The organism is Corynebacterium tuscaniense DNF00037, assembly GCF_000759055.1.
In the GTDB taxonomy this organism is placed as follows: Bacteria; Actinomycetota; Actinomycetes; order Mycobacteriales; family Mycobacteriaceae; genus Corynebacterium; species Corynebacterium tuscaniense.
This window is the reverse complement of the sequence record NZ_JRNG01000001.1, coordinates 1-56,660: the sequence shown is the minus strand read 5'-3', so window position 1 is coordinate 56,660 and position 56,660 is coordinate 1. Positions and strand designations below refer to the sequence as shown.

General features: G+C 58.3%; 55 protein-coding genes (1 of these 55 running past the window's edge). 23 read left to right on the top strand and 32 right to left on the bottom strand.

What is annotated here, in order from left to right; genetic code table 11:
* Positions 1-419, top strand: partial view of a PspA/IM30 family protein gene (locus HMPREF2129_RS00275; RefSeq protein ID WP_034661462.1) — the 3' portion only. 436 nt of this gene lie to the left of the window's left edge; 419 of the gene's 855 nt are visible here — the last part of the coding sequence; the start codon falls outside the window, past its left edge; it ends in the stop codon at positions 417-419.
* Positions 420-480: 61 nt separating this feature from the next.
* Here HMPREF2129_RS00275 and HMPREF2129_RS00270 read toward each other — a convergent pair whose 3' ends face one another.
* The 3 genes from HMPREF2129_RS00270 to HMPREF2129_RS00260 are packed head-to-tail and all read right to left on the bottom strand — an operon-like array spanning position 481 to position 2,381.
* On the bottom strand, positions 481-1,095 hold the full coding sequence (locus HMPREF2129_RS00270) for an energy-coupling factor transporter transmembrane component T family protein (protein ID WP_034661460.1): 615 nt from the start codon (positions 1,093-1,095) through the stop codon (positions 481-483).
* Complete coding sequence (locus tag HMPREF2129_RS00265) at positions 1,092-1,784, bottom strand: energy-coupling factor ABC transporter ATP-binding protein (protein WP_034661458.1); 693 nt, start codon at positions 1,782-1,784, stop codon at positions 1,092-1,094. The genes HMPREF2129_RS00270 and HMPREF2129_RS00265 overlap by 4 nt, the downstream gene beginning before the upstream one ends.
* 9 nt (positions 1,785-1,793) lie before the next feature.
* A complete protein-coding gene (locus tag HMPREF2129_RS00260; protein WP_034661456.1) occupies positions 1,794-2,381 on the bottom strand; it encodes a biotin transporter BioY in 588 nt (195 codons plus the stop codon).
* Between the two features lie 74 nt (positions 2,382-2,455).
* On the opposite strand from HMPREF2129_RS00260, the gene HMPREF2129_RS00255 reads away from it, so the two are divergent.
* The 5 genes from HMPREF2129_RS00255 (at position 2,456) to HMPREF2129_RS00235 (ending at position 6,802) form a co-directional block, all read left to right on the top strand.
* Positions 2,456-2,671, top strand: coding sequence for a DUF3046 domain-containing protein (locus HMPREF2129_RS00255; RefSeq protein ID WP_034661659.1), 216 nt, complete (start codon positions 2,456-2,458; stop codon positions 2,669-2,671).
* 191 nt (positions 2,672-2,862) lie between these two features.
* The gene (recA, locus tag HMPREF2129_RS00250; RefSeq protein ID WP_034661453.1) at positions 2,863-3,975 is read left to right on the top strand and encodes a recombinase RecA; all 1,113 of its coding nucleotides are present in this window, start codon (positions 2,863-2,865) and stop codon (positions 3,973-3,975) included.
* Positions 3,976-3,978: 3 nt separating this feature from the next.
* On the top strand, positions 3,979-4,578 hold the full coding sequence (locus HMPREF2129_RS00245; protein WP_034661451.1) for a regulatory protein RecX: 600 nt from the start codon (positions 3,979-3,981) through the stop codon (positions 4,576-4,578).
* A 57-nt stretch (positions 4,579-4,635) separates the two neighbouring features.
* Positions 4,636-6,162, top strand: a complete 1,527-nt coding sequence (gene miaB / locus HMPREF2129_RS00240) for a tRNA (N6-isopentenyl adenosine(37)-C2)-methylthiotransferase MiaB (RefSeq protein ID WP_269544796.1) — start codon at positions 4,636-4,638, stop codon at positions 6,160-6,162.
* 10 nt (positions 6,163-6,172) lie between these two features.
* Positions 6,173-6,802 carry an Rv2732c family membrane protein gene (locus tag HMPREF2129_RS00235; RefSeq protein WP_052092433.1) on the top strand — a complete coding sequence of 210 codons (630 nt, stop codon included), beginning with the start codon at positions 6,173-6,175 and terminating at the stop codon, positions 6,800-6,802.
* 145 nt (positions 6,803-6,947) lie between these two features.
* Here the strand turns inward: HMPREF2129_RS00235 and HMPREF2129_RS00230 are convergent, their stop codons facing one another.
* Positions 6,948-7,997 carry a GNAT family N-acetyltransferase gene (locus HMPREF2129_RS00230; protein ID WP_084576366.1) on the bottom strand — a complete coding sequence of 350 codons (1,050 nt, stop codon included), beginning with the start codon at positions 7,995-7,997 and terminating at the stop codon, positions 6,948-6,950.
* 2 nt (positions 7,998-7,999) lie between these two features.
* Positions 8,000-9,367 carry a DUF349 domain-containing protein gene (locus HMPREF2129_RS00225; RefSeq protein WP_052092461.1) on the bottom strand — a complete coding sequence of 456 codons (1,368 nt, stop codon included), beginning with the start codon at positions 9,365-9,367 and terminating at the stop codon, positions 8,000-8,002.
* 136 nt (positions 9,368-9,503) lie between these two features.
* On the opposite strand from HMPREF2129_RS00225, the gene HMPREF2129_RS00220 reads away from it, so the two are divergent.
* The 3 genes from HMPREF2129_RS00220 to dapF are packed head-to-tail and all read left to right on the top strand — an operon-like array spanning position 9,504 to position 11,891.
* Positions 9,504-10,100, top strand: a complete 597-nt coding sequence (locus HMPREF2129_RS00220) for a hypothetical protein (RefSeq protein ID WP_232218054.1) — start codon at positions 9,504-9,506, stop codon at positions 10,098-10,100.
* Positions 10,093-11,013: a tRNA (adenosine(37)-N6)-dimethylallyltransferase MiaA gene (gene miaA, locus HMPREF2129_RS00215; RefSeq protein WP_034661447.1), complete on the top strand. Its 921-nt coding sequence runs from the start codon at positions 10,093-10,095 to the stop codon at positions 11,011-11,013. The genes HMPREF2129_RS00220 and miaA overlap by 8 nt, the downstream gene beginning before the upstream one ends.
* A complete protein-coding gene (gene dapF, locus HMPREF2129_RS00210; protein WP_232218053.1) occupies positions 11,010-11,891 on the top strand; it encodes a diaminopimelate epimerase in 882 nt (293 codons plus the stop codon). Before miaA ends, dapF begins: the two co-directional genes overlap by 4 nt.
* Here the strand turns inward: dapF and HMPREF2129_RS00205 are convergent.
* A complete protein-coding gene (locus tag HMPREF2129_RS00205) occupies positions 11,841-12,350 on the bottom strand; it encodes a hypothetical protein (RefSeq protein WP_034661445.1) in 510 nt (169 codons plus the stop codon). The genes dapF and HMPREF2129_RS00205 overlap by 51 nt on opposite strands.
* 18 nt (positions 12,351-12,368) lie before the next feature.
* Positions 12,369-13,130 (bottom strand): hypothetical protein, encoded by a 762-nt coding sequence (locus HMPREF2129_RS00200; protein ID WP_034661643.1) that lies wholly within the window; start codon positions 13,128-13,130, stop codon positions 12,369-12,371.
* Positions 13,131-13,278: 148 nt separating this feature from the next.
* On the opposite strand from HMPREF2129_RS00200, the gene hflX reads away from it, so the two are divergent.
* Positions 13,279-14,916 carry a GTPase HflX gene (hflX, locus tag HMPREF2129_RS00195; RefSeq protein ID WP_084576364.1) on the top strand — a complete coding sequence of 546 codons (1,638 nt, stop codon included), beginning with the start codon at positions 13,279-13,281 and terminating at the stop codon, positions 14,914-14,916.
* 3 nt (positions 14,917-14,919) lie between these two features.
* Entirely contained in the window at positions 14,920-16,245 is a 1,326-nt protein-coding gene (locus tag HMPREF2129_RS00190; RefSeq protein ID WP_232218052.1) for a uracil-xanthine permease family protein, read from the top strand.
* On the opposite strand, the gene HMPREF2129_RS00185 is transcribed toward HMPREF2129_RS00190, so the two are convergent.
* The 5 genes from HMPREF2129_RS00185 to lexA all read right to left on the bottom strand — a co-directional run bounded on the left by HMPREF2129_RS00185 (position 16,242) and on the right by lexA (position 21,257).
* The gene (locus HMPREF2129_RS00185) at positions 16,242-16,511 is read right to left on the bottom strand and encodes an HPr family phosphocarrier protein (protein ID WP_034661443.1); all 270 of its coding nucleotides are present in this window, start codon (positions 16,509-16,511) and stop codon (positions 16,242-16,244) included. The two genes, HMPREF2129_RS00190 and HMPREF2129_RS00185, sit on opposite strands and share 4 nt — an antisense overlap.
* 32 nt (positions 16,512-16,543) lie before the next feature.
* Complete coding sequence (locus tag HMPREF2129_RS00180) at positions 16,544-18,556, bottom strand: PTS fructose transporter subunit IIABC (protein WP_034661442.1); 2,013 nt, start codon at positions 18,554-18,556, stop codon at positions 16,544-16,546.
* Positions 18,557-18,562: 6 nt separating this feature from the next.
* Positions 18,563-19,552, bottom strand: a complete 990-nt coding sequence (locus HMPREF2129_RS00175; protein WP_034661440.1) for a 1-phosphofructokinase family hexose kinase — start codon at positions 19,550-19,552, stop codon at positions 18,563-18,565.
* A gap of 138 nt (positions 19,553-19,690) precedes the next feature.
* Positions 19,691-20,470, bottom strand: coding sequence for a DeoR/GlpR family DNA-binding transcription regulator (locus HMPREF2129_RS00170; protein ID WP_034661438.1), 780 nt, complete (start codon positions 20,468-20,470; stop codon positions 19,691-19,693).
* A 112-nt stretch (positions 20,471-20,582) separates the two neighbouring features.
* Entirely contained in the window at positions 20,583-21,257 is a 675-nt protein-coding gene (gene lexA / locus HMPREF2129_RS00165; protein WP_034661436.1) for a transcriptional repressor LexA, read from the bottom strand.
* A 245-nt stretch (positions 21,258-21,502) separates the two neighbouring features.
* Between lexA and HMPREF2129_RS10935 the strand changes: the two genes are divergently transcribed.
* Both HMPREF2129_RS10935 and nrdR read left to right on the top strand, forming a co-directional pair.
* Positions 21,503-21,874 carry a hypothetical protein gene (locus tag HMPREF2129_RS10935; RefSeq protein ID WP_156959201.1) on the top strand — a complete coding sequence of 124 codons (372 nt, stop codon included), beginning with the start codon at positions 21,503-21,505 and terminating at the stop codon, positions 21,872-21,874.
* 60 nt (positions 21,875-21,934) lie between these two features.
* Positions 21,935-22,399, top strand: a complete 465-nt coding sequence (gene nrdR / locus HMPREF2129_RS00155) for a transcriptional regulator NrdR (protein ID WP_034661433.1) — start codon at positions 21,935-21,937, stop codon at positions 22,397-22,399.
* On the opposite strand, the gene hrpA is transcribed toward nrdR, so the two are convergent.
* From hrpA to HMPREF2129_RS00135, 4 genes are all read right to left on the bottom strand, one after another.
* Positions 22,396-26,322, bottom strand: a complete 3,927-nt coding sequence (gene hrpA / locus HMPREF2129_RS00150) for an ATP-dependent RNA helicase HrpA (RefSeq protein ID WP_034661431.1) — start codon at positions 26,320-26,322, stop codon at positions 22,396-22,398. The two genes, nrdR and hrpA, sit on opposite strands and share 4 nt — an antisense overlap.
* 33 nt (positions 26,323-26,355) lie before the next feature.
* Positions 26,356-27,318 (bottom strand): hydrogen peroxide-inducible genes activator, encoded by a 963-nt coding sequence (locus tag HMPREF2129_RS00145; RefSeq protein ID WP_034661429.1) that lies wholly within the window; start codon positions 27,316-27,318, stop codon positions 26,356-26,358.
* Positions 27,319-27,408: 90 nt separating this feature from the next.
* Positions 27,409-29,982: a DEAD/DEAH box helicase gene (locus tag HMPREF2129_RS00140; RefSeq protein WP_052092429.1), complete on the bottom strand. Its 2,574-nt coding sequence runs from the start codon at positions 29,980-29,982 to the stop codon at positions 27,409-27,411.
* An 8-nt stretch (positions 29,983-29,990) separates the two neighbouring features.
* On the bottom strand, positions 29,991-31,055 hold the full coding sequence (locus HMPREF2129_RS00135; RefSeq protein WP_034661427.1) for a PAC2 family protein: 1,065 nt from the start codon (positions 31,053-31,055) through the stop codon (positions 29,991-29,993).
* A 255-nt stretch (positions 31,056-31,310) separates the two neighbouring features.
* Here HMPREF2129_RS00135 and HMPREF2129_RS00130 point away from each other — a divergent pair, with 255 nt between their 5' ends.
* Positions 31,311-32,495, top strand: coding sequence for a DUF4192 domain-containing protein (locus tag HMPREF2129_RS00130; protein WP_170253082.1), 1,185 nt, complete (start codon positions 31,311-31,313; stop codon positions 32,493-32,495).
* On the opposite strand, the gene galE is transcribed toward HMPREF2129_RS00130, so the two are convergent.
* The 6 genes from galE to HMPREF2129_RS00100 all read right to left on the bottom strand — a co-directional run bounded on the left by galE (position 32,492) and on the right by HMPREF2129_RS00100 (position 37,963).
* Positions 32,492-33,454 carry a UDP-glucose 4-epimerase GalE gene (galE, locus tag HMPREF2129_RS00125; RefSeq protein WP_034661423.1) on the bottom strand — a complete coding sequence of 321 codons (963 nt, stop codon included), beginning with the start codon at positions 33,452-33,454 and terminating at the stop codon, positions 32,492-32,494. The two genes, HMPREF2129_RS00130 and galE, sit on opposite strands and share 4 nt — an antisense overlap.
* A 3-nt stretch (positions 33,455-33,457) precedes the next feature.
* The gene (locus HMPREF2129_RS00120; RefSeq protein ID WP_034661422.1) at positions 33,458-34,150 is read right to left on the bottom strand and encodes a metal-dependent transcriptional regulator; all 693 of its coding nucleotides are present in this window, start codon (positions 34,148-34,150) and stop codon (positions 33,458-33,460) included.
* Between the two features lie 142 nt (positions 34,151-34,292).
* Positions 34,293-35,288 carry a sigma-70 family RNA polymerase sigma factor gene (locus HMPREF2129_RS00115; protein ID WP_034661419.1) on the bottom strand — a complete coding sequence of 332 codons (996 nt, stop codon included), beginning with the start codon at positions 35,286-35,288 and terminating at the stop codon, positions 34,293-34,295.
* A 184-nt stretch (positions 35,289-35,472) separates the two neighbouring features.
* Positions 35,473-35,907, bottom strand: a complete 435-nt coding sequence (dtd, locus tag HMPREF2129_RS00110) for a D-aminoacyl-tRNA deacylase (RefSeq protein ID WP_034661418.1) — start codon at positions 35,905-35,907, stop codon at positions 35,473-35,475.
* A 15-nt stretch (positions 35,908-35,922) separates the two neighbouring features.
* Positions 35,923-37,458 (bottom strand): DUF7782 domain-containing protein, encoded by a 1,536-nt coding sequence (locus HMPREF2129_RS00105; protein ID WP_034661416.1) that lies wholly within the window; start codon positions 37,456-37,458, stop codon positions 35,923-35,925.
* 22 nt (positions 37,459-37,480) lie between these two features.
* On the bottom strand, positions 37,481-37,963 hold the full coding sequence (locus HMPREF2129_RS00100; protein ID WP_084576375.1) for a DUF3099 domain-containing protein: 483 nt from the start codon (positions 37,961-37,963) through the stop codon (positions 37,481-37,483).
* 60 nt (positions 37,964-38,023) lie between these two features.
* Between HMPREF2129_RS00100 and HMPREF2129_RS00095 the strand changes: the two genes are divergently transcribed.
* Positions 38,024-38,275 (top strand): DUF3039 domain-containing protein, encoded by a 252-nt coding sequence (locus HMPREF2129_RS00095; protein WP_034661631.1) that lies wholly within the window; start codon positions 38,024-38,026, stop codon positions 38,273-38,275.
* Positions 38,272-40,017 carry a DEAD/DEAH box helicase gene (locus HMPREF2129_RS00090; RefSeq protein WP_034661415.1) on the top strand — a complete coding sequence of 582 codons (1,746 nt, stop codon included), beginning with the start codon at positions 38,272-38,274 and terminating at the stop codon, positions 40,015-40,017. Before HMPREF2129_RS00095 ends, HMPREF2129_RS00090 begins: the two co-directional genes overlap by 4 nt.
* A 58-nt stretch (positions 40,018-40,075) precedes the next feature.
* Here the strand turns inward: HMPREF2129_RS00090 and HMPREF2129_RS00085 are convergent, their stop codons facing one another.
* Positions 40,076-41,803, bottom strand: coding sequence for an RNA polymerase sigma factor (locus HMPREF2129_RS00085; protein WP_084576362.1), 1,728 nt, complete (start codon positions 41,801-41,803; stop codon positions 40,076-40,078).
* Between the two features lie 243 nt (positions 41,804-42,046).
* Positions 42,047-42,823: a polyphosphate--glucose phosphotransferase gene (gene ppgK, locus HMPREF2129_RS00080; protein WP_052092425.1), complete on the bottom strand. Its 777-nt coding sequence runs from the start codon at positions 42,821-42,823 to the stop codon at positions 42,047-42,049.
* 43 nt (positions 42,824-42,866) lie between these two features.
* Here ppgK and HMPREF2129_RS00075 point away from each other — a divergent pair, with 43 nt between their 5' ends.
* Positions 42,867-43,754: an inositol monophosphatase family protein gene (locus tag HMPREF2129_RS00075; protein WP_052092423.1), complete on the top strand. Its 888-nt coding sequence runs from the start codon at positions 42,867-42,869 to the stop codon at positions 43,752-43,754.
* Between the two features lie 4 nt (positions 43,755-43,758).
* On the opposite strand, the gene HMPREF2129_RS00070 is transcribed toward HMPREF2129_RS00075, so the two are convergent.
* Positions 43,759-44,808 (bottom strand): LLM class flavin-dependent oxidoreductase, encoded by a 1,050-nt coding sequence (locus HMPREF2129_RS00070; RefSeq protein WP_034661413.1) that lies wholly within the window; start codon positions 44,806-44,808, stop codon positions 43,759-43,761.
* Complete coding sequence (locus HMPREF2129_RS00065) at positions 44,805-45,446, bottom strand: NADPH-dependent F420 reductase (protein WP_034661412.1); 642 nt, start codon at positions 45,444-45,446, stop codon at positions 44,805-44,807. The genes HMPREF2129_RS00070 and HMPREF2129_RS00065 overlap by 4 nt, the downstream gene beginning before the upstream one ends.
* 271 nt (positions 45,447-45,717) lie before the next feature.
* On the opposite strand from HMPREF2129_RS00065, the gene HMPREF2129_RS00060 reads away from it, so the two are divergent.
* Positions 45,718-46,011, top strand: a complete 294-nt coding sequence (locus HMPREF2129_RS00060; protein ID WP_034661410.1) for a DUF4193 domain-containing protein — start codon at positions 45,718-45,720, stop codon at positions 46,009-46,011.
* Positions 46,012-46,034: 23 nt separating this feature from the next.
* Here the strand turns inward: HMPREF2129_RS00060 and HMPREF2129_RS00055 are convergent, their stop codons facing one another.
* Positions 46,035-46,586 carry a DUF3093 domain-containing protein gene (locus HMPREF2129_RS00055; protein WP_232218051.1) on the bottom strand — a complete coding sequence of 184 codons (552 nt, stop codon included), beginning with the start codon at positions 46,584-46,586 and terminating at the stop codon, positions 46,035-46,037.
* Between the two features lie 169 nt (positions 46,587-46,755).
* Here HMPREF2129_RS00055 and dut point away from each other — a divergent pair, with 169 nt between their 5' ends.
* The 4 genes from dut (at position 46,756) to dxs (ending at position 51,433) form a co-directional block, all read left to right on the top strand.
* A complete protein-coding gene (gene dut, locus HMPREF2129_RS00050; RefSeq protein WP_034661617.1) occupies positions 46,756-47,238 on the top strand; it encodes a dUTP diphosphatase in 483 nt (160 codons plus the stop codon).
* 56 nt (positions 47,239-47,294) lie between these two features.
* Positions 47,295-48,083, top strand: a complete 789-nt coding sequence (locus HMPREF2129_RS00045) for a DUF3710 domain-containing protein (RefSeq protein ID WP_052092417.1) — start codon at positions 47,295-47,297, stop codon at positions 48,081-48,083.
* Entirely contained in the window at positions 48,083-49,357 is a 1,275-nt protein-coding gene (locus tag HMPREF2129_RS00040; RefSeq protein ID WP_034661408.1) for a class I SAM-dependent RNA methyltransferase, read from the top strand. The genes HMPREF2129_RS00045 and HMPREF2129_RS00040 overlap by 1 nt, the downstream gene beginning before the upstream one ends.
* Positions 49,358-49,492: 135 nt before the next feature.
* Positions 49,493-51,433: a 1-deoxy-D-xylulose-5-phosphate synthase gene (gene dxs / locus HMPREF2129_RS00035; RefSeq protein ID WP_034661407.1), complete on the top strand. Its 1,941-nt coding sequence runs from the start codon at positions 49,493-49,495 to the stop codon at positions 51,431-51,433.
* Here dxs and HMPREF2129_RS00030 read toward each other — a convergent pair.
* Together HMPREF2129_RS00030 and HMPREF2129_RS00025 are read right to left on the bottom strand one after the other, a co-directional pair.
* Positions 51,430-52,638, bottom strand: coding sequence for an HRDC domain-containing protein (locus tag HMPREF2129_RS00030; RefSeq protein WP_102724139.1), 1,209 nt, complete (start codon positions 52,636-52,638; stop codon positions 51,430-51,432). The two genes, dxs and HMPREF2129_RS00030, sit on opposite strands and share 4 nt — an antisense overlap.
* Positions 52,639-52,680: 42 nt before the next feature.
* Positions 52,681-53,244 (bottom strand): DUF3000 domain-containing protein, encoded by a 564-nt coding sequence (locus HMPREF2129_RS00025; RefSeq protein ID WP_232218058.1) that lies wholly within the window; start codon positions 53,242-53,244, stop codon positions 52,681-52,683.
* Between the two features lie 198 nt (positions 53,245-53,442).
* Here HMPREF2129_RS00025 and hemQ point away from each other — a divergent pair, with 198 nt between their 5' ends.
* Positions 53,443-54,144 carry a hydrogen peroxide-dependent heme synthase gene (hemQ, locus tag HMPREF2129_RS00020; RefSeq protein WP_034661401.1) on the top strand — a complete coding sequence of 234 codons (702 nt, stop codon included), beginning with the start codon at positions 53,443-53,445 and terminating at the stop codon, positions 54,142-54,144.
* A 23-nt stretch (positions 54,145-54,167) separates the two neighbouring features.
* Here hemQ and msrB read toward each other — a convergent pair whose 3' ends face one another.
* The 3 genes from msrB to HMPREF2129_RS00005 form a co-directional block, all read right to left on the bottom strand.
* On the bottom strand, positions 54,168-54,584 hold the full coding sequence (msrB, locus tag HMPREF2129_RS00015; protein WP_034661399.1) for a peptide-methionine (R)-S-oxide reductase MsrB: 417 nt from the start codon (positions 54,582-54,584) through the stop codon (positions 54,168-54,170).
* Complete coding sequence (locus tag HMPREF2129_RS00010) at positions 54,553-55,755, bottom strand: glycosyltransferase family 87 protein (protein ID WP_232218050.1); 1,203 nt, start codon at positions 55,753-55,755, stop codon at positions 54,553-54,555. Before HMPREF2129_RS00010 ends, msrB begins: the two co-directional genes overlap by 32 nt.
* Before the next feature lie 98 nt (positions 55,756-55,853).
* Positions 55,854-56,504: a dihydrofolate reductase family protein gene (locus HMPREF2129_RS00005; protein WP_034661394.1), complete on the bottom strand. Its 651-nt coding sequence runs from the start codon at positions 56,502-56,504 to the stop codon at positions 55,854-55,856.
* Positions 56,505-56,660: the final 156 nt, after the last annotated feature.

Below are 56,660 nucleotides of genomic sequence, written 5' to 3'. Positions count from 1 at the left end.
AGCAGGTGGCGGAGCGCTCCAAGCTGCTCTCCCAGCTGGAACAGGCCAAGATGCAGGAGAAAGTTGCTGAGTCCCTGCAGTCCATGGATGCAATCACCGGTGGCAACCAGCCGAACTTGGACCAGGTGCGCGAGAAGATTGAGCGCCGCTACTCCAAGGCTCTCGGCCAGGCTGAGCTGGCACAGGGCTCTGTCCAGGGTCGTATGGCTGAGGTTGAGCAGGCTGGCATTCAGATGGCTGGTCACTCCCGCCTAGAGCAGATCCGCGCTGAGATGGGTCAGCTTGAGTCCGGCAAGGGGCAGGAAGCCATTGAGAGTGGCTCCACTGGCTCCACTGGTTCCACTGACAGCACTGACACCACTGGCGTCTCCGATGATGCGGTGGCAGAGCGCATGCGAGAGCTGCGTGGCGAGAATTAAACCTCTCTGAACCTCTTAGCCCCGGTGTGTGGATCCTTTCCACCGCCGGGTTTTACAATGCTTAATCGACGGCGCCACGTGCCATGAGGGCCTCTCCTGTCATCTCGGCGCGGCGGATGCTGCGGATGACCAATGGAGTGCCGAAAGCTAGTAGGGAAAAGCGTGCGCCGCGTGCTTTGCGGGCGTCGAGGGATTCGTTGGCAGTGTTCAGGATGACGGGGATCTGTCGGATGGTCAGGGCGATCGCCAGCGAGATCGTGTCTACGGGGACCCCAATGCGGGATAGTGGCGCCATGTTTGATTCCAGGGCGGCGAGGAGTTCCTCAACGGTTGTGGTGAGGGTGAGCAGCGTCGCTGCGAGGAAGGAAGCGATGAGTCCGATAGTGACGGTGAGCATCGCTTCAAAGCCGTTTTGCCACCACATGAAAGCCCCGAGGAATGCCATGAAAGGCAGGACGGGGGCGATCTGGCGCCAGGTTGTGCGCACAGGGATGCGGGCCACTGCGTAGACGAGAAGGATACCGCCCAAAACCGCGGCCGTGTGCCAAGGACGCGTAGGCAGCCATGTGGTCAGGATGATTAGCGCCACGATGGCTAGGAACTTCAGCGTTGGGGAGGTCCGGTGCACCAGGGTGGTGTCGGGAACGTAGACTCCTAAGGGGAGCTCGCGGATCATGAGGGGGTGCGCTCCATCAGGTCGGTGTAGAATGCGATAGCGTCGCGCGGGGTGCCATCGTAAGCAATGGCTCCCTCGTTGATGCAGATCACGCGGTCAAAGTTATGGAGCACGTCAAGATCATGCGTGACGACGATCACCTGCTGCTCCAAGCATTCCAGCTCCCGAATGATCCGCTTTCGGTTCCGCAGGTCCAGCAGGGTGGTGGGTTCATCGGCGATGATTGTCTCCGGCTCAATGACCAACACGGAGGCAAGGGCCAGCATTTGTTTCTCACCGCCGGACAAGGTGTGCGGGGAATTACCTGCGAGCGTAGTGAGCCCGAATTTCTCCAGCATCGCGTCAACCCGACGGTTCACCTCTGCTTTGGGCATTTTGAAACGGCGCAGAGAAAAAGCGATGTCGTCGCGGACGCGTGGCATGACAATCTGGGCCTCCGCGTCGGAGAAGATGAAGCCCACCCGACGGCGGATGTGTTTGCCGTGGGTGGTGGTGGGGGAGGCGTCGAAAAGCACGCGTCCCTGAGTGGGCTCAATGAGGCCGTTGATCATGCGCACGAGCGTGGATTTGCCGGAACCATTGGAACCAATGATGCCGATGCGCTGTTCGGTGAGGGTCAGCGAGACCGGCTCAAGGATTGTTCTTCCTTCGTAAACGACTCCTGCGCCGTCGAACGTGATGGTGGGCACGGGGCTAGCTTAACGGCGGCGGAGCTGCGGGAACGCAGCGTGTACGGCGAGTGCAATGGCCACCATGACTGCGAGTTTGGCCAAGTCGGGCAGGATAAACGCGCCCTGGGCGGCGACCGCGGTGCCGAGGTTCATGTCCGCGCGCCACATGAGGCCAAAGGCGCCGAAAAGATACTGGAGCAAGACCGCGACGATACCGCCCAAAACGAACAGCGCAGCCATGATGGTTTTGTTGTCGCGCGGTGCGCGGTAGGCAATGTACCCAGCTGCAGTGGCGCCGAGCAGGTAGCCGAGCAAATAACCGACGCTGGGGCCCGCGAAAGCTTGGATGAGCGTGCGGCCGCCGGCGAGAACCGGGAAGGCGAGGCTGATGAGCAGGAACAGGCCAGTGGCCAGGAAGCCACGACGACCGCCAAGCACGAGGCCCGCGAGGATGGTGGCCACGTTTTGCAACACGATGGGAACGCCCGCCGCGCCGACGGGAATGGACACAAACCCGAGAACACAGATGAGTGCAGCGAACATGGTGATGAGCGCGAGATCCTTCGCCGCATTGGAGGTAGAGCGTGAAGAAGTCATCGAAACAGTAGAAGACATGCCGGATACTTTAGTGCACAAACTTGAACACTGTTCAATATGTCCTGTTTTGTCATGCTTGTATGGTGGTGCCCATGCGTTTGACGGAGTTTCAGCAGCGCGTTACCGACGAGTTTGGTGACGCAAAAGGCCAATGGGTCATCTCCTCCCATGTCTTTCCAGGGGAGGGAAAGACGGCTGCAGAGCTGATCGAAAGCGGAGTCGATCCCCGAATTGTGTGGGATGGTTTGTGTGAAGCCTTTGATGTGCCAGAAGATCGTAGGTTAGGGGTCGACCGCCCTGGGAGGTAGACCGGGAATAGTTTTCTTTCGAACATTCGTGCGTGTATGTTCGGGGGTGGTGTCCGCTATCGCATTAATGTAATTCGCAGCAACGGGGAACCGGATGCGGGGTTAGAGCGGTCTAAGTAAGTGCACCACTTATTTAACGGATCTACCCCACACGGGGCGACTGTTAACAACGAAAGGACAAAGAGACACCCATGGCAACGAAGAAGAAAGCTGGCTCAGCAGCGAATAACCGCCAGAATGCGCTTGATGCCGCAATGGCGATGATTGAGAAGGATTTTGGCAAGGGTGCCATTATGCGCCTGGGAGACGAGAAGCGTCCCCCGATTCAGTCCATCTCTTCCGGCAATACTGCGATCGATGTGGCGCTGGGTATCGGCGGGTGGCCACGTGGCCGCATCGTGGAGATTTATGGCCCAGAATCCTCAGGTAAGACAACGGTGGCACTGCATGCCATCGCTGAAGCGCAGCGTGCCGGAGGCATTGCCGCGTTCATTGACGCTGAGCACGCCCTTGATCCGGATTATGCGCGCAAGCTAGGGGTAGACACCGACAACTTGCTGGTTTCGCAGCCGGATACCGGTGAGCAGGCGCTGGAGATCGCGGACATGTTGGTGCGCTCCGGCGCGATTGACATCATCGTCATTGACTCAGTGGCGGCGTTGACACCGAAGGCCGAGATTGAAGGCGAGATGGGTGACAGTCACGTTGGCTTGCAGGCCCGCCTCATGTCCCAGGCGCTGCGCAAGATGACAGGTGCGCTGTACAACTCCGGTACAACCGCGATCTTCATTAACCAGCTGCGTGAGAAAATCGGCGTGATGTTCGGCTCCCCGGAGACCACTACGGGCGGTAAGGCGTTGAAGTTTTATGCTTCCGTACGTTGCGATGTGCGCCGTATTCAGACGCTGAAGGACGGGCAGGATTCGATTGGCAACCGCACCCGTCTAAAGGTTGTGAAAAACAAGGTGTCGCCACCGTTCAAGATCGCCGAGTTCGACATCATGTACGGCGAAGGCATTTCGCGTGAATCATCCATCATTGACATGGGTGTGGACAACGGGATTATCAAGAAGTCTGGTTCCTGGTTCACCTATCAGGGCGACCAGTTGGGCCAGGGCAAGGAGAAGGCCCGCACCTTCCTCAAGGAGAATCCGGACCTGGCGAATGACCTGGAGCGCCAGATTTTTGAAAAGCTCGGTGTTGGTGAGTTTGCTGGACAGGATGAATTGACGGATGACCCGGTGGACATGGTCCCTAATATCGACTTCGATGATGAGGAAGCTGCTGGCTCTGCCGGCGACTAATCCGTGAGGGAAAGACAACAGCCTGATCCGGAGAAAGTCCGCGCGCTGCAAAAAGCGCTCGAGGAATACTCCGGGCAGGAGCCACTTATTGACGAAACGCGGGAGAAAGCTCTCTCCCGTATCCGAGAACGCGCCCTCCTTCTCCTGGATTCGCGGGCGCGGTCCCGCCAAGAACTATGGGACCGGCTTGTCAAAGCTGAGTTTGAGCCGGAGCTTGTCGATGAAGTGTTGGATTCCTTCCAACGTAATGGCTTGGTCGATGACTTGGCTTTTGCGCGGGAGTGGGTACGCCAACGTTTTGAGCGGCGTGGTAAGTCCGCCGCCATGCTGGATGTGGAGCTGCAACGCAAAGGTGTGGGGGAGGCTGACCGTATGGAAGCACTGAGTGTCATCGAAGACGAAGATGAGCGTCAGGTTGCCCGTGGCCTAGCAGTGAAGAAAGCACGACAGGTCAAGACTGTCCCAGTGGATCGGCAGCAGCGAGATAAAGAGTTGCGCCGCATTGTTGGCGTGCTCGCACGGAGAGGGTTCAATTCCGGTATGTCGCTTGAGATCGCGCGGGAGGCCCTCGCGGAACGCTGTGCGGAGTTAGAAGAGGATTAGACACGGCCCGCGGTGACAGTTAGGAGAGTTCACCGCACGGGAATAGACTGTCCCACCGTGACAACCGCAACTCAATCTTCCCTGACACACCCCCGCACGTATGAGGTACGCACCTTCGGCTGCCAGATGAACGTTCACGATTCGGAACGTCTTTCGGGCTTGCTCGAAGAAGCGGGCTACACGGCGGCGCAGGAAAATGAGGAAGCTGACCTCATCGTGTTCAACACGTGTGCCGTGCGTGAGAACGCGGACAAGCGTCTATACGGCACGCTTGGTCAGCTGCGCGAAGTCAAGCGTCATCACCCCGGCATGCAGATCGCCGTTGGTGGCTGCCTCGCGCAGAAGGACCGCGATGTGGTGGTGAAGAAGGCGCCGTGGGTGGATGCCGTCTTTGGCACCCACAACATGGCGGCGCTGCCGGCGCTGCTGGATCGCGCGCGTGTGAGCGAGGAAGCTCAGGTTGAGATCGTTGAGGCTTTGGAACACTTCCCGTCGGTGCTGCCGGCGAAGCGTGAATCCTCATACGCAGGCTGGGTGTCTGTGTCCGTTGGCTGCAATAACACGTGCACGTTCTGCATTGTGCCGTCATTGCGCGGTAAAGAGCAGGACCGCAGGCCAGGTGACATTCTGGCTGAGGTGAAAGCACTCGTGGATCAGGGCGTAAGCGAAGTGACGCTGCTCGGTCAGAACGTCAACGCGTATGGCGTGAATTTTGTGGATCCGGAGTTGGACCGTGACCGTTCTGCTTTCTCGAAGCTGCTGCGCGCCTGCGGTGAGATTGAGGGGCTTGAGCGTGTTCGTTTCACCTCCCCGCACCCGGCGGAGTTCACCTCCGATGTCATTGATGCGATGGTGGATACCCCGAATGTGTGCCCGCAGTTGCACATGCCGTTGCAGTCTGGTTCGGACAAGGTGCTCAAGGACATGCGCCGTTCGTATCGTACAAAGAAGTTCCTGGCCATCCTGGATGAGGTGCGGGAGAAACTGCCGCATGCCTCGATCACTACGGACATCATCGTGGGATTCCCAGGGGAGACGGAGGAGGACTTCCAGGCCACACTTGACGTGGTGGAGAAGTCCCGGTTTACCTCCGCGTTCACATTCCAGTACTCACCGCGTCCGGGCACGCCGGCGGCAGAAATGCCTGACCAGATCCCTAAAGAGGTTGTGCAGGAGCGCTTCGAACGTCTGCTTGCCCTGCAGGAGCGCATCAGTGAAGAAGAAAACGTCAAGCTCATCGGGACTGATCAGGAACTCCTGGTCCAAGAGAGCAATGACAAGAAAGAAACCGGTCGCATGTCCGGCCGTGCGCGCGATGGCCGCCTCGTGCACTTCACAGTGTCCGGGAACATCGACCGCACGGTGCGGCCTGGCGATATTGTGCACGTGACGGTGACGGAAGCCCGACCGCACTACCTCATCGCGGATTCGGGCATTCACTCGCACCGCCGCACGCTCGCCGGTGATAATGCTGAGGCTGGCCAGGTGCCCACCACAGCACCGGTGGGCGTTGGCCTCGGCTTGCCTAAGATTGGGGCACCCAGCCCGTCACCCGCCGCGTCCGCGTGCGGTTCATGCGGATAAGGAGCTCATTTTGCTTAACGGCGCCACCCTAACCCCCGAAAAACCCCTTGCCACCCGCCTCGACCTGGGGTGGCGCAAATGGGTCCTCGTGGCCGTCATCGGCGTGTACGTAGTGACTTTGTTCCTGCCGTACGCCGCCGGCATCCCGGGCTGGCAGGTGCTCTCCTTCACGGAGCCTGCTGAGGCTCACATCGCGTTGGCGGAGCGCGTGTTCACGCTGGTTTCCTTCGTCTCTTTGGTGGTATTCAGCGTGCTTGCCCTGGTGCTTCGTCACACGTCCCCGGCGATGGTGGCTTGGATGACCGGCTGCGTAAGCCTTGCGGCGGCACTGTTGGGAACATGGATGCGTCAGACCGGCACGGCCGGCGGTTCCACCGGTGCCGGCATGTACCTAGCCATCGTGTGTCTGATCGTGGCTGTACCCATCCTCACGTCCGCATGGCTTCGCCGCGATCCGGAACAAACCCGCTATGAAGAACTCCGCCGCGCCAACCCTGAGGCCAATCCCGTCGCCGACGTTCAGACCGCAGCGACCCGCGCCCACACCCACGCCGATTCCACCCCGGAAGTCCCGGCACACCTCGTTGATGATCGCCGCGCCCAGGCCCGCGAGCGCCACCAGAACTCCAAGGGCGAATAAGACTAAAGATTCGTCAGGATCACTGGGGTGAAAGTGAGGATAGGATAAGCCCTTAACCTATCTTCGAGCTGTTTCTTAGCCTAGGTTCCGTAATGAAACTCTGACGAGGCAGTCTCACTGTAAGTGACTTAGGAATGGTGTCGCATCAGTTTGATCGCTGCCAGGCAGTGGAGTTGGAGATGATCTTCGCGTTGGCGGTGCGAAGCAGGCAGGCGATGGATTCACTGTCAGCGGGGGCGGAGACGTAGCAGGTTTCCACCTTCGGCCATTCGGTGTGTGCGGCGGCCAGAACGCTGGAGAGTAATTCCGTCGCTGCTCCTTGGTCGCGGTATTCGGGCAGGACGTGGACGAGGCCGAGTTCCATGAGGGCGTCATCGTCGATGTCGTAGTGGACGGCTTCAGCCAGGCCGATGAAACGGTCGCCGGAACGCAGAAGCGCGGTGAGTTGGTTGCCGCCGCGGTCGCGGAGACGGGCGCTGGCATCGCGGATACGTTCTTCGGTCCAGTTGATGGTGTCGAGCTGGAGTGAACCACGCGGGTAGTCGCGGGAAGCAGCGGTGATCAGGGATTGGAAACCGGAGAGATCTGCAGGGGAGAAGTCCATGTTGTGCACGATGGTGCAACTGGGGGACTCGAGCGGGGGAAGGCCATCAAGAGCAAAAGTCGCTTGAGTTTCCTTGTACGCGCGTGAATAGCCAGCCTCCATGAGGAGCGACGCGGCAGGGGAGTCCTCACTGGGGGCGTGGGTGTCCCAGAGGTGGCGGGTGGGACGGCAGGAGGTGGTGGAGAGGGCGTCGATAAGCGATAAAGCGTTTTCCCACGGCTCATGCGGAACTGGTTCGCCGGGCAGCGGTGCGATGGCTGCGTCGATCGTGATGGTGGCTTCGATAATGCCGGTGTCTTCAAGGAGCGGCATGGAGATGAACACCCAGGCGGAGATGTCTGCAAGGTCGGTGGCTTTGAGTTCCGGGTAGCCGTGCGCGCCGAGTGGGCGCGGTGCCTGAACGTCAGTGAGCGCGAACAGGAATGCCTGCGATTCGGTGGAACCTTCGAGCCGTTTGAGCAGGTGGGAAGCAGTGACGCCGGAGTGTGCATCCCCGGTGATGTCCTGGATGGCCAGGGTGGCGGAGAACGCGTAGGCGCCGACAACCTCGTCGGCGTCGGCGCTACGCGGATTGAACAGAAGAGCGTGCAAGGCTAGCTATCAATGGCCTTCGCAGCAACGTCAGCGAATTCTTGCCACTGCTCAGCCTGGGAGCGCAGTTCAGCAGCTGTCTTCGCATCGCCTTTGGCTTCAGCGGCCTCCGCCTTGGCGCGGAAATCATCGGCCTTGACCTGGAACTGGTTGGCTTTGTCCTGTTGGACCGGGTTGGATTTGCGCCACTGTTTCTCCTCGGCGGCGGCGACGCGCTGTTCGATATCTCCGATTTTATTCTCGTACTCACGGACCTTGTTACGCGGGACGTAGCCGATCTCATCCCACTTGTCCTGCAGTTCGCGCAGCTTCGCCCGGGCAGTGCCGAGGCCCTTCTCCGGATCAATGAGCGGGCCGTACTCAGCGATGAGTGCGTCCTTGGCCTTGGCGTTGGCTTCGAACTCACGGTCGCGTTCTTCGTTGACAGCGTTGCGCGCGGCGAAGAAATGATCCTGGGCAGCGCGGAAGCGCTTCCACAGCTTGTCGTCCACATCGCGCGGGGCGCGGCCGGCGGCCTTCCACTCTGTCATGAGATCGCGGAACGCGCGGGCGGTGTCACCCCAATCGGTGGAGTCCTTGATCTTCTCGGCGCGCTCAATGATGTCTTCCTTGGCGGCCTTGGCAGCAGCACGGCCACGGTCAAGTTCAGCAAAGTGGGCACCGCGGCGACGATTGAAAGAATCGCGTGCCTTAGAGTAGCGCTTCCACAGGACATCATCGGTTTTGCGGTCGATGCCGCGGATGGTCTTCCACTCATCAAGGATGGCCCGGATGCGGTCACCCGCGGCCTTCCACTCGGTGGAGTTCGCAGCCAAGTCCTCAGCCTCAGCAGCAAGGGCCTCTTTGCGGGAGATCGCTTCGGCGCGACGGGTTTCCTTCGCCTCCTTCGCCTTTTCACTAGCAACGTCAGCGTGCTCTAACACGTCCTTGAGTTGGATTTCCAGGGCATCCAGGTCGCCGACAACAGCTTGCTCATCCAGGGAATCAATGAGCTGCTGGGCATGGGTGCGCACGGACGACGCGTCCTCGGGCCGGGTGGCCAGACGACTGTCCAGCAGCGCAACTTCAGTAGACAAGTCGACGAAGCGTTGTGCGTAGTGCTCGAGGCCTTCTTTCGGGGTACCGGCCTGCCATGAGCCCACGGCGCGCTCCACACCACCGCGGGTGACGTACACGGTGCCTTCTTCGTCCACGTGACCAAATTTCGCAGCTTCAGCGGCATCCACCGACGGAGTGGCCGGCGCAGCTGGGGCCGGTGCCGGGGTGGCATCCACGCCAGCGCCGGGTCGTGGTCCCGGCTTCGGGGTCCGGGCGGGCATGGCGCCGGGGTTGGGAGTCGGAGTCTTGCCTTCAATTGGTGGCTGCTTCATGGTGAGGCATCCTTTCACTTTCATCTGTGTGCCGCGCGACACGGCTGCCGTAATGATTTGCAACTTTACCGTTCCCGGCGCGAGCATGTGTGCCCTTGCCCGTAGGGTGTTCCCACGGATGGATAGGCTACAAGGCGTGAATCAGTTCAACGTGCTTATCATTCCGGGTTCGCCGGCGCTTGTTCCGGAGCTGGCACCCCGGGATGATGCTGGCCGGAAACTCGTTTCCGCGATCCGCGCGCTGATTGAAAACGATGCTCGACCCATCCATATTGTGGGTTCCCGTGATAGCCGTTGGTACACGCAGCACACTGGCTCTTTTGCTGCGTGGGGTGCACCGCAGGTGAATGTGGGCAGAGGGAACTACGTCGCTGAGTTGGTTGCACGCTATTGCTTCGGGCCCGCAGTAGCACGTGTGACGGATTCGCGCGGGACGCTGAAGCCGTTCGACCCAGAGGTGCTCACCATCGTTGTCCTCGACGGGTCCGCGGGCCTGACGCAGCGCGCGCCACTAGCGCTCATCGAAGGGGCTGAAGCCACGCATGAGCAGATGGCACGGTTCTTGGATGGTAAAGCCACGTTGCCAAAGGACCTCGCGAAGCACGGCGTGATCGAGCCCGCGCTCTGGGAGGAACTCGCCGCCCAGCCAGCGAAAAACGAGCAACTCATCGTCGCGGACGCCTCGCTGGGGGTCGGCCGCTTTGTTGCCACGTGGGAGGTGGCTCATGGATAAGACGCCCATCGCGGTGGTGGGGCCGACGGCGTCGGGGAAGTCGCTCCTTAGCATTGCCCTTGCTCACGAGCTTGATGGTGAGGTGGTCAATGTCGATTCGATGCAGCTCTACCGTGGCATGGATATCGGCACCGCGAAGCTGACTCCTGCTGAGCGGGAGGGAGTGCCGCATCATCTGCTGGATATTTGGGAGGTCACGCGCACGGCGTCCGTCGCGGAGTATCAGGAGCGCGCGATCGAGGTAGTGGAGGACATCGCTGCGCGTGGCAGGGTTCCCATCCTCGTCGGCGGGTCCATGATGTACGTGCAATCGCTTATCGACGCCTGGCAGTTCCCACCCACCGACCCCGTTGTTCGTACCAAGTACGAACAACGGTTAGCGGAGATCGGCGTGCAGGCTCTCCACACAGAATTGGCGGCGGTGGACCCGCAGGCGGCGGACATCATTGAGGACAATGATCCGCGCCGAACCGTGCGTGCGCTTGAAGTGATTGAACTCACCGGCAAACCGTTCCAAGCATCCCAACCACCGAAGGACGCTCCGCCACGGTGGGGGACACGAATCCTAGGTCTACGCACGGCGGCGCAGTGGCTCAACCCGCGCATTGAACTGCGTACGCAACAGATGTTTGAGCGTGGCTTTGTTGAAGAAGTACAAAAACTGGTCGTTGACGGACTCGTTGCGGATTCAACCGCGGGTCGCGCCATTGGCTATGCGCAGGTGCTGTCATACCTGGATGGTGAATGCACCCTGGATGAAGCGATCGAATCCACGATCATGGGAACCCGCCGCTACGTACGCCGTCAACGCTCCTGGTTCAACCGTGACAAGCGCATCACTTGGCTGGATGCCACGTTGAATGATGAAAAACCGGAAGAACTCCTCCAGGCGGCACTAGAATCTCTCGGGTGAGTAGTAACACCGAGAGCATTGCCACCCTCTCTTTCATCAAAGCGCACGGGACTGAGAACGACTTTGTCGTTGTCGTTGACACCGATGATGAACTTGAGCAGCGTGGTGTGCTCACCCGTGACCTTGTCGCCGCATTATGTGACCGACACGCGGGGATTGGCGCTGATGGTTTTTTGCGCGTCGTACGTACTGAATCCGGATGGTTCATGGACTACCGCAACGCGGATGGCTCCATTGCTGAGTTATGCGGCAACGGTATCCGCGTTTTTGTGCATGTGCTCGCAGCACTCGGGCTGGAAGGGCGCACAGACTTTAATGTGGACACCCGCGCCGGGGTCAAGCACGTGACCGTCCATGAGGTCAGCCCGTCGCGCGCTGTCATCGAAGTGGACATGGGGCGCGTTGAGGTCACCGGTGTATCCACCGCCCGCATGGGAGAGTTCTCCTTCGCTGGTTTGGGCATAGATGTGGGGAACCCACACCTGGCTTGCGTCATCCCGGGAATGACATCGGAACAGCTCGCTGACCTGCACTTCACACCGCCTGTCTTTGATACCACGTTCTTCCCGGACGGAGTGAACGTGGAGATCCTCACAGAAATGCACGAAGGTGAGGCGACCATGCGCGTGTGGGAACGCGGTGTGGGGGAAACCCGTTCATGCGGGACCGGCACGGTGGCTGCCGCACGCGCCGCACTTGCAGACGCGGGTGTTGAAAACGGCACCGTCACGGTCCACGTTCCAGGCGGGGCGGTGACTGTTCAGATCACTGATGGCTCAGCCACTATGACGGGTCCGTCTGTCATTGTGGCGCGCGGTGAGGTGCAGTTAACCAGCGTTGCGGGCAGCGCGCCGGGCATCGGACCAGGAACAAGCTAATTCACTAGCACGCTGGTCGGCGATGGTGATGAGTTTTTCTAGTTCGTGGCGGGAGAGGTCGCTTTGAAGCAAGTGCGTGTCCACGCGCGCAAGGAAGCGACGAGATGAGTCGAGGCGGAGCTGGAAGTCTTCGATTTCGGGGATGTCACTGTTGGGCACTGCGAGTGCACGGTAGGTGAGGGTTCGTTGCGTGAGAGCTTCGAGGTCAGTGCCCGTGGTGAAATCGTCGTACCAGTCGATGATCTCCGCGATGTCATCGCGCGCAACGCGCAGTGAGGCTTTAAGCGCCTCAATCTCCGGGTCGACGGTGGAATTGCGGAACCCGACGAATGCGATCGCAGCGAGACCAATACCAAGGATGAGTCCCAGGAACCCCAAACGTGCCACCAGCAAAATGACAACAACCATCGCGAGAGTCAGCCAAATCGCTGCCTCCCGGTTGCGGTTGTTCCTGGGCATGAGGCGCTCCTAGTAGCTCTAGTGGCCACCGCAGCCGCAGCTGCCACCACCGCCACCGCAGCCACCACCACCGCCACAGCCAGCTGCCATTGCAACAGAAGCAGCGAGGACCGCTGTACCAGCGACAACGGAATTGCGCTCTGGAAGGTCGCCACCGAAGGCGTCAGCGGGCACCACCACATCGAAGGGGAAGGCACCATCAACAGAGAGATGGATGAAACACTCGCCCGTCAAAGCATTAGTGCGGTACTCAGCCTCCAACACGCGGGCGGAAAAACGCGCCGCGGCATCCGGGGTGGCGGGTTTGCCGCCCGAGACGATCTCAGCGCCCTCGGACACGATCGTTCCCAGCGTCTCACCGGTGGCGGAAAGGTAATCATCCACGCTTGCGTAGTGCTGCACATCAACGCCGAGGGCGGTGAAACCCATTTCTTGCCATTGGAGAGTGGATTCGTCGACAAGCAGGGGGCCCTGCGCGATGTTCGCGGTGACTGAGGTGATCACATTGCCTTGTGGATCGACGATCTCGCAGAAGCCAACCACATCATTGACCATGCTCACGTGCGCATATGTGCGCGTGGTCGACGCAAACCCAGCGAAGGTGGCAAATGGCTCGACGGCCAGGATGTTCAGCTGCGCGCCCGACGGATCGGCGAACTGAATCAACTGGCCGCCACGGACCTCACCGGTCACCTCAAGCTGGTTTGATGCGATGGCAGCCTCCACCGCGTCCTGCCAACGCGTGAAGTTCATGCCGATGCTGGAAAGATCTTTTGTGATCGTGTCGCTCATAGGCCTGACTTTAGCGTCGCTGTGGGGTTGGGGAACAATCCGGTGAGAAGGACAGTTGTCATGAAAGAGAACAGTTATGAGCTATCACCGGAGATGCTTTGGACACATCCATCGACCATGAAACAATAAGGATTCAATGACACAACCTTCTTCTTCGAATTCTTCATCTTCCTCGTCTGCTGCTGGGCAGCACACACCTTCCTCGTCTGCTGCTGGGCAGCACACACCTTCCTCCTCTGCTGCTAGGCAGCAGAGGAGCCACGATGAACTGTTGGCAGCGGCATTTCGTGACAATGAGCCCTCTGCGCGTAATGCAGAGGCAGATGCGCTTATCAACGAAGCTTTTGGCGCACCCACCGTTGGCTCGCTCGATTTGGCTGAGCGTAACTCCTTCCGTCGCGTGATCCGGGATACGGAGATCCGCTCGGAGGATCATGAGGACATCTACGAGGTCGAGTACCGCAAACTGCGTCTGGAGCAGGTCATCCTGGTGGGTATGTGGACAGAGGGGACCACGGCCGAGGTTGAGGCGAATATGAATGAGCTCGCCGCACTCGCAGAAACCGCGGGCGCTGAGGTTGTGGAAATGCTTTACCAGAAGCGCGATAAGCCGGACCCGGGCACCTACATCGGCTCAGGCAAGGTGAGCGAGCTGCGCGATATTGTGCATGCGACCGGCGCCGACACGGTGGTGTGTGATGGTGAACTTTCACCAGGCCAGATGGTGGCGCTGGAGGAGGCGCTGAAGGTCAAGGTGATTGACCGGACCATGCTCATCTTGGATATTTTCGCGCAGCATGCAAAGTCGAAGGAGGGTAAGGCGCAGGTCAGCCTCGCCCAGATGGAGTACTTGTACACCCGTACCCGCGGTTGGGGTGGCAATCTGTCGCGCCAGGCTGGTGGCCGTGCGGGCTCCAACGGTGGTGTGGGTCTGCGTGGTCCGGGTGAGACCCGGATTGAGGCTGATCGTCGCCGCCTGCGTACGGAGATGGCCAAGTTGCGCCGAGAGCTCGCGGGGATGAAAACCGCGCGCGATGTCAAGCGTGCGCAACGGCAGCGTTCGACGATTCCCAAGATCGCCATTGCCGGTTACACCAACGCCGGTAAGTCCTCCCTGATCAACGCCATGACGAATGCGGGTGTGCTGGTGGAAGACGCACTTTTTGCCACCCTGGACCCCTCCACTCGCCGGGCGGAGCTCGCGGATGGTCGCACAGTGGTGCTCACTGACACGGTGGGTTTCGTGCGTCACCTGCCTACACAATTGGTTGAAGCGTTTAAGTCCACTCTTGAGGAAGTCGCCGCCGCGGACCTGATGTTGCATGTCGTCGACGGTTCAGACCCCTTCCCGTTGAAACAGATCAAGGCAGTCAACGAGGTGCTCGCGGAAATCACACGGGAGACTGGGGAGGACATCCCGCCAGAAATCATTGTGGTGAACAAGATTGATCAGGCTGACCCGGTGATCTTGGCTGAGCTGCGCCACGCTTTTGCGGATTCGAAGCACCAGGTCGTGTTTGTGTCCGCGCACACGGGTGAGGGGATCAGTGAACTTGAGGGCCGCATTGAGATGTTCCTGAACACTCTTGACGCGCACGTGAAGCTGCTCGTCCCGTACACGCGCGGTGACATCGTCTCACGCCTTCATGAAGAAGGCACGGTTCTCACCGAAGAGTATGAAGAGCAGGGCACGCTTATCGACGTCCGCCTGCCCCGCATCCTCGCCCAGCAATACTCCGAATTCGCTGTGGATACCACCGGTGCTAGTTTCTAGCGAGTGAGCTCATTTTTAAAAAGCGTGTCATGGTCCCTCCACGGTGACGGTAAACACATCAAGCCGGGTGGCGTTGTAGCCCCCGATGAGCGACTGAGTTGGTCGCGCACCATCGGTATCGGCATGCAGCACGTGGTGGCCATGTTTGGTGCCACACTGCTGGTTCCCACGTTGACAGGATTCCCAGTTAACACGACCCTGCTGTTTTCCGGCTTGGGCACGATTATCTTCTTGCTGCTGACGCGGAACCGTCTGCCTAGTTACCTCGGTTCCTCCTTTGCGTTTATCGCGCCGCTGACTGCTTCGCAGCAGCACGGCATCGGCGCGCAGATCGGTGGCATTTTTGTCACGGGTCTCGCGTTGGTGGGCGTCGGTCTGATTGTCTCCTGGGCAGGCAAACGCGTCATCGATGCCGTCATGCCGCCGGTTGTCACCGGTGCCATTGTGGCGTTGATCGGCCTGAACCTGGCACCTACAGCCGTGGCGAACACCCAGACCCAACCGGTTGTGGGCTTGGTCACGTTGTTCGCCATCTTGGTGGCCACTGCCTGCTTCCGCGGCATGGCAGCGCGTTTGTCCATCCTCATCGGGGTGGTGACAGGCTGGGTTTTTGCCGCTGTTACCGGCAATCTTGGGGAGGACGCTGGTGCGACCATCGCCGCTGCACCCTGGATCGGTTTGCCCCAGTTCCACACCCCGGAATTTCACCTGTCCGCCATTTTGGTCACCTTGCCGGTGCTCGTGGTCCTCATCGCTGAAAACGTGGGCCATGTGAAGGCGGTTGCGGAAATGACACAACGCGACCTTGATGATTTGGCTGGACCTGCCCTGATCGGTGATGGTCTGGCAACCACCCTGGCTGGTGGCTTCGGTGGTTCCGGTACCACCACCTATGCGGAGAACATTGGTGTGATGGCAGCTACCCGCGTGTACTCCACCGCCGCCTACTGGGTTGCTGCTGGTTTTGCTATTCTGCTCGCGTTCATCCCGAAGTTTGGTGCGCTCATCTTCACTATTCCCGCTGGTGTGCTGGGTGGTGCCTGCTTGGTGCTGTACGGGCTCATCGGTATGCTCGGCGTGCGCATCTGGCAGGACAACAAGGTGGAATTTTCCAACCCCATCAACCTCACTACCGCCGCGGTGGCACTCATCGTTGGTATTGGCAACCTCACCTTCGAGGTAGGCAACGTTACCCTCGAAGGCATTGCACTGGGCTCCATCGGCATCATCGTGCTCTACCCAGTCATGCAGTGGGCATACCGCACCTTCGGCGAGGGCCATTTGTTGCCGGAGCAGGAGCCACAGGAACTTGAGGTGCCACGAACTTAATCCTCGTCGAGGTTCGAAGCGATCAGCGCTGCGATTCGCTCCACCGCTGCCGCATTATCGGAGGTGACCGTGACGTCATCGCCGTGCTCGGCGCCCATGGCCATGATCATGAGGGCGGAAGCTGCATCGGTTTTATCCCCTTGATCACCACCCACGAGGGTGAGAGTGATGTCCTCTTCATATCCGCCGGCAGCCTCCGCGATGAGGGTTGCAGGGCGGGCGTGTAGGCCAACAGTGGAACCAACAGTCACGGTTTTGGATGCCATGTGGGTGTCCTTTCAAAGAGGGGGGCGGGGATCTATCTCTGCTTTTCCATCGTAGAGAAACTTGTCACCGGCTTTCTGCGCCACAGCTGTTTTGCAGTCAAAACCGCAATGGTGCTCACAGCAACACCAACAGCTAGCGCAATGAACATGCCCCACCATGGCTCATACGTGAAGATGACAAAAATTCCGCCGTGCGGTGCACGCGCACCAACACCGAGTGCCATGGACGTGGCGCCGGCGGCAGCACCGCCGAGCATCATCGACGGAATCACACGAAATGGATCAGCAGCGGCGAAAGGGATCGCTCCCTCAGACACGAAGGACAAACCTAAAAGCCAGGCAGATTTGCCGGTTTGTTGCTCCGCCGGGGTGAACAGTTGGGCGCGGATTAACGTTGCACAAGATAACGCGATGGGTGGAACCATCCCAGAAATCATTACTGCAGCCATGATTTCAAAAGCAGCATCTGTCCCCGCAGATAAGCCAGCGGTGCCGAAGATATACGCAGCTTTGTTTACCGGGCCACCGAAGTCGAAGCACATCATGAGCCCAATGATGACGCCCAAGAGAATCGCAGATGAGCCCGTCATAGAAGTGAGCCAACCTTGCAAAGCAGCCATGATCTCGCCTAAAGGGTGTCCCAGGAGCAGGAACATCGTGAGACCAACGGCAAGGGAGGCCAGCAACGGAATGATAGCCACCGGCATGAGCGAGGCGAGCCATCGTGGAACCGTCCAGGAACCAACCCAAAAAGCAATGGCACCTGCCAGCACACCAGTGACCAAACCACCGATGAATCCAGCGCCCAGCATCACGGAGATCGCGCCTCCGATGAATCCGGGTGCAATTCCGGGGCGACCAGCAAGACCATAGGCGATGTAGCCAGACAAAGCTGCAACAACGAACTGCATGCCTATTTGTCCGATGGAAAAGAGAATCGCGCCGAGGTAGAGGGCCCAGCCGGAATGGGAAAAGGGGGTGAGGTTGCCGCCGATAAGCACCTCATGCCCTGGCAGATTCGTGGGAGAGTATGTGATGGGAATGACCTGCCATCCGTTAGCCACGTCATAGCCACCAATGAGGTAGCCGAGGGCAAGTAACAGGCCACCAGCTGCCACGAAGGGCACCATGTAGGAAACGCCGGTCAGGATTGCTTGGTGGATGCGTTTAAGCCGACCAGTCGCTGGGGTAGATGTCGCAGTATCACTACTGGAAGCAGGCACGCGGCGCGGATTCAGGTTTCTTGCCGCGGCGATCGCCTCCTCAAGCATGGAAGTCGGCTCATTGATGGCGCGTTTCACTGGGCTGTCCACAACGGGTTTGCCGGCGAAGCGTTCGGGCTCGCGGATGGCAACATCGTGAGCGAAAATGACCGCGTCCGCACTGGCAATGAACTCCGGGGCGATGGGTTTCCCGCCTGAGGAACCCTGCGGTTCGACAAGCAGCTTCACATCGTTGCGGCCACGTGCAGCCTGTTCAAGTGCATCCGCAGCCATGTAGGTGTGTGCAATGCCTGTCGCACACGAAGTCACAGCAACAATGCGCTTTTTAGGCTTATCGACGTCTCCGCGCACCTTATTCTTCTTCACCCCTGCGTTGAGCACCTCGTTCACAGCAGTGACGACATCTTCGGGCGAGTTTGCATACCGGAGTTTTTCTAAGAACTCTTCGCGAACAAGCGCTCGTGCCAGCTTGGACAACAGCTGTAGATGAGCCTTAGTGTCGTCTTCCGGAGCAGCGATAAGAAAGACACATTCGGCATCGCCGTCTGGTCCCGCGAAGTCCACCGGGTGTGAAAGGCGCACAAAAGCGAGTGTGGGTTCGGTGACAGCAGCTGTACGGCAGTGTGGAATAGCAATGCGTCCGTTCACACCGGTGCTTGCTTGTGCTTCACGCGCGTTTGCCGCTTCCGCTATCACATTCGGATTTTCAGTTCGGCCTGCGGCTGTAATGAGGCCTGCAAGGTGCCTAATGACATCCTGCGTTGTACTGCCGAAGTCCGCGTCGAGCACCACTTGTTGCGTGGTGATCGTGTGGCAGGGCATTACTGTTCACTCCCCACCCTTGTTTGATCTCTGATTGGGAAAGGTGGACACAACGGTGTGCTCCAAATCCAGATCATGAGGTGTAGGGATGGCGGTTCCGGGATTGGACGCTGCGGCACTGCCATAGGCCACGGAATGCCGTAAGGCCTCCGGTGAGTCCAACCCACGTATGCGGGCAAGGACATACCCAGCCAAGGCACTATCGCCTGCCCCGACTGTTGAACGGATAAGTGATGGCGGGGGAGTAGCCACCCACGCGCCATCGGCAGTGACTAAACACGCGCCCGCACTACCAAGAGTGACAAGGAGCTCAGGCACACCGCGGCAAACAACTGAGCGAGCAACCTCCACCACGTAGCAGAGATCACCGTTCGACGCAGCATCTTCGAGTGTGTGACCATCAATGCCGGCGAGCTGACCAAGCTCATAGCCGTTGGGTTTGATGATGTCTGGAGTGCCCTGGTCCATCCCCTCACTCAGCGCAATCAACGGTTCATCGGAGGTATCCACCGCGATAAGTGCATCCGAGTTAGCTTGACGCACGACAGCCACCAACGTGGAATACCAGTCATAAGGAGCACCCGGCGGAAGTGAGCCAGCCAGAACAACCACGTCCGACATAGCAGCACTCGTTGCTACTGCATCCTCCAGTGCAGCTATGGTGTCCGGTGTTAACCGCGCGCCCTGCTCATTGAGTTTGGTAGTCACCCCTGTTGCATCAGTAATGGTTGTGTTGGCGCGGACATTCCCGTCCACCGCGACGGTGCGCAGCGGAATATGTGCCTCGTGCGCGAGTGCAACAAAGGGATCAGTGTCATGTGCTGGCGCTAACGCAAGCACGGACTCTCCAGCTTTCAGGAGGGCATGGGCAACATTGATGCCCTTCCCACCGGGTTCACGGGAGCTGGTGGTTACGCGGATGACCTCTCCAGCAGTGAGACTATCCACGGTGAAAGTGACGTCAACGCTTGGATTAGGCGTGAAAGTAAAGATCACGGGTGGCGTACCCCTCACGGTTGTAGGTGGGGTGGAGCGGGAAAACTCCTTCGCCAGTATGCCCGATAGCGCCCCTACATGATGTTACAACCAGGCAGAAAACGCACACTGCAAACACGTCATCGCCACAGACTAGCCCTAACCTGCTTGGATAACTTGGATACCGCGTTCCATCAGCTCATCAACATAGGATGCCGGTGCGTCGGAATCGGTGATCACCACATCGATGGAATCGAGGGGGGCAAAGCTCACAAGATAATCCGTCCCCAGTTTTGAGGAATCGCACAGCACCACAACTTTGCGGGTGTTGGTGACCATCGCTGATTTCACCGCAGCTTCTTGCGCGTCTGCAGTAGACAGACCGTGGTCGATGGTCAGTGCATTGGTGCCAATAAAAGCTACATCTGCGCGCAGAAGCGCCAATGTGCGCAAAGCAGTATCACCGACAACAGCCTGGGTGATTGCGCGAACAGTGCCACCAAGGAGCTGAACATTTATGGTGCCCAGGCTGGATAAATCGAGCGCAATGGGCAGGGAGTTGGTTACAAAAGACAAAGCACGTGCTTCAGGGAGGTCCTTGATGAGTCCAGCGAGAGTATTGATCGTGGAGCCTGAATCAAGAAAAACAGAGCCGCCAGCCACGGGTAGAAAACTCAGTGCGGCTTGTGCGATGGCGGTTTTAGCCGTGGCTGCCGAACGATAGCGGGTGTGAAGGGGGAACTCCGCAGTGAGGTAGGACTGGTTTGATACGGCACCACCGTGGACACGTTGGACTACACCTTCGCGGTCGAGCACTGCCAGGTCTCGTCGGATTGTCTCTGCGGTGACATCAAAACGCTCAGACAGCTCTGTCACGTTGACGCGACCTTCGACTGCAGTCAGAGATGCGATTTGGCGACGACGCTCCTCGGCGTACATGAGACTTCCTTGAATGCAGGGGATGCTAACAAATCCTCATTATGTATGCGAGGGGCGAAAACGGAGTCTGGATTAGTTTTGCTTTGGTCCGTTTCACCCCCGTGAGGGTGGGCTAGAGCTTGCGGAAAACAGAGACCACAAGGCCCATGATTTCCGCTTCGTCGCCCTTGATAGGCGAGAAAGCGTCATTGTGAGGAAGCAACCACACGCCAGTGGAGTCCTGATGGAACTCCTTCACTGTTGCTTCACCATCAATAAGTGCGGCGACAAACTGGCCTTCCTCCGCTACTGGCTGCGTGCGCACTGCAACCCAGTCGCCGTCCAAGATGCCGGCGTCGCGCATGGACTCGCCGACAACCTGAAGCAAGTACAAGTCACCATCGCCGACGAGTTCCGAGGGGAGTGGGAAGTACTCAGTAACATTTTCCTCAGCCAAAATCGGATTGCCGGCTGCTATCTGGCCGACAACGGGGATGTAGCGTGGCGCCGCAGCCTCCTCGGGGACATTTGCATCCTGCTTGTTTGACTTCCGTCCGGTGCGTGGGAGGTGGCGCAGGTCAACAGCGCGAGGTTTATTCGGATCACGCCGCAAGAAACCCTTTTTCTCAAGTTCTTTGAGCTGGTAAGCCACAGACGACGTGGATTGCAGGCCAGCAGCATCGCCGATCTCGCGGATGCTTGGCGGATAACCGCGCAACACCACAGCATCCTGGATGACCTCCAGAATGCGGCGCTGCCGGTCCGTCAACGTTTTGATGTCAGGTCTCTTGTCTTCTTTTTTAGCCATGTCGCTGTTGTCCTTCCTTTGCTGATGCCCTAGACGACGCTTTTTAGTTGCAAATGAGTTCCTTCACTTCTCGTTTCTACCACGAGTAAGCAAGTTTGTTCGATATTTTTCCGCTACGTCTGGACAAAGTTTTATCTGGTTGCTATAAATCGAACATAGTACCTATCGAACATGTAAGCGAAGTGTTTGATCGAACATGTCGTGGCCGTTCGTAGGATCGTAGGTAGAACAGAAAGGAAAACATAATGACTATCTCCATTGCACGACCTCACGGCACTGATATTGTCTGCGGTGATCTTCGCGCTGCGGTCCAGCCGGCGGATGTGTGGGACATTAATTCCACTCGCACCCCTCGCCGTCATGCCGGCAGTGTTCGAACGTTGGCAGACTCTGATCGAAAAGAAAGTCTAACGCAATCCCGGGCTTCAATTAGGGGAGTGGAAGCTTTCGAAAACATTGAAGCTCGCCGCGAAAAGCGTGGTGCTATTGCGATGGGCGTGTTGCTGGGAATTGGGCTTTTTATTGGCTCTGCACTCGGGGGCGCTTTCTCCGGTGGGGAGATTGACCCAGCTGACACAGCGGTTGATGGTGCCGTGGCCAGCATGAGCGCCCGCTAGTTCGGTGCTGCTGCAAAGTAGCTAGATACCTGATGCGCCAAGAGAGTAGAATCCTTTCCTGTGCATTGCCCTTTCTGCCATAACGATCATTCCCGCGTCTCGGACTCGCGTCTTGTAGACGCGGGTTCTGCTATTCGTCGCCGCCGTGAGTGCACCGCGTGTGGGGGACGGTTCACCACGGTTGAAAAAGCCATTCTCACCGTGGTTAAACGAAATGGTGTCAGTGAACCCTTCGACAGAGACAAGCTGATTGTTGGTGTGCGCCGAGCATGCCAGGGCCGTGATGTTTCAGATGATGCTCTGAAGCGTCTTGCCCAGGAAGTGGAAGAGATTGTTCGTGCGCAAGGGAGCTCACAAGTTCTTTCTAATGACATTGGTCTTGCCATCTTGGAGCCTCTCCGAGCGCTCGATGAGGTGGCCTACCTGCGTTTCGCTTCGGTGTACAAGTCCTTCGAAAGTGCAGATGACTTCGAGTCGGAGATCCGCCTCATGCGTCGCCGTGACCGCGGCATTGATGAGCTTTAGAGCTTGTCCACCATCTTCTCAATCCGCCGTGGGCTCACTGGTCTAGAAGTTCCCAGACGTTGAGCGAAAAGACTGACGCGTAACTCTTCGATGCGCCAGAGAATCTCTTTGACTGGCTTTGACCTTGCTGCGCCCTTGGGTAGTCGAGTGAGCTTGGCATCAAGATACGTCTTGACGTCATCGATGACGGCTTGGCGGTCCGCATCCCTGTCAGGGTCATGGTTCATATCATCCAGCCGCATCTGCACCGCCGACAAGTAGCGGGGCAGGTGCTGTAGGTGCTCCATGCCGTGGATGGTGATTGCGTTTTTGGGCAGAAGGAATGCCATCTGGGCCTTGACGTCATCGATGGCTGGTCCGCTCCACTTGTTCAGCTCTGCCGCGATGTTGATGTACTCGGCGACACCGCCGGCAATGCCGACGACAGCGCGACGCACAGCACCAGGCACATCGGGCTTGACCTTGTTCAGCAGGGCATCAAATTCTTCAGGCGTGCGTACCGGGCCGCCGTGGGCAAACATGAGATCACGGATAGCAGCGATGCGAGCATCTTCCACGAGGCCAGCAGCACCACCGTGCGGGTACTTATCTACAGCTACGCGTTGGCGCAGCGGAAGCCCCTTGGTCATCTGCGTTGGTGAAACTGCGATTTGGCGCATGAGCATGGCCAACGTGGCCGTGACCATCGAAGCATCAGCGGCAGCCTTGGTGGGGAAGACCTTGACGCGCACGCCGTCCTTGGTTGCTTCCAAAGCAGGGAATGCATCAACGTGGTTGCCTTCAATTTCCGTGGTCACGGTTTCCGGCACGGTACCGAGGGTGTCAGCAGTCCATTCTTTGGCGGAATCCGTCTCGGCCTTCTTCGTGGCTTTGGCCACCGAGGATGTGATCTGACCAGCGCGACGTTTCTTCAGCTCCGCCAGACTCTTGTCATGATCGGTGATGGCGCCGCGCCGGTCGATGGAAGCAAAGGTCATCTTCAGGTGCGCCGGCAGTGCCTCTGGCTGGAAGTCTGTTGCGTTGATGCCATGGCCACCAAATGAGCGCAGAATTTCAGCGAGTTGCTCCGTCAGCCGTGCTTCAAAAGGAATGAGCTTCTCCATCGCGCGTGCAGCAAATTCCGGTGCCGGAACTACGGTTTTCCGCAGCGCCTTGGGCAGGGAACGGATGAGCTCGGTGACAAGTTCCTCCCGGAGGCCAGGGATAAGCCAGTCAAAGTCGGTGTCTTCCAGTCCGGCCAGCAATGGGACAGGGATGAGTACCGTGACGCCGTCGAAGGGATCACCGGGCTCAAACTTGTACTGCAAGTCATAGTTGATGCTGCCCTGGCGCCACTTGTCGGGGAAGGCAGCTTCGGAGGAATCGGCACCAGAGGCATCGACAAGCTTTGCCGGATCGAAGTCGAGGAAGTCCGGTGATTGGTGGCGCTTCTTCTTCCACCAGGCATCGAAATGGCGGCCGGTGCCGATGTTGTCGGGGACGCGGGCGTCATAGAAATCGAACAATGCATCTTCGTCGACCACGAGGCCGCGGCGGCGCACTTTCTCCTCGATGGCGCTGGCTTCCTCCAGAAGCTGCGCGTTGTGTTTGAGGAAAGCGTGGTGCGCGTTCCATTCACCATCGATGAGAGCATGGCGGATGAACATGGTGCGCGCGGCATCCATGTCCACGTGGTGGTAGGGCACACGGCGATCGGCAATCACGGTGACGCCATACAACATGGATTTTTGGTGCACCATCGGCGCGGCGCGTTTGATGGACCAGAACGGCTCCGAATAGGAGTGCTTCAGCAGGTTCGCGGCTACCTTTTCCACCCAAGCTGGGTCGATCGCAGCGACATCACGTGCCCAGAGGCGTGAGGTTTCCACGAGTTCCGCAGCCATGATGAATTCCGGTGGCTTCTTAGCCAATACAGAGCCAGGGAACACCATGAAGCGGGTGCCACGGGCGCCTTTGAATTCTTTGGAGTTACCGTCGCGCGCACCGATGTTGGACAGCAGGCCGGTGAGGAGTGACTGGTGCACAGCCATCGGATCACGCTCACCCGCCTCGGCGTGGCGCAGCTTGTTCCAACCGAGCTGCTTTTGTGCTTCGCGCAGCTGACCGACAAGATCGAACCACTCGCGGATGCGCATGTAGTGGAGAAATTCTTTCTTCATGCGTTTGCGGAAGGCGTTGCCGGAGAGCTCATCACGGGCATCTTTGATGTAATCCCACAAATTCAGGGACGCAAGGAAATCAGAGGTCTTGTCCTTAAAGCGGGCATGCGCTTGATCCGCCTGAGCTTGGAATTCCAAGGGGCGTTCGCGGACGTCTTGGATGGTCATCGCTGCGACAATGACGGTGACATCGGCGAGCACGCCAAGGCGGTTAGCCTCCACGAGCATGCGGGCCATGCGGGGGTCCACGGGGATGCGCGCGATCTCACGCCCAATGGGTGTGAGAACCGGCAGATCACGGTCTTCTTTGTCCGTGATGGCGCCGAGCTCGTGCAGCAGCATGAGGCCATCGCGCACGGCTTTCTGCTCTGGGGGTTGGACGAAAGGGAATTCCGAAATGTCACCGAGGCGCAGGTTGATCATTTGCAAGATGACGCTGGCGAGGTTGGTGCGCAAGATCTCTGGATCGGTGAACTCGGGGCGCGAGTTGAAATTCTCTTCGGAGTACAGGCGGATGGCAATGCCGTCGGCGATGCGGCCTGAGCGGCCGGAGCGTTGATTGGCACTAGCTTGCGAGATTTCCTCAATGGGTAGGCGCTGGACCTTCGTGCGGGTGGAATAGCGGGAAATGCGCGCCAAGCCGGTGTCCACAACGTAGTGGATTCCAGGCACCGTTAGGGAGGTTTCCGCAATGTTAGTGGCAAGTACGATCCGGCGGCCCGAGTGAGGGCTGAATACTCGGTGTTGTTCCGCATTGGATAGCCGGCCAAACAGGGGAGTGACTTCGACGTTGCGCCAATGCTGTTTCTCAATGACCTCCATGGCGTCGCGGATATCGCGCTCGGATGCAAAGAAGCACAGGATATCTCCGTCCCCCTCAGCCATGAGTTCCTTGAGCGCGGCGACAAGCCCGTCGAGCATGTCAATGTCCACGATCTTGGTATCGCCCTTCTTGCTGGTCACCTCAGTTTCTAGCGGGCGGTACCGAATCTCTACCGGGTAGGTGCGGCCAGAGACCTCAATGATCGGTGCGGGCCTGCCGTCCTTGTCGGAGAAGTGCGCGGCGAAGCGCTCCGGGTCAATCGTCGCGGAGGTGATAATCACCTTCAGATCAGGTCGGTGTGGCAGCAACTTTTTTAAGTAGCCGAGCAGAAAATCAATGTTGAGAGAGCGTTCGTGGGCCTCATCGATGATGATCGTGTCGTACGCATTCAAGTACCGATCATGCTGCATTTCGGCGAGAAGGATGCCGTCTGTCATGAGTTTGACGGCGGTGGTAGCGGATACGTGATCATCAAAGCGAATGGCGTAGCCCACGGATTCGCCGATATCCTGGCCGAGTTCATCCGCGATGCGTTCAGCCACCGTGCGTGCGGCGATACGGCGTGGCTGGGTGTGCCCGATCATCCCACGGCGCCCCCGGCCCAGTTCAAGCAGCATTTTGGGGATTTGGGTGGTTTTGCCGGAGCCGGTCTCACCCGCGATGATGACTACCTGGTTATCGCGGACAAGATCCATGATCTTGTCGCGCTGCAAAGAAACCGGCAGGTTATCCGGGTAGGTGATCTCGGGGACATGTTCGTCGATCGCTGCGACTTTGAGCGCCTCAGCGTCCATGTCTTTGCTTATCGACGCCAAAGCCCCCGCCGAACGCGCCTTCTTCAACCGACGCTGAAACCGGCGAACAGCGGTAAGAGGGAGCTCATCGATCCGGGAATAGAGATCACCGCGGGTGAGGTCTTGAGGGGGTTGTGTGTTCGTCATATTCACCGCGGAAGTCTACCGGCAGTGGTGTATTTACTCGATTCGCAGGCCCAGTGGCTCGGCCGCAGCAATTGTCTTTTCATAAGATTCCTTAATTGCCTCACCAAGAGCAGCGAATTCCTCCGCACGAGCGGAGGATTTTCTGAACACGAGCCCAATGTGCCTCCCAGCGGGGACAGAAGGATCGAACTGTGCGAAGGAAATACCTGGGCGCGTGCATTCCGCAATGACTGCGGAGGCCGGCAACAACGTACAACCTTGACCTGCTGCGATGAGTTGGATGATGGTGGTGAGGGAAGCCGCACGGCTGACGGAATCCCTGCCGTATCCAGCGTCCACTTGGGCAAGGCGACAGAGGTCCATGACATGTTCGTGCATACAGTGGCCGTTATTAAGCAATAAAAGGCTCACATCATCGAGGCTCTGCAACGTCAAATCCTCGCGTCCTTCGAAGGGGTGGCCTGGGGGCAACGCGACGATAAAGCGCTCTGTGTAAAGCGAAATTTCGGTGAAGCCTTGTTCTTTTGACGGAAAGGCGATGAGGGCGAGGTCGATCTTCCCATCGCGCAAGGAGTCCATCAGGACAGGGGTTGTTTCCTCAATGATCGTGGGTTCAAGTTTGGGGAACTTCTCCCGGACGATGGGTAGGAACGCAGGCAGGAGATACGGGGCGATTGTGGGGATGACCCCGATGGAGAGCTGTCCAGTTAAGAACTCGCGCCCCCCGTAAATCTGTGCCTCGAGAACATCTACGGCTTCGAGCACAGCCTGGGCATAGGGGACAAGTTTCTGACCAATGGAGGTGACAATGACTTTCCGGGTAGAACGCTCAATGAGCTGGAGGCCTAGCCCTTTCTCCAATGTAGATAAGCCCTGAGAAAGGGAGGGCTGGGTAATGGAAAGTTTCTCTGCTGCCGTGCCGAAGTGACGGTTCTCTGCCAGTGTGACAAACATGCGTAATTGGGCCAGCGTAGGCAGGAAAGCTTTATCGGGCATGCCTATAACTATAGAGAGGCTCATAGGTTTTTTGGTAAAAATAAAAGTCTAATTTCACCATCGGTCGATCATGTTGTTCGAGTGGCCCACCTAGACCTGGCGCATCACCAGTGAACTCAGCCGCACTTCACCCGCGGCATCGGAGGCATCCAAATCCACGGTGCCGTGCAGCTGAAACGCATTATCCCCCGGGGGATCTTTGATGATCTGCGTGACAGTCCACTCACGTGACTCTGTTTCTGTGAGAGAGAAATACTCAGGGCCACGCGCATCGCCATCAAGTTCTACATCGTCGTATTCGTCGAAGTAGTCGTCCATGAGTGCTGGCCAGTCCGGCTGATCCGCCAGGTCCATGTAATCCAGCATCTCCGCCAACTCCTTCTCCTTCTCATAAGCGAAGAGCTCCACGAGGCGGAAGAAGTAATTGCGCACCATGATGGTGAAAGCCCGACGATTGGCTGTCAGGGCCGTGGGGTCCTCGACGCCAAAAGCTAGTTCGCGCTCCAGATCATCGCGACTAATCGGGGTGGATTCGTCGCTCATGTGCGCCCATTCGTCGATAAGCGAAGAATCGACCTGGCGGATGAGCTCGCCGAGCCACACGATGATGTCGTCGAGTCGCTCCGTCATATACGCGTCCGGAATGGAGTGGGAAAGTGTGCGCCACGCATCGGTGAGGTAGCGCAGAACCACGCCTTCGCTGCGTGCGAGACCATAGGTAGCAATGACGTCGGAGAAGGTCATCGCGTGTTCGATCATGTCGCGCACAACGGACTTGGGGGATAGCTCGAACTCCTTCGCCCACGGGTTGCCCTGCACAAACGTCTCGTATGCGTCCTCCAACTCCTCCTTGAGCGGCTGCGGGTACGTCACATCCTCGACGATTGCCATGCGCTCGGTGTAGTCCACACCGTCGGCCTTGAGGGCTGCAATCTCCTCGCCACGTTCCTTTGATTGCTGTGCTTGAAGCAACTGGCGGGGGTCATCGAGGATCGATTCAAAAGCAGAGATCACGTCCAGGTCATAGCTTTCCGACGCGGGATCCAGCAATGTCAAAAACGCCAATGCGAAAGGCGACAACGGCTGGTTCAGTGCGAAATCCCGATCCAATTCCGCGGTGAGCGTGTACGGGCGGAACGCTGGCGAATCAGGGGTTCGCTCCACCACTCCGGCAGCGATGAGACCGCGAAAAAGATCCAACGCGGTGAGGATGTCCTTGTTCTGCTTCGCACGCGTGTCGTGGTTACCGCGCAAGAGATTCTTCATGTGCTCGTAGCCGTCCCCTGGACGCGCAATCACGTTGAGCAGCATCGAATTAGATACCTGGAACTGGCTAGTCAGTTCTTCCGGCTCAGCCTGAGTAAGGCGCTGGAAGGTGTTCTCCGACCAGGAAATCTCCCCATCACGGGCAGATTTCTTGCGAATCTTCTTCAGCTTCTTCGGATCATCCCCAGCCTTGCGGCGCAGCTTGACATTCTCAATCTCGTGCTCCGGAGCCTCCACGATGACAGTACCCTCGGTGTCAAAGCCCGCACGGCCGGCACGGCCGGCAATCTGGTGAAACTCACGGGATTTCACAATGCGCTGGCGGGTGCCGTCATACTTAGCCAGGCCCGTCATCAACACCGTGCGAATCGGAACATTGATTCCCACTCCAAGGGTGTCTGTTCCACAAATGACTTTAAGGAGTCCGGCCTGCGCAAGACGTTCAACCAAGCGACGGTACTTCGGCAGCATGCCCGCATGGTGGATACCAATGCCGCGCCGCAGCAACTTCGACAGGGTCTTGCCAAACGTGGTGGTGAAGCGGAAATCTCCCAGTGCTTCCCGGATGGCTTCTTTCTCCTCGGGGGAGACCATCGGGATTGATGTCAACGCCTGCGCCCGTTCCGTTGCTTCACGTTGGGAGAAATGCACGACGTAGATGGGGGCCTTGCCGTCCTTGAGCAGTTCCTCGATCGTTTCGTGTACCGGTGTAAACACGTAGTGGAAATCCAACGGTACGGGGCGCTCAGAGCCACCAACGAAGGTGGTTTCCCGGCCTGTCCGGCGGGTGAGATCCTCCTCCAGCCACGCTGTATCGCCGAGGGTGGCGGACATGAGCAGGAATTGTGCCTGGGGCAGCTCCAACAGTGGCACCTGCCATGCCCACCCACGCTCCGGGTCGGAGTAGTAGTGGAATTCATCCATGACCACCTGGCGGATGTCGGAGTTCTTGCCCTCGCGCAGCGCGATATTGGCCACAATCTCTGCTGTTGCGGCGATGATGGGTGCGTGGCCGTTGACGGTGGCGTCACCCGTCATCATGCCCACGTTCTCCGGGCCGAAAATCTCACACAGGGCGAAGAATTTCTCACTCACCAACGCTTTGATGGGTGCGGTGTAAAAGGTGCGCTGGCCACGCGCCATGGCAATGAAGTGAGCAGCATGAGCCACCATGGATTTACCGGAGCCCGTCGGGGTGGCCAGGATGACATTGTCACCAGCCAGCACAGCCAAGGAAGCTTCCTCCTGGGCGGGGTAAAGGACAATGCCGCGTGATTGGGTCCAGCGGATGAAGGTATCCCACACCGCATCGTCGAAAAGCGATGCGGGAACATCCTCCAGATCACTCAGTGTGTCACCGAGTGTTTGCTGGTCGCCGGCTGCACCAGTTGATTCCATGACCTGGCCTACTCGCCGTCATCCGACGACGCGTCATCGCTGTCAGGCGTGGAATCCGAACCATCCTCATAGAAGCCAAGATCCACCTGCGGATCGTGCTCCCACATCTGATCGTCTGAGGCTGGGCCCAAACCGCGCGAGCGGTCCCGGTCATCGATCGCGGCGAGGAAGTTCTCAAATGCCTCCCCAATCTCATCCCCACTAGGCACCTGAGCCTCGCCCGGCATCATCTTCTGGGGATTTTTCTTCCGGTACGACTCCATCTCACGGTCATAGTGCTGCTCAAGCTGATGCACGACCTGAGAAACCTCCTCAGAATCATTGGTCTGCTGCGTAAGCTGAAGCTGCACGCGCTCAATATCCTGCTCAATCGCACGCAGCGGAAATTGCAACTGCGAGGTGTCGGAGACGGACTGCAGCAGCTGGAATACCGCCTGCGGGTACGGCGATGCGGACACATAGTGCGGAACATGCGCGGTGTACCCGGCCACGCGACGCCCACGAGCATGAAGCTCCCGCTCAATCATCACCGAGGCAGCACCCGGCATTGAGACCATGCCGTCATAGGTGAACATCGTGCCCACCAACTCGCGGTCGTTCCCATGGGCAGACACCACCAAGGGGCGCGTGTGTGGTGCACCCATCGGGGCCGCATACAGGCAGATGGTTTTATCCACATTGAAGTGATCCACCAGATCAGCCACAGACTTAGAAAATGCCTCCCAGCGCAGATCCGGCTCCGGGCCGGAGAGAAGCAGGAAGGAAGTTCCCTTGGAATCGCGCAGGACACGCATGTCCAACTCGATGGATTCCATGTCCGTGATCTCGTGCTCACTCATAGTCACCATCGGGCGGCGCGAGCGGTAATCAATCAACTCATCATTGTTGAAAGTGGCTACCGTGCGCGAATCTAGTGCGGCCTTAAGGTGCCCGGCGGCCCCTTCCACAGCATGACCCGCATCCGCATAGCCCTGCATTGCGATGATCAAGGTGGGGCCGGAGGACGCGCCGCCGTCGACGGCGGGAGCCGGATACTCCAGCTCATACATGTGACGCTTGTCATCTGACGCCATTGAAAACATCCTCCTTCTCACGTTCTACGAGTGAACGCATACATCTTCTACAACGATGTCTGCTCACAATTTCATTCCCACCATACGGACCGCCGGCGACATGGTGTGCGACATCCCACGGGTTGGTGCGGAAAAGCGTGGGTTGTGCGGTACGCCTGTGGAATTTTCCTGAGAATTCACAGGCTTAGAAAACAAAAAACGGGCACTTTGGAAATGGATGGAACCGATTTTTGGCGTGAAGCAGTCAAAGTAGTTATGACACATTCACACAACCCGCAGAGGGAACACAATTCATCCGATCCATTCTTCGACCCATGGCTGTCTGACATACCCGTGGTCAACAGTCCTTCCAATATTATTGCCACGATTCCGGGAACGTTGGGTTTCTACCCGCAGGAATCCGTCATTGTCATTGGCCTGGTGCATGATGATGAGAATCCGGATGCCCTCATTTTGGGCCCGGTCCTGCGCGCTGACATCGTTCACGCCTGCCACATCCGCGAGACGATAGCTACGCAGCTTAATGGTGCATGCGTGACGTACCTCGGGATCATCATTACCCGCGTCCCGGATTCTGACAGTGCGCTCGCCGCTATAGACGAACTCGAAAGCATTCAATGCGGGGGAGGGCACCCGCTTATCGACGTCTGCTGGCACGTCAGCGAAATCGCCCAAGGCACCCCATACCGGATGATCTTCGGGCCGGAGGTCGCCCCTGAATGCAGTGAATGGGAGCGTGGCATCATTGGCTCAGTCATTGCCTCTCCGGCGATGCAGGCCATGCGCGACAACGGCACGTTGCCAGCGCTGTCACGCGAAGACACCTTTGCCTTCTTTGACTGCGTGCAGGAATGCTGCACGAGTAAGAAAGTAGTGAAGAAGACGCAGGCCTTGGCAGCTGCCGCCCGGAAAGAAAGTGATGAGCTCTGCCGCAAGCTGGATCGTTGTGAACCTGGCGCTGCGGACGTCGTGCGGGCAGCAGGTCGGGCTTTGCGGAACGTGAAACCACTGCCACTCGTTGGCGATGATGCGCACCCCACGCTTGAACAGCTCTTTAACGATGAAGATGAACTTCGCGCACTCGTCGCATCCCTCATTCGGGCGCCATTGCGGGACTGTCTCATCGGACAAGCAATCGATCACCCTGAAACAGCAGCAACAGCTCTGATAACCGTTGCCCGGAATTTCTGTGGCGTTATCCGCGCTAATGCATTGAGCTTGTGGGCACTCGTGGCCATCAGTCGAGGTTTGTCCTCGTGGGCATCAACGGCACTGGCGTGCGCACAAGAAGAAATGCCACAGCACTCAATGTCAGCAATCTGCTTGCAAGTCATGGCGACTGGACAACAGCAACAGTTAGTCACCACCATTCTGGAGGGGTGCGAAACCGCTTGTGCTGCGTTGCTTGCGCGCGAGACAGGAGGGGAGCAGGCGGCCTAGCCACGAGCTTGGGTGTACTCCCACGCATCGGCCACGATAGTGTCCAGGTCCGTGCGCGTGGGGGACCATCCAAGCTTTTCTTTCGCGCGTGCGGAAGAAGCGATGAGAGTGGCCGGGTCACCGGCGCGACGCGGTGCAACCTCAGCGGGAATGGGGTGTCCCGTGACGCGACGGCACGCCTCAATGACTTCCTTCACTGAGTAGCCATCGCCTGAGCCAAGGTTGAAGATTCTGTGGCTGCCGGGGGAATTCGTCTTCAGCGCGAGCATGTGCGCATCGGCGAGGTCCCGGATATGGATGTAATCACGCACGCACGTGCCATCCGCAGTGGGCCAATCATCACCGTAAATGAGGATCTTCTCGCGTTTACCCTGTGCGACCTGCAGAACCAGCGGGATGAGGTGTGTTTCCGTGGCATGGTTCTCGCCGTACCCGCCATAAGCGCCGGCAACATTGAAGTAACGCAAGCTGGTTGCCCCCAAACCGTAGGCAGTGGCGTAGGAGGTAATGGCGTAGTCAATGGCCAGCTTTGTCGCACCATAAGGATTCGTAGGGGCGGTGGGCATATCTTCCGTGATGGGCACACGCTCCGGCTCACCGTATGTGGCGGCAGTGGAGGAGAACACCAAAGAATTAACACCGTGCTCGCGCATTGAATTGAGCAGCTTCAGCGACGTTTCAAAATTGTCACGCCAGTATTCATCCGGCTTCTCCACGGATTCACCAACGAGTGACCGTGCCGCGAAATGGAGTACACCATCAACATTGCCGGCAGCGAGAACTTCATCGATCACATCGTTAATGTCGCCCTCCACCAGGTTCACACCGGGTACAACTGCATCGCGGTTACCTGTGGAGAAATTGTCTACAACCGTGACATCGTGGCCGGCATCCACAAGCACCTTGGTACATACGCTTCCCACATAGCCGGCACCACCAGTGACAACGAGCTGCGCCATGATTTAGCCCTCCAGTTTCTTCACACGCAGTGCGTGCACGATGTCCGGTGTTAGCTCAATTTCGGAGCCAGTTTCAGTTGTGACTGTCACAGCACCATGTGGCTTGCCTGTCAGTGTCACCTTGGTTCCACGGGTAATACCAAAACGACAGATGGAGGAGTACTGCTCTGAATCAAGCTGCAAAATTTCATTGATCTGCACGACTTCAGCCTTCACCGGTTCGCTGAGATCCAATTCATTCACGCGCACCCCCAGATCGAGTTCCTTGGCTGCCTCGTATCCCAATTCATCCAAAGCTGGGATTGGGTTGCCAAAGGGGGAGCGGGTGGGGTCCTCCAGCACGTCAATCAGCTTGCGCTCTACCTCTTCACTCATCACATGCTCCCAGCGACATGCTTCAGCGTGAACTTTGCTCAGATCCAAGCTCAGCACGTCCGTGAGCAGGCGCTCGGCCAAGCGGTGCTTACGCATCACAGAGGTGGCAAGCTCGCGGCCACGCGGAGTGAGGGACAGAGAACGGTCATGTTCCACGATGATGAGACCATCACGCTCCATGCGCGCCACCGTCTGAGACACCGTGGGGCCCGACTGGTCCAGGCGCTCGGCAATACGCGCTCGCAGCGGAACGATGCCTTCTTCCTCCAGCTCGTAGACCGTACGCAGGTACATCTCGGTGGTGTCAACCAGATCTCTCACAGTAGATATCCTTTTGGACTCATCGCACGACAAACTCCGGCCAATGGTAGCCGACAAACATGACCCCGGGCGTATGACAGGTAAACACCCGGCTCCTCCACCATAGAGAGTGGAAGCCGGGTGACGCATAAGAGCTTGTGTTTTAGAAAGCGTAATCGCGCAGACGATCCGCGCGTTCACCAGCACGTAGCTTGCTCATTACTTCGCGCTCAATTTGACGCACCCGTTCGCGCGACAGCCCGAACTTGCGGCCAATCTGGTCGAGAGTGCGTGGTACGCCGTCATCGAGGCCATAGCGCAAACGAATTACATCTTGCTCGCGTTGCTCGAGGCCGTTGATGATGTCATTGATGTCATCGTGCCGCAGAACAGAGACCACAGCGTCCTCAGCGTCCGCCGCTTCCGCGTCTTCAATGAAATCACCCAACGGTGCTTCTTCGTCTGCTCCCACCGGCATGTCCAGACTCACCGGATCGCGCGACTGGCGCAAAAGCATCTCGATCTTGGTTTCCTCAATGCCGGATTCCTCCGACAGCTCCTCATTCGTTGGCTCACGGCCGAGGGACTGGTACATCTCACGGCGAATGCGGGAGAGCTTATTCACCTGTTCCACCAAGTGGACTGGGAGGCGAATAGTGCGGGACTGATCTGCCATCCCACGGGTGATAGCTTGGCGGATCCACCACGTTGCGTAGGTAGAGAACTTGAAGCCCTTCGCATAGTCGAACTTCTCCATCGCGCGGATGAGGCCAAGGTTGCCCTCTTGGATGAGGTCCAGCAGAGGCATGCCACGGCCGGTGTAGCGCTTAGCCAAGGAGACGACCAGGCGGAGGTTCGCTTCCAACAAATGGGAGCGGGCCTTGCGGCCTTGCTTTGCCAAAATTTTCAGATCGCGGGTCTTCGCGCGGGTGAGCTTCACCTCAGGATCATCGAGGAGATGCTGGGCGTACAGGCCGACCTCAATTTGTTGCGCGAGCTCCACTTCCTCCTCGGCGTTGAGCAGCGCAGTCTTACCAATGCCGTTGAGATAAACGCGGACGAGGTCCGCTGACGGGTTGTCATTGGTCTGGTTACGTCGGCTCCCGCGATCAACCTTTTCCTCGTTGTCATCGACACGATCCACATCGGGTTGGGTCATGGTGATCGGGCTCCTTTAAGTCTCGCGAATCTAACCTATTAACGCCGGACCGCACAGCTTTGTTCCCTAATGGTAAAAACTTCTGTTTTTGCTGCTCACATTGGCTTCAACGAGGGTTCAATGTGGGCCCGATGTAGGAGCAAACGTGTTTAAAACCTACCTGTTGGACTTTAGCAGTTAACGCTCAACATTCAACAAGAACGGTGAAAGGACCTGAATTTACAGAAGCGACATCCATCATCGCGCCGAAGCGTCCCTGTTCGACATGAATGCCACGCTCGGTCAACGCTTGGGCGATTTTGCCAATGATGGGTTCCGCGTCAGCGCCCGGGGCTGCTTCAGACCAGGAAGGACGGCGCCCTTTCTTAGTCTGGCCCATGAGCGTGAACTGGCTCACCAGGAGCACTGGCGCGCCAGCATCTTCTACGGAGACTTCGCCTTCTAGAATGCGAAGCTCGGCGATCTTGCGGGCCATCACCTCCCACGCATCTTCGCTGTCATCGCGGCCGACGCCTACTAAAGCAAGGACACCGCCGGTCCCCGGGCAGTCGATAGCGCCAACGATCTCCCCATCCACGGTGACAGAGGCTTGGGTAACGCGAGTAAGAACGGCCTTCATACAGGTTTTCTCCTTCTAAGCGCTGTGGCGGCTAATCAGGTCAGTGGGTAGGACGAAACCATGTCGGATTAAATCGACGATGATTCCGGTGGCCTCAACAGCCAGTGCTTCTTCTTGTGCATCATCCAGCCCCTGCGCTGCCGCCCACAGTCCCACTATTTCACTCAGCGGTAAGCCATCAGGGTTCAGCCCAGAGACAATGGACGCCACAGCATCATCGATGTCGTGGGTGAAACGTGGGCCATCCGTGCGGGTCAGGCGCTTCACCTTCTGCTCAAAGCCCATACCTGTGTGCACATCCGCCACACTTACGTCTTCCAGTGCGACGCCAGGACGCACCGCATAACGCGCCTGCAGAATGTCTTCTTGGGAAGATCCCCGCAGCCACTCTATCCGTGTGAAGTATTCCTCTACTTCAGGGCCAAGAGGATCGGTGAAGGGCTGATCCAACGTTTCAAAGGTAAGTTCGCTCGGGGCATCTCCAATATTCCTAATGAAGATCCAGCCGAAGCCCACCGCCCGTACACTGGCATCACGGAAGTGCTGCAGCCATGCACGGGTGCGTTCGATCCCATCCTCGGAGCGCGGATCAACTGATTCATCTTTGAGCCAGGTGGACACATACAAAGCTGGATCAACAACGTCACGTTGGCACATCCAGGCGGACACGCCCGTTTGTGGGAACCAGGAGGCCACGCGGCGGTCCCACGGCTCATCATCAGCATGAATCCATGCGCCCAGAATGAACGCCGTGCCATTGGGTGAAAGATGCTCCGGCACTTTCTTCACCACCAGCTCGCTGGCGCCGTCCAGGTTCAAGCCCGAATCTCGGTACACGTGGCCCACTTCCGGAAGGCCCACCACAAATGGGGGATTGGCCACAATACGGTCGAATTTCTCCCCGATCACAGGCTCAAACCAAGTGCCTTCGCGGATATCCACGTTGTTCACACCGGCACCGGCCATAGTGGCTCGCGCGAAATCCAGCGCGCGTGGATGCACATCCGTAGCCACCACACGTTGCGCGCATCCAGACTGCGCCAAAGCCTGAACACCGGAACCGGTGCCAAGATCCAAGACGGAATCCACAGGAGTCAGTGGGGTAGCGGACAGCAGGGACAAACTCGCAGCACCCACACCAAGAACATGGTCTGGTCCTGGAACATGTTGTGTCACCGAAGCATCACAATCAGAGAACACAAACCTGTCTTCGCCAGCGATCACGTGCGGGCGCACATCAACGGCAATAACCACGTCGCCGGAGGTGGTTATGGTGGCCCACCCGCCGTCGATAAGCGCTAACGCAAGACGTGGTGACAGTACATCTGCAAGTTTCGCTGGCGTGAAGGGCCGGCGCAAAAGAAAAAAGCGAATCAGATCTGACAGACGTGAACCATCACACGCAGCCAACACCGCGCCGGGTTCACCCCGGTAGAGCGCATCCGTGGCGTCTGGGCCCAAGTGTGCTGCGATGGAATCAGCTGTGAGGCCTGCCTCATGCAACTCCCAGGTCAATCCACGCGCAATGTCTGCGGAAAAAGCTGCGGACACGATGTCGCCTTTCTACCGATGCCTAGATGTGATCGATTGTGCCTGGATTCTCATCTTGCTCGCCACTGTCTGTGCGTCCGGAGGAGAGCTGTGCCTGCTGGTGTGCAACAAGCATCTGGTGGCGCGCGGCAGCTGGCTTATACACATTCTGTGTCCGCTTGTCCCGCACCTCATTGCTGTCGTTGGCGATGACCACTGAGATCCATGGCAAGGGGATGGAAATGCAGAAGAAGACGAGCGCGAGCCACCAGTTGTGCCACCACAACACAGAAGCGATGGACAGCAACACGAAGGGGATACGCAAGCCCTGCAAAATCAAATACTTGGTTTCGCGCGAGCGACGATTCTCCGAAGGGGAGCGGCGGGCACTGGTGATCAATTGCGCGCGACGGTGGAGAAGCGTCCTGTGTGGCCTCGATGTTGCCGATGGCTGTGTCTGACTGGAATCCGTTATGGCAGCATCGACGACGATGTCGTCGTCATTGTCGCCGCGGGCAGTGCTCATAGGCACCAAGGGTAGACCGGTGCCCACGGCTTATGCGACTTGCCGCGGGGATGGGGCATGATGGTGTCTGTGAGTCAGACAAGTACGAAAACGATCGAACGGCCCGATGTCCGCGAAGATACCTCGCAAGATAACGACACTCCGAAGTTTTTCCACTACGTAAAGAAAGACCAGATCGTTAACTCCGCTGTCTCCGGCGCCATGGTTGTCGCCCTGTGTGGGGAGACGTTCCCCGTGCGTAAGCAGGCGAAGCCAGGTTCACCCGTCTGCCCGGACTGTGAGCGGATTTTCAAGGGGCTGCGCAAGAAGTGACCCACGCCGTCGCGGGGCCGACTCTTCGTCTCTGGCAGCAGGAGGCCCTTGATCAATTCTTCGCGCACAAACCCAAGGACTTCCTTGCCGTGGCTACGCCCGGTGCCGGAAAAACCACGTTTGCACTCACGCTTGCCAGCATGCTGCACACGGATAAAACCGTGGAGCGCATCATCGTGGTGGTGCCCACAGAACACCTCAAGGTGCAGTGGTCGCAAGCGGCAGCCCGGTTCGGATTGTCGCTTGATCCGGCGTTTACTAACTCGTCTGCGGTGAACCCTGCCTATGACGGTGTTGTGGTCACCTACGCCCAGGTGGGCATGCACCCGTTTAAGCACCACGCAGTAGCAAGTGCTCGCCGTACGCTGGTGATTTTGGATGAGATCCACCATGCTGGCGATGCCAAGAGTTGGGGCGACGGTGTGCGCGAGGCGTATAACGATGTGGAGCATCGTCTTGCGTTGACGGGTACGCCTTTCCGTTCTGATGATTCGGCGATCCCCTTTGTGCGGTATGACGAGGATGGGGAAGGCCACCTAGTCTCCCAAGCTGATTACACCTACGGCTACGCGGAAGCCCTCAAAGACGGTGTTGTGCGTCCCGTGGTCTTTCTGGCGTATAGCGGTGAGGCGCAGTGGCGGGATTCTGCGGGCGAAGAATATTCAGCCCGACTGGGGGAGCCTCTTGATGCGGCGCAGACCGCACGCGCGTGGAAGACAGCCCTTGACCCGAAGGGTGATTGGATCGCTGCTGTGCTGCAAGCAGCGCATACGCGCTTGCTGAAGATTCGCGCGAATATGCCGGATGCAGGTGGGCTCGTGATCGCCACCGACACGACTACCGCGCGTGCGTACGCGAAGATCTTGCAAAAGATCAGCTCTACGCCCGTCACCGTGGTGCTTTCCGACGAACCCGGGTCCTCCAAACGCATCGACGAGTTCTCTGCCTCCCAGGACGAGTGGATGGTGGCGGTGCGCATGGTTTCTGAAGGCGTGGATGTCCCCCGCCTCGCCGTGGGGGTGTATGCCACTTCTGCCTCCACACCGCTGTTCTTTGCCCAGGCGATTGGCCGTTTTGTCCGTTCCCGCATGCCCGGCGAGTCCGCTTCGATCTTCCTTCCCTCTGTCCCAGTGCTGCTGCGCTTGGCCGAGGAAATGGAGGTCTCCCGCGACCACGTCTTGGGCAAACCTCACCGTGAGCAGGGCTGGTCCGATGAACTGCTGGAGCAGGCTAACCGCCAGCAGACAGAGCCTGATGAGGAGCCAAGCTACCAATCCATTGGTGCTTCTGCTGAGTTGGATTCCCTGATCTTTGATGGGTCCACCTACGGTACGCCCACTCTCGCCGGAACACAGGAAGAACAAGACTTTCTTGGCCTGCCCGGTCTATTGGATGCAGAGCAAGTGAAAACTCTGCTGCGCAAGCGCCAAGCCGATCAGCTTGATGCCCGTGAGGCAGAACAGAAAGCACAACAAAAGGCGGCGCAGGAGGCTGCGGAGAAGGCGCGGCTGGGGCACGCGGGAACGTCGATAAGCGAAAGGCCTTCAAGTGGCGTTGCGTCGGAGGACATCCCGGCATTGAGGCAAGAGCTCAACACGCGCGTATCCATCGTTGCATCACGCACAGGACGACCGCACGGTGCGATCCACACTGAAGTGCGCAAAGCATGTGGTGGTCCGCCCACCGCACTGTGCTCCGCGGACCAACTGCGCGAGCGCATTGCGTACCTGCGAGATTGGTAACTCCTCGGAGCCGTTGTGAACGAGCACCAGGGAGCCGGGGGGAGTAAGGAAGGCGGATCTAGTCCAGGTAATCGCGCAGCACTTGCGAACGTGACGGGTGGCGCAGCTTGGACATCGTCTTCGACTCGATTTGGCGAATACGCTCACGCGTTACGCCATAAACCTGGCCGATCTCATCGAGCGTGCGCGGCATACCATCGGTCAGGCCGAAGCGCAGACGCACAACACCAGCTTCACGCTCGGACAGCGTGTGTAGCACGTCTTGGAGCTGGTCCTGCAGCAAGGTGAAGGACACAGCGTCGACGGCCACAACGGCCTCAGAATCCTCAATGAAGTCTCCGAGTTGGCTGTCACCCTCATCACCAATGGTCTGGTCCAGGGAGATGGGCTCACGGGCGTACTGCTGGATTTCGAGGACCTTTTCCTCGGTGATGTCCATTTCCTTCGCCAGCTCTTGCGGCGTCGGCTCACGGCCGAGATCCTGCAGCAGCTCACGCTGGATGCGGCCGAGCTTGTTGATGACCTCGACCATGTGCACCGGAATACGAATGGTGCGTGCCTGGTCTGCCATCGCGCGGGTAATCGCCTGGCGGATCCACCACGTGGCGTACGTGGAGAACTTGTAGCCCTTGGAGTAGTCGAATTTTTCCACCGCGCGGATGAGGCCAAGGTTGCCTTCCTGAATCAGATCAAGGAAAGCCATTCCGCGTCCTGTGTAACGCTTAGCCAAGGACACCACGAGACGCAGGTTTGCCTCCAGCAGGTGGTTCTTCGCCTTGCGGCCATCACGTGCTACTGCGCGAAGATCACGCTTCACAGCAGGGGTGAGTTTGGCATCCTTATCGCCTGCTTCGGCTGCACGCTGCATCTCATCGAGGCGGTACTGGGCATACAGGCCCGCCTCGATCCGCTTGGCCAGCGAAACTTCCTGCTCAGCGTCGAGCAGCGCAACTTTACCGATCTGCTTCAGGTATGCGCGGACCGAGTCCGCAGAAGCAGTGAGCTGCGCATCCTTGCGGGCCTGGCGCAGAGCAGCGGACTCTTCAATGTCCCACACAGACGGAGCTGGGCTGCCATCATCTTCATCATCCTCAGCACCAGCCGGTGCGGACTCACCAGCGGCGCTTTCCTGACCGAGCTCCGGCACGAATTCGGACTCATCCTCTTCTTCGTCCTCATCGTCGGCGACGTCATCTTCGTCCTCATCGTCGAGGTCCTCATCGCCGGCAATCTCCGGATCATAATCATCATCCAGCTCGTCGCCGTCCATGTCGTCATCGATCAGGGCATCATCCACATCGTCCGCGTCATCTGCCTCATCGACATCGAGCTCATCCTCCAGCTCGTCTGCCTTGGGGGCCCGTGCCGTGGCAGTCTTCTTCACCGTTTTCTTTGCAGCCGTTTTACGCACCGTCTTTTTTGCCGCGGTCTTCTTTGAAGCCTTCTTAGCTGTCTTTTTAACGGCCTTCTTGACAGTTTTCTTAGCCGTCTTTTTTGCAGGTGTGCTCGAGGCCTTGCCCTCACCGGTAGCCACATCTGCTTTTTCAGTCGCGGTGGTCGAAGCGACCGCCTTGGTGGTCTTCTTCGCCGTGGTCTTACGGGCGGTCTTCGTCACGGTCTTCTTCGCCGCGGTTTTTCGTGCGGTCTTCTTCACCGCCTTTTTTGCAGTTTTCTTGGCGGTTGCGCGCGCAGGAGAAGCCGTCCCGGTGTCACCGGGTGCCTGGGTTGCGCCGGATGCGCCGACGGTTTCAGGACTCTTCTTGCTGGAAGGGGTGCTAGCTGCCACGTACGACCTTTCGTGCACTCATCACTACTGTCGGAAGTTGTCCGCCCCCACGGTACGCGCATTTGCGTTGGCGGGGTTGAGCCCCGTGGGGTGGATCCAACAACCTCACCTGTTGAAGTCTATTTTGCCATCCCATTGAGATAGGCAAGAGGACCAGAGATCAAAGGACAACCGTACAGCATATGCACGCACGGCTGAGCTTCGCCACCGTTGTGGGGTTTTTCTTTCAGGGGGATTGATGCGTTACGGCGTGACGTGCTTGGCCACTGCCATTGCTGCACCGACAATACCTGCACGGTTGCGGAGCTGGGCGGGGACCACGGGTGTGTCAACGGTGAGGAAAGGAACCCACTTGTCGGATTTGCGTGAAATGCCACCACCAACAACAAACGCGCTGGGGTTGAACAGGCGCTCGTACTCTTTGAGTACCTTATCCACGCGCGTTGCCCACTGCTTGTAGCTGAGATCCTCGCGGTCACGCACAGCGGAAGATGCCTGGTGTTCAGCTTCTTTCTTTCCTACGATCATGTGACCAAGCTCGGTGTTGGGGAACAGGGTGCCGTCTGTGATGAAAGCGGAGCCAATGCCAGTACCGAAGGTGAGGAATAGGACGGTGCCAGTCCGGACGACCTCATCGCCGAAAGCAACTTCAGCGAGGCCAGCCGCGTCCGCGTCATTAAGCACGGCGATGCTTCGGCCAGGTAAGTGCTCCGTGAACAGATCGTGGACGTTGGTGCCAATCCACGTGGAATCAATATTTGCAGCGATTCGTGCAACCTGGTCTTTCACTACTGTCGGCATGCAGATTCCCACTGGACCATCCCAGTTCAGCTTGTCGACGATCTCTGCGACCGTCCTTGCAACCGCCACAGGGGTGGCTGGCTGCGGAGTCTCGATTTTGATGCGCTCAGTAACAAACTCACCGGTGTCCATGTTGACCACAGCCCCCTTGACACCAGAGCCACCAATATCAATGCCGCAACAATAGTTCCCACCTGCGGGGAGATTCCCGTTATTCATACCTCCCGAGTTTACCTATCAATGTCGCCTAGAGTTGAGCACGATGACTGGCACAGACGATCACATAGACAACCTTGAAGCGCACGAGCAAAACGACACAAGCGAGCTATTAGCCGTAGCTCTGGAAGCTGCCCTAGGCGCTGCAGAACTCGTGCGTACTCGTCGCGCGGAGCTCATCGCATCGGGCGCGCTGGTAGGCACGGCTGAAACAAAATCCTCCGATGTGGATCCGGTGACCGTGGTGGACAAAGAATCAGAGGAGCACATCACCCGTACGCTCAAAGAATTACGGCCCACTGATGGCATCGTCGGGGAGGAAGGCACATCGCTAGAGTCCGAGTCAGGGGTCCGGTGGATTGTGGACCCTATCGATGGCACTGTGAATTTCCTTTACGGCATACCGCAATACGCGATATCCATTGCCGCAGCAGCTGGGGAGAAGCTTATTGCTGCTGTGGTGATCAACGTGGCTACCGGCCGCACATACATTGCCCGCGCGGGGGAAGGTGCATATGTAGAAGATGATGAAGGGTGGCACCAACTCACTTGCTCACCACAGGAGAAAGGCACGGTGGCTCATGCGCTAGTTGCCACAGGTTTTTCCTATATTCCCGAATGGCGTGCGCAGCAAGCCCAGATCATCACCAATCTCCTCCCGCAGGTACGTGACATTCGCCGGATGGGGTCGGCCGCACTTGATCTGTGCGCGCTGGCGGAAGGTACCGTCAACGCCTACTACGAGCACGGAATCCACCCGTGGGACTATGCTGCTGGGGCGCTGATCGCCGCTGAGGCTGGTGCGCGCGTGCATCACCCTGGGCTCAGTACCTCCGGCAAAGATGGCGAATTAACTGCCGCGGCCGCGCCGGGCGTGTGGGAGGAATTTCGTGAAGTGTTAGTTGCTGCAGGTGCGTTCGACTCGTTACGTTAAAGCATTAGTTGGCGGCCAGGATTTCCCGTACGAGCGGGATGACCTTTGTGCCGTACAGCTCCACGGACCGCATCCGGGCAGCATGGGGGATGTTTCCGACGGTGGAGTACACCATGTCATAGCGTCCGAGATCGAGGGTTTGAACCGTGTTGGCGATCTTCTTTGCCACAGTCTCAGGTGATCCTACGGTGAGCGCACCATCATTGATTTCAGCTTCGAATCTGTCGCGGGTCAGCGGTGCCCATCCGCGGGTGACGCCGATGCGGTTTTGTGCCGCGGCGTATTCCTTAAAGATGATCTTCTTGGCTTCCTCGTCGCTGTCGGCAACGAAACCAGGGGAGTGCACGCCTACGGGATATGTAGTGGTACCCAACTGCTCCGTCGCCTGTTTGTACAGGTCAACGTACGGCTTGAAGCGCACGGGTGCCCCGCCGATGATCGCCAACATGAGACGGAAACCGTAGCGCGCTGTACGCACCACGGACTTCGGCGAACCTCCCACACCAACCCATGTAGTCAGGCCACGATCCGTCTTCGGATACAGGTCTGCGTTCTCTAGTGCGGGGCGTGTCTGGCCGGACCAGGTCACCGGCTCCTCTTTCACAATCTCGGCCCACAGATTGAGCTTCTCCTCAAACAGGCGGTTGTAATCCTCCAGCTTGTAGCCGAACAAGGGGAAAGACTCTGTGAAGGAGCCACGTCCAAGAATGACCTCTGCACGGCCATTGGACAATGCGTCCAAGGTGGCAAACTGCTCAAACACGCGGACCGGATCGTCGGAGGACAGCACTGTCACGCCCGAGGCCAGCTTCATGCGATTCGTAGCGGTGGCAATACCGGCCAACATTGTGGGTGGGGAAGAGATGGCGTAATCCGGCCGGTGGTGCTCGCCAACGGTGAATGCATCTACACCGATGGAGTCCGCGAGCACAGCCTCCTCCAGCGTCGCGCGGATTGCTTTGGAGTAAGTGAACAGGGAGCCGTCTGCCTCTCGTGGTAGGTCCCCAAATGTGTCCAGACCGAACTCAATCGCTGCGGGATCTAGCGTGGTCATGCCAACTCCTTCTTGTCTACAAGTGAGTGTAGTGTTTGCGCGTCTACATTCGCGCCGAAGGCCGAATAGCCGGGCTGTAAAGCGATACCGGCTTTGAGGGAATCCAATAGCAGTGGCTCAAAGCCGAAGTCTCGGACGAGCGTGCCCACGAGCGTGACGTCTTCCGCATTGTCACCAGCGACAGCGATGGCTTTGCCTGTGCCAGGACCTTCTTCGAGGTCGTGGTAGCCCATGTGATTGAAGGCCTTTACCACACGCGAATTGTTCAGATGGGCTTGCACGAGCTGTGAAGAATGGGCCTCCGCGAGATCGGGTTCATGGCCATCCGTTTCCCACCAGTAATTCATCGCATCAATTACAAGTTTTCCGGCTAATGCATCTGTGGGGAGCTGGCGGAAATTGCGCAGGGGAAGCGCAAGGATGACCACGTCGGCGATCGCAGCGACCTCTTGTACAGTACCGGTACGTGCGCCGGGAACGAGGGTGCCAACGATAAGATCGATTGTCTCCGGATTTCCTGAGCTAGCTAGCGTTGTATCATGCCCCGCCGCGACGGCAAGTCTGCCCAGAACGGTACCAAGTTTGCCCGCGCCGAGGATTCCGATGTGCATGCTCAACACCCTCTCTTTATATGACATGTCATCGACGTTAGTATCTTAGAGTGTGATATCTCCAGCAACTCGTGCGGATTCACCAGCGAAGGAGCGCTTAGAAGCGTATCCACAATGTTGCTGATACCCCCGTGTTGCGACACGCCGGAATCACACTCCGGCAGGGGAACATGACATCTGGGCGAACGTGATTTACTATCGCGTCGAAAGTACGCAATGAAGGCCATCGCATCGACCGATTACGTGCACTAGCACGCGGTCATGTAGGGCACAGAAAGTATCAGAAGGAGACCCTTTCGTGGCCACTGATTATGATGCTCCCCGCCGGCGCCTCGATGACGAGATTGAGACGGACTCGCTCGAGGGGCTGAAGGCGGCTGAAGTCGCGGGCAGCAGTATGGATGATGACGGGGAAGTCGTGGACGCATTCGATCCACCAACGGTGGATCTCACCGGCGAGGAGCTGAATGTTTCCGTTGTACCCAAGCAGGACAATGAATTTACCTGTGCTTCGTGCTTCCTTGTGCAGAAGAACAACCGGCTGGGGTACATCGACGACAATGGGGCAAAGATCTGCCTCGACTGCGAGTAGAACCCCGTAAGGGGGTGTTGGGATTACCTGCCTAGTGGCTCTACTGCCGCATCAGCCTGATCAGGCACGAAGGCGCGCAGGAGAGCTTCTGGGTTCTTGGTGGAGATGAGCCAATATGGGGTGGGGTCCTCCGGATCATTGAGGACGAACAAAGCTAGTTCTTTCACCCACGCATGGTGGATCAAGTAAGCGGCGGGATCGAGTTGTCGGCCAAGCGCATTTTGCTTTGCTGTCTTAGGTACGGCGAGGGAGCGGGGGACAACCGTATGAGGCAGGTTCGCATCGCCGACTACGAGCCACCGTGTTCCATCGGGGTCTTGTTCCACTTTCACCACCGTTGAGGACAAGTAGGTGAGGTACCACGCGAGCAACGCTCCCACGATGAGAAATGTGGCGATGAAGTACACCATGGAGCGGTTGTGTCCTACCTGTGCTCCTATGAGCCCCGCAAAAGCAACGGCCAATACCCACCACCACACCGGCACCCATTGCCGTTCGGAATAAAGCACCGTGCTCGCGCCGGAGTTGGGCGTTTGGGCAGTGGTTGCGTTGGATGTCTCATTGTTCTCGCTCACGGCTCCTATGTTAGGCATCGCAGTGATGATGAGGTGTATGTGGCCAGAACCGAGATTCACGGTCTCAGATCTAAAGGGCTCGAACTTTGAACCGTGTGCGCATGGATTGATCGCGGAAACCCCAGTGCATTCGCGCAGAAGTCGCGGTGGGTGACGTAGTGTGGGGCGCGTGACAGATACGACGAATAATTTCGGACTTAGTAGTATCGGCCCGATTCCTTTGAAGCGGCTTGACCCTGGTTTGCCGTTGCCGCAGCGTGCGCATCGTGGTGATGCCGGGGTTGATCTTCATGCAACGGAGGATCTGACCATTGCCCCGGGTGAGCGCAAGCTCGTGGGTACGGGCATTGCGCTGGCGTTGCCGCTGGGCACGGTCGGTTTGGTGCATCCGCGTTCAGGTTTGGCTGCAAAGCATGGCGTGACCATTGTGAACACCCCTGGCACGATTGATGCTGATTACCGTGGAGAGATCAAGGTCTGTTTGTTGAATACGGACCGAGAAACTCCTTTTGAGGTGACGCGTGGCATGCGTATTGCCCAGCTGGTTGTGCAGCGCGTTGAATTACCGGACTTCGTCGAGGTGGATGATTTAGATGAGACGGAGCGCGGTGCGGGCGGGTACGGCTCCACCGGAGTTAACTCTTTTTCCTAAGCCATCCCATAACTCATTTCTCAATCCAGTTAATAACGATCAAAGCGAGGTTCATCATGGCACTGTGGCCATTTGGCAAGAAGAAGCAAGCCGAAGAATCCGGCGAGGATCAGGCACAAGTCAGGGAGCTTATCGACGTCGCCGAGGACCCCACTGACAGCGCTGAGAGCACGGAGGCTGAAGCTTTCGTCGATGATGCTGATTCGGATTCAGATCCGGTGTCTATCCCACATGACGTGGTCAATGGGGAGTCGGGCCCCTTTGATGGGGATAGCGTGGACATCAATGATTTTGATTTCAGCGATGTCTCCGATGGCGTGCTGAACTTGGGGTCCATTGCGTTGCCACTGCCGAAGAACTCCCAGGTGCAGGTGGAGATGGGGGAGAACGGTCCGCGAATGCTGCATGTGGTGACGGAATTTGGCCGGATGACCCCGGTTGCGTTTGCGGCACCGAACTCTGGCGGCATGTGGGAGGAATCCTCCAATGAGATTGCCGAGGGAATGCGTAGCGAGGGCATGCCCACTGAATTTGAAACCGGTCCGTGGGGCCGTGAGGTCGTTGGTCGTGGGGATAACGGCATTATCCGCATCATTGCCGTGGAAGGGCCGCGTTGGCTTTACCGTATGACGGCGGCCGCGCCACATGGCAAGGAAGACTACTTGGCCGACTTGGCACGCAGTGTTATTGCCCGCTCTTTCATCTACCGTGGCACCACGCCGGTCCTGGCGGGTAATTCTTTGCCAGTGGAAATCCCAGCCCCGCTGGCAGCGCAGCTGCAGCAAGCAATGGCTCAACAAGCTCAGCGGGCTCAGCGAGCTCAGCACCTGGAGAATGAGAACTGATGTTTGACCCGTCAGGGGACCTCACGAGTGGTGTCACACTGACATTGCAACCTCATGGGATGGCGCATGGTGGGGAGGCGATTGCGCATGCACCCGACGGTCGTGTCGTGTTTATTGGTGGTGCTGTTCCGGGTGACACCGTGAGTGTGACATTGAATCGGGTGAAAAAGCGCTGGGCGCGGGGCAACGTGGTGGAGGTCGTTGAGCCTTCCGCGGACCGCGTGGATCATGCGTGCCCAGCGGCTGCTGTGGGAGCGGGGTGCTGCGATTACTCGCATATCGCACTAGCAGCACAACAACGCTTCAAGCGTGAGGTTCTCATCGGACAGTTGACCCACCACGCCCAAACCAGCGGTGTGCTTGATGGTTTTGATTTAGCCATTGACCTTGAGGAAGAAGCACTTAAGCCCACTCTTGGGTGGCGCACGCGGACCCGCTTGGGTGTAGGGCCGGATGGCTGTGCCGGGGTGCGTAAAGCTCGTAGCAATGACATCGTTGCGGATGTCGCCTGCACGCAGGTTCTTCCCGGCGCTCTGGATGGGGTTGTTGGGCCAGGTGCGCGCACGTTCACACCAGGGGTGGAACTCGTTGTGGTGATGGATTCTCATGGCCAGCGCCATGTCGTTGAAACAGCCAAGGCTCAACGCGGGCGACGCGTTGAGTGGGTAGAAACCGTTATTGAAGGTGATCTAGCTGTTGCAGAAGTAGTGCCCGTGGAATCTGGAGGACACGTAGAAGACTTTGAATTTGTCTTCCCGCCTACCGCGTTTTGGCAGGCACACTGTGCGGCACCAGCGGCGTACTCGCGCTATATCACTGACTGGGCAGCCGACGATTATGAGCGGCCAATCGGATGGGATCTGTATGGGGGAGTGGGACTCTTTGTGCCGTCGATAAGCAAAGCAATGGGCGGGCGAGCCAGCATCCACAGTGTTGATTACTCGGATGCGGCCAACCGTGAGGCACAAACCTGTCTGGCGGACCTTGATGTTGACATGCGTAATCAAAAAGTTGAAGCGGGTCTAGGCCACCTGGCAGATCCTGGTCTTGTCGTTTTGGATCCTCCCCGTACAGGCGCGGGGTCAGAGGTTGTCCACGATATTGCGCAGCGTGATCCACAGCGTGTCATTCATGTTGGGTGCGATCCGGCAACCTTCGCGCGTGATCTCGCTGCCTGGGGAAACTCTGGGTATGTGGTGGAGCGCATGGCGCTCGTGGATGCATTCCCGATGACCCATCATTTTGAAGTTTTGTGCAGCCTGGTACGTGCATAGATGTGCGTTCCGAATCTTCTGAGGGTACCGCCGAAGCCGACTCGGCGACGTGTAAAGTTGTGCAGAACGAGCGGTGGCTATTACGGCCTACTGCTGAAGCAGTAACCAAGCGATGTGAAGGAGCAGCGAGGATACGTGAAAAGGCTTGAAGATCTATCGCTTCCCTCTGATGTGAAAGACATGTCAGTGGAGGAGCTCGAGCTTCTGGCTGATGACATCCGCGAGTTCCTCATCCAGAAAGTCTCAGCCACCGGTGGCCACCTTGGGCCGAACCTTGGAGTGGTTGAGTTAACGCTTGCCCTGCACGCCGTGTTTGACTCGCCGAAAGATCCCATCATCTTCGACACATCGCACCAGTCTTACGTGCACAAAATCCTCACCGGGCGTGCAGACCAGTTTGACACTCTGCGTAAGAAGGACGGTCTCTCGGGCTACACCAGCCGGGCGGAATCAGAGCATGATTGGACGGAATCCTCCCACGCGTCTGCAGCACTGTCCTATGCGGATGGTTTGTCTAAGGCGAAGGTGCTGCACGGTGAGGCTGATAGCCGTGTGGTGGCCGTAGTCGGCGACGGAGCTTTGACTGGTGGCATGTGCTGGGAAGCGCTCAACAATATTGCGGAAAGTGAACGCAATGTTGTCATCGTGGTCAATGACAATGGCCGCTCCTATTCCAAAACCATTGGCGGTTTTGCCCGCAACTTGGACAATATTCGATCCCAGATTGCTTCCATCCGCATCCAGCCTGGATATGACGAAGTGATGGAACAAGGCAAGCGCACCTTGAAATCCATGGGCTGGGTTGGGGAGCGCGCGTTTGGTGCCTTCAAAGCGGTCAAAGACGGCATCAAACATCAAGTTATGCCTACCCAGATGTTCCAGGACTTGGGCCTGAAATACGTGGGCCCCATTGACGGACACGATGTTGGTGCGCTGCTCGGCGCGTTCCGTTACGCCCAACAGCATGACGGGCCGTTACTGCTCCACGTCGCAACAGAGAAGGGCCATGGTTTTGCCCCGGCTGTCAATGACATGGCGGATCAAATGCATTCGACCGGTGTGATTGACCCGGTGACAGGCGAAGCACTTGGGAAAGTCCGCCCTGGCTGGACCGGTGTGTTCTCGGAAGAACTTCTTCGTGCCGCTCAAAAACGTGAGGATATTGTCGCCCTGACCGCGGCAATGGCCGGCCCGACGGGGCTCACCCCGTTTGCGGAGAAGTTCCCTTCCCGTTTCTTCGATGTAGGAATCGCGGAGCAGCATGCGGTGACCTCTGCTGCCGGTATGGCTCTGGGTGGCTTGCACCCGGTGGTTGCGGTGTACTCCACGTTCTTGAATCGCGCCTTTGATCAACTGCTCATGGATGTTGCACTGATCAACCAGCCCGTGACCCTCGTGCTGGACCGCGCCGGTGTCACCGGTAGTGATGGTGCGAGCCACAACGGTGTGTGGGACATGGCGTTGACCTCGATTGTCCCCGGCATTCAGGTTGCTGCACCACGCGATGCGGATCGGCTGCGCGAGGAATTCCGCGAAGCTATCGCGGTGAACACCGGCCCTACGGTTGTGCGTTTTCCGAAAGGCGATGTCGGTCCGGGCATTGAAGCTGTCCGCCGAACACCAGGGGGAATGGACATCCTTGTTGATCCGGCGGACGGTTCACGTGCTGGTGCTGCGGGCGGAGACGCGCCTGTGGACGTGCTGCTCGTGGCCATCGGTGAATTCGCCGGTCGTGCTGTGGAAGTAGCTGAATCACTCAATGCGGACGGAGACAACATCACCGTCGTGGATCCACGGTGGATTATCCCGGTGAACCCGGAGCTAGTCGGTATGGCCGCGGAAGCAGACCTCGTGGTGGTGTACGAAGATGGCGTCATCCGTGGTGGCGTGGGATCAGCTCTGAATGAGGTGTTGTCTACCGCTGAGGTGGATACCCCGCTGCGTCACCTGGCGTTCCCGGATATATTCCCGGGGCATGCGACCCGTGAGGAGTTGTTGGAGGATGTCGGGTTAGATGCTGTCTCCGCTCGGGAATCCATCCGTGGCTGGATTGAAGGCTTGGCCGACCGGGATTAACCCTCAGCCTCGTCTATTCTGGCGCTGAATCCTAGGTTCATGGTGAATAGCGCGGCGGTGTGCTCAATCTGCCACGGTCGTGCACCCAGGTCTGCCAGGAGTGAGGCCACCGAGTGAGTCTGGTTCACCACGTCACCTTCGGTGAGGGCCCACACTGCTTCCCGCAGGATGGCGGGGGTGAGCAGGATCTCCGGACTGATGTTCAGATCAGTTGCTGTTTCCGCTACTACTGCGCGCATGGTTTGGAGCGCCTCCCACGACTCGGAGTGGTGGCGCTGCCACGCCGATTTACCGGGGGCGCCACCAGTGGAGCGCTGCTTCTGTGGCCAGGTGGCGGGATCGGATGCGTAGGCTTTTTCCACCACGGTGAACCATTTGCGGGTGGCGCCACGGCGGCGGCGAGGAAAGCCGTCGATACGCGCCAACTCACATGCGCGTGATGGTTGCTCCTTCGCAATGGCAATGATGACCTTGTTGGGCAAGATTGTCGTGGGGGAGACATCGCGGCGTGAGGCTTCTTCATCGCGTGCAGTCCACACTGCCCGTGCCACCGCGCGTGAACGTGCGTGGTGGAGGGATGATGTGCCTTTGAGCATGGTCCACGTAGGCATCTGCGGTGACCAGTGGGCAAATTCATCAACAATGTGGGAAAACTCTTGCTCAGCAGCGTCTGTCTTGCCTTGAAGTTCCAAAAGCTCCGCCTGTGCATCCGCGAGATCCCCAAGATAGATCACGTCATCGGCGGCGTAATCAAGCCAATCTTCAGGCAGCGGAACTGCGGACCAATTTTCACGGCCATGGCTTTTCTCGAGCTCAACACCACAAAATTCCTTTACCATAGCGCCGAGGTTCGGCTTGTTGTACCCAGCGATGCGACCAGCGAGCGCGGTATCAAAAAGCCGCCCAGGGTGAAGGCCCAAATCTGCCAGGCTGGGAAGATCTTCTGGTGCGGCGTGCACGATCCACTCGGCTCCATTGAGCACGGGAGCGAGCGCCCGCGTGAGTTCCGCACGGTATCCCTCCGGCGCGAATAAGTAGGTGCCGGCACCACGACGATGGATCTGAACCAGAAACGCACGGTTGTCGTAGCGGTACGCAGACGCGCGCTCAGTATCAATAGCAAAAGGGCCGCGCCCTGCCGAGAGGGAACTCGCTGCGCGTTCAAAGGCTTCTGGCGTATCGACGAGTTGGTAGCGAGCGCACATGCCCATCAGGATAGTTGCCCACTACTTTGAGACGCCTTTTGCCTAGCGACGGTCGAGGCCAGCTACACCTTCCGGTGGCAGGCCAGCAACGTGAGCCAGAACCTTTGAGAAAGCCTCAACGTGGTGAGATAAATCTGTGGTGGCAGCCGTCCAGGAGGCGCGCATTTCAATCTGGTATGCGCGTGGTGGGCCACCGATATCCCCGAAACGGACGGATGCCGTGGACGTTACCGTGCCGCCAAGGTCGGTGTATTCCGCGTTGGTTTCCTCCAAGGATTCACCTAGCCACTGCCACGCAACGTCGGGCAAAAGCGGGTCGGAGGCAACGTCGTCGTCCATGTCAGCCTGGATGTAGGCGACCAAACGCATGGAGTTTTCCCAGGTTTCTTCGCTGGAGGGGGAGTACAGCAGGATGAGACGTCCGAAGGCATCTCCCTGAGAATCGGTGGGTACGGGGCCGGTCTCATCCAGGCCCGCAACCTCAAGGCCGATGGCATGGCTGTACGGGGCTGGGCGCTGAGGTGGGCGGATTGTTCCCAGGCTGATCTCCGGCCGCAGTTGGGCACGGTGCATGGATTCGACTGCCTCGGTGAAATCCTCGGGAATTTTTGCGGATTCTTGGGAGGCGTGGGGCTCAGAGGCCGTGGCGAGCGTGGGTTGGTCCGAATGTGTCACGGGTTCCAAGCTATCCAGTGACTGCCATCATTCTGTGGAGGCGCGCCGTTACTCTCTCCAACGTGCTACAAAGGACATTGATAAAACTTTCGGTTGATAATCCCGTGTGGGGAGAAAGGGTGCAACAACATGGCACAGCCAGACATTGAAAAACTTAACAACACACAGCGCTACGCGCAGTGGGCGACATTCCGCGTGATTCCGGGGGCGCTTGGTGCGGATCGGGGGGAGATCATTGCGGAGGCGAAGGAATTCTTTGACAACCTTGAGACTCAAGGCAAGGTTGTCATTCGCGGTGTGTATGACATCTCCGGGATGCGCTCTGAAGCAGATGTGATGATCTGGTGGCATGCCGAAGAATTCACTGATTTGCAGAAGGCCTACAACGATTTCCGTCGGACAACAGTGTTTGGTCGGTGCCTTGAGGTGTTCTGGGTCGGTGTTGGCTTGCACCGCCCGGCGGAGTTCAACCGCGGTCACTTGCCAGCCTTCATCATGGGTGAAGAGCCACAGGATTGGATCACCGTCTATCCGTTCACGCGTTCTTATGACTGGTACATCATGGATCCAGATAAGCGGCGTCAGCTGCTCATCGAGCACGGCCAGGCCGCCGCGGATTACGCGGATGTTCGCGCGAACACAATGTCTGCATTCGCGCTTGGTGATTACGAATGGATGCTCGCCTTTGAAGCGCCGACGCTTGAGCGTATTTCCGATCTCATGCACAAGATGCGTTACACCGAGGCGCGCCTCCACGTGCGCGAGGAGCTTCCGTTCTTCTCGGGCCGTCGAGTGACAGACATCGCAGAGATTATCGAGGTCTTGCCGTAATCTTCGATCCGGAGATCGACCGGTTACTGCATCGGCTTTTCTTCCAGAGTCATGGCGATGGAGTTGATGCAGTATCGCAGGTCTGTCGGGGTGGGGTAACCCTCACCAGCGAAGACATGGCCCAGGTGGGAACCACAGGTTGCGCATAACACCTCAGTGCGCACCATGCCGTGGGAGGTATCTTCGCGTTCTATGACCTTCTCGCTGTTTGATGGTGAGAAGAAGGACGGCCAGCCACAGTGGGACTGGAACTTCTCGGTGGAACGGAACAGCTCTTCCCCGCATGCGCGGCAGTGATAGATGCCCTCGGTGGTGGTGTCTGTGTATTCGCCCACTCCGGGCGGCTCCGTGCCCGCCTGGCGCAGCACGTGGAATTCCTCAGGGGTGAGGCGTTCACGCCACTGCTGTTCAGTCCAGTCGCTGTAGTTGTTCTGTGTCATGGTGTGGTGTCCCTCCATCTGCGTCATTGTCTTCATTAACCGAACTGCCCGTTGCTCGGTGCAATGCCAAAGTTGCCGCCCACACCGAGGTGGCGATTATAAATATCGCCCACCCAGCCGTAGGCAGGAAAGTGTTTGTCCAGCGGCCGATAACAGGATTGTCGTATACCACCCAACTCAACGGGGAAAGGCACAAAATGATTCCCAACCAGGCGGTGGGGGTGTGGAAGACACTGGTAGCACGTGCCACGGTGAACACTGCGGGGAAGAGCATCATGGAGTAATACGCCTGGCCCAGGGAGGAAAGTAGACAGACACCTGCTAGCAGTACAGCAGCAGTGGTGGCCGCCCACATCCACTCATCACTCCACCGCCACCGCGCCAACCCAACAACCGCTACGAGGACAGCGGCAGCGAAGATCATGAACAAGCCACCATGGAGCCATGCCGGCATGCCAAAGTACACAGCAGCGCCGGCCAGCGATGAGTTGGCGTAGTCCCGCGTGATACCCAGGTAGGGGACAACCACATCGATGTAGTCGCGGGCGCCGGGAGTCAGTGGCCAGGCGATAACGTTGAAGATCACCGGTACGAGACCCGCCGCGATCACCGCACCCCAGTTCATGCGCAACAGTGGCAGCACAATGAGCGGTGCAAACATCGGCTTGATCAAGATGCACAAGCCCAGGACCACACCCGCGGCCAACGACGGGCCTCGCAGCAGAAACGCGAGGAAAGCGACGAGCCCCAAAAGCAAGATGCCATTGATGTTGGAGAAGGTGAGGGTGTTGGTTACCGCTTCCGTCGCAAAGCCAAGTGCAATCGCACCGGGGAAAACCGGGTGCGTCAGCGTGAACCCTGACAAGCGCGTGAGCCACGCAAGAGCCCCAAGGATGGCCAGTGCATTCACCAAAATGAACAGCGGACGGATGATCTCCGTTGAGCCGAACAAGCCCAAGGGCGACAACAGTAGCGTGGCCCCCGGGTTGTACAGGTAGTGCGGGTCGACGGTGGTGTAGTTCTCGGAATAGACCGGCACGCGCGCCACAAACCGGCGGGCTGCGGCCCACACAGTAGTGAAGTCATCGGTGATCGTGCCGGGAAGCGCTAAAGCCACAATACGGTGGGTAAACAGCAAGATGGCCACGGGCCACAAGGCGGCATTAGCCACCAGTTCCCACCGGGGGCCCCGGTTAAGGGCCGGTGCGGTCCATATAGTTCTCAGGGCATCAGCGCGGGTAGTCACCCCATTAACGTACTAAACGCCGGCTACGAGGTCTTCTGAACCCGCCGGTAACGCGTGAAAAGATAGTCCCCATCCGCCACAGCCTGTTCCAAGGTGAAACGTTCCGCAATGTCGCCCACCAGCCCGGCGGGCTCTCCGTTGACGTGGGGGTCGAGGGTGAGATGGAGGACGTCGATAAGCGAATGCTTGAACATCTCTGCGTACAACGATGGCCCGCCCTCGCACACGATCCGGCCGAAGCCCCGTGCGCGAAGCTTATCGACGACCTCCGGAACCCCACCGCCTTCCGCCAACTCACACCCAGCGGCTTCTAGTGTTTTCCGGCGTGATGTGAGCGCGGGATCTGCCAGTGACTCCTGCGGCGTCACGATGATCGGGGGAGTGCCGCTGAACAACTTCGTGGTGGTGTCAAAGGTGAGGGAGCGTGAAACCACCGCCATTGGTGTATCTGCTGGGCCGTAATCCTCCGCCTTGACGGTGCCGGAACCCACGAGAATCACATCGGCCCATTCGCGCAACCCCTGGAGCACTGCCGAATCCATCTCATTGCCCAGCTTGCCGGACGTGCGGCCTGTGGTGAACGAGCCGAACAGCGTTGTAATCGCAACCGCCCGGACCTCCTCCTGGGCGGATGTTGGGCCGATGATCGTGTTGATCGTGTCCGCCTGGTTCATTGGACCTCCTTGGAGAGCTTCGTGCTACCTAGATCCGGAAAGGCTACAGGAATTACCTAAAACCGCAGAAGGTGCTATACATTTTCCGATCTGGGTCGCGACAGCTGATAGGCAAATCCCCCGGGCTGTCTTGGTGGCAGACAATCCCGGGGGGGG

Excerpts from the sequence above, each read along its gene's own strand:
- HMPREF2129_RS00270 (WP_034661460.1), bottom strand. The coding sequence starts at position 1,095 with ATGATCCGCGAGCTCCCCTTAGGAGTCTACGTTCCCGACACCACCCTG.
- HMPREF2129_RS00260 (WP_034661456.1), bottom strand. The coding sequence starts at position 2,381 with ATGTCTTCTACTGTTTCGATGACTTCTTCACGCTCTACCTCCAATGCG.
- HMPREF2129_RS00255 (WP_034661659.1), top strand. The coding sequence starts at position 2,456 with ATGCGTTTGACGGAGTTTCAGCAGCGCGTTACCGACGAGTTTGGTGAC.
- recA (WP_034661453.1), top strand. The coding sequence starts at position 2,863 with ATGGCAACGAAGAAGAAAGCTGGCTCAGCAGCGAATAACCGCCAGAAT.
- HMPREF2129_RS00225 (WP_052092461.1), bottom strand. The coding sequence starts at position 9,367 with ATGAAGCAGCCACCAATTGAAGGCAAGACTCCGACTCCCAACCCCGGC.
- miaA (WP_034661447.1), top strand. The coding sequence starts at position 10,093 with ATGGATAAGACGCCCATCGCGGTGGTGGGGCCGACGGCGTCGGGGAAG.
- HMPREF2129_RS00205 (WP_034661445.1), bottom strand. The coding sequence starts at position 12,350 with ATGCCCAGGAACAACCGCAACCGGGAGGCAGCGATTTGGCTGACTCTC.
- hflX (WP_084576364.1), top strand. The coding sequence starts at position 13,279 with ATGACACAACCTTCTTCTTCGAATTCTTCATCTTCCTCGTCTGCTGCT.
- HMPREF2129_RS00185 (WP_034661443.1), bottom strand. The coding sequence starts at position 16,511 with ATGGCATCCAAAACCGTGACTGTTGGTTCCACTGTTGGCCTACACGCC.
- HMPREF2129_RS00180 (WP_034661442.1), bottom strand. The coding sequence starts at position 18,556 with ATGCCCTGCCACACGATCACCACGCAACAAGTGGTGCTCGACGCGGAC.
- HMPREF2129_RS00170 (WP_034661438.1), bottom strand. The coding sequence starts at position 20,470 with ATGTACGCCGAGGAGCGTCGTCGCCAAATCGCATCTCTGACTGCAGTC.
- lexA (WP_034661436.1), bottom strand. The coding sequence starts at position 21,257 with ATGGCTAAAAAAGAAGACAAGAGACCTGACATCAAAACGTTGACGGAC.
- HMPREF2129_RS10935 (WP_156959201.1), top strand. The coding sequence starts at position 21,503 with ATGACTATCTCCATTGCACGACCTCACGGCACTGATATTGTCTGCGGT.
- hrpA (WP_034661431.1), bottom strand. The coding sequence starts at position 26,322 with ATGACGAACACACAACCCCCTCAAGACCTCACCCGCGGTGATCTCTAT.
- HMPREF2129_RS00145 (WP_034661429.1), bottom strand. The coding sequence starts at position 27,318 with ATGCCCGATAAAGCTTTCCTGCCTACGCTGGCCCAATTACGCATGTTT.
- HMPREF2129_RS00140 (WP_052092429.1), bottom strand. The coding sequence starts at position 29,982 with ATGGAATCAACTGGTGCAGCCGGCGACCAGCAAACACTCGGTGACACA.
- HMPREF2129_RS00135 (WP_034661427.1), bottom strand. The coding sequence starts at position 31,055 with ATGGCGTCAGATGACAAGCGTCACATGTATGAGCTGGAGTATCCGGCT.
- HMPREF2129_RS00130 (WP_170253082.1), top strand. The coding sequence starts at position 31,311 with ATGACACATTCACACAACCCGCAGAGGGAACACAATTCATCCGATCCA.
- galE (WP_034661423.1), bottom strand. The coding sequence starts at position 33,454 with ATGGCGCAGCTCGTTGTCACTGGTGGTGCCGGCTATGTGGGAAGCGTA.
- HMPREF2129_RS00115 (WP_034661419.1), bottom strand. The coding sequence starts at position 35,288 with ATGACCCAACCCGATGTGGATCGTGTCGATGACAACGAGGAAAAGGTT.
- dtd (WP_034661418.1), bottom strand. The coding sequence starts at position 35,907 with ATGAAGGCCGTTCTTACTCGCGTTACCCAAGCCTCTGTCACCGTGGAT.
- HMPREF2129_RS00100 (WP_084576375.1), bottom strand. The coding sequence starts at position 37,963 with ATGAGCACTGCCCGCGGCGACAATGACGACGACATCGTCGTCGATGCT.
- HMPREF2129_RS00095 (WP_034661631.1), top strand. The coding sequence starts at position 38,024 with ATGGTGTCTGTGAGTCAGACAAGTACGAAAACGATCGAACGGCCCGAT.
- ppgK (WP_052092425.1), bottom strand. The coding sequence starts at position 42,823 with ATGAATAACGGGAATCTCCCCGCAGGTGGGAACTATTGTTGCGGCATT.
- HMPREF2129_RS00075 (WP_052092423.1), top strand. The coding sequence starts at position 42,867 with ATGACTGGCACAGACGATCACATAGACAACCTTGAAGCGCACGAGCAA.
- HMPREF2129_RS00070 (WP_034661413.1), bottom strand. The coding sequence starts at position 44,808 with ATGACCACGCTAGATCCCGCAGCGATTGAGTTCGGTCTGGACACATTT.
- HMPREF2129_RS00065 (WP_034661412.1), bottom strand. The coding sequence starts at position 45,446 with ATGTCATATAAAGAGAGGGTGTTGAGCATGCACATCGGAATCCTCGGC.
- HMPREF2129_RS00045 (WP_052092417.1), top strand. The coding sequence starts at position 47,295 with ATGGCACTGTGGCCATTTGGCAAGAAGAAGCAAGCCGAAGAATCCGGC.
- HMPREF2129_RS00040 (WP_034661408.1), top strand. The coding sequence starts at position 48,083 with ATGTTTGACCCGTCAGGGGACCTCACGAGTGGTGTCACACTGACATTG.
- HMPREF2129_RS00030 (WP_102724139.1), bottom strand. The coding sequence starts at position 52,638 with ATGTGCGCTCGCTACCAACTCGTCGATACGCCAGAAGCCTTTGAACGC.
- hemQ (WP_034661401.1), top strand. The coding sequence starts at position 53,443 with ATGGCACAGCCAGACATTGAAAAACTTAACAACACACAGCGCTACGCG.
- msrB (WP_034661399.1), bottom strand. The coding sequence starts at position 54,584 with ATGACACAGAACAACTACAGCGACTGGACTGAACAGCAGTGGCGTGAA.
- HMPREF2129_RS00005 (WP_034661394.1), bottom strand. The coding sequence starts at position 56,504 with ATGAACCAGGCGGACACGATCAACACGATCATCGGCCCAACATCCGCC.